Annotated in this window: 76 protein-coding genes (1 of these 76 only partly in view); 37 read left to right on the top strand and 39 right to left on the bottom strand. The window is 56.1% G+C overall.

Annotated features, from left to right (window positions below; genetic code table 11):
- A protein-coding gene (locus tag EOA32_RS01065; protein WP_128370599.1) for a hypothetical protein crosses the window boundary here: on the top strand, window positions 1-143 show its end. 253 nt of this gene lie to the left of the window's left edge; the window shows 143 of its 396 coding nt (coding positions 254-396); its start codon lies beyond the left edge, outside the window; it ends in the stop codon at window positions 141-143.
- A 224-nt stretch (window positions 144-367) separates the two neighbouring features.
- On the top strand, window positions 368-568 hold the full coding sequence (locus EOA32_RS01060) for a hypothetical protein (RefSeq protein WP_128370598.1): 201 nt from the start codon (window positions 368-370) through the stop codon (window positions 566-568).
- Here the strand turns inward: EOA32_RS01060 and EOA32_RS01055 are convergent.
- From EOA32_RS01055 to EOA32_RS01025, 7 genes are all read right to left on the bottom strand, one after another.
- Window positions 565-882 (bottom strand): hypothetical protein, encoded by a 318-nt coding sequence (locus EOA32_RS01055; protein ID WP_128370597.1) that lies wholly within the window; start codon window positions 880-882, stop codon window positions 565-567. The two genes, EOA32_RS01060 and EOA32_RS01055, sit on opposite strands and share 4 nt — an antisense overlap.
- Complete coding sequence (locus EOA32_RS01050) at window positions 867-1,355, bottom strand: DUF1643 domain-containing protein (RefSeq protein WP_245499109.1); 489 nt, start codon at window positions 1,353-1,355, stop codon at window positions 867-869. Before EOA32_RS01050 ends, EOA32_RS01055 begins: the two co-directional genes overlap by 16 nt.
- 4 nt (window positions 1,356-1,359) lie before the next feature.
- Window positions 1,360-1,749 carry a hypothetical protein gene (locus EOA32_RS01045; protein ID WP_128370595.1) on the bottom strand — a complete coding sequence of 130 codons (390 nt, stop codon included), beginning with the start codon at window positions 1,747-1,749 and terminating at the stop codon, window positions 1,360-1,362.
- Window positions 1,746-2,300 (bottom strand): hypothetical protein, encoded by a 555-nt coding sequence (locus EOA32_RS01040; protein ID WP_128370594.1) that lies wholly within the window; start codon window positions 2,298-2,300, stop codon window positions 1,746-1,748. Before EOA32_RS01040 ends, EOA32_RS01045 begins: the two co-directional genes overlap by 4 nt.
- Before the next feature lie 7 nt (window positions 2,301-2,307).
- Entirely contained in the window at window positions 2,308-3,963 is a 1,656-nt protein-coding gene (locus EOA32_RS01035) for a DEAD/DEAH box helicase (protein ID WP_128370593.1), read from the bottom strand.
- A complete protein-coding gene (locus EOA32_RS01030) occupies window positions 3,960-4,379 on the bottom strand; it encodes a hypothetical protein (RefSeq protein ID WP_128370592.1) in 420 nt (139 codons plus the stop codon). The genes EOA32_RS01035 and EOA32_RS01030 overlap by 4 nt, the downstream gene beginning before the upstream one ends.
- A gap of 79 nt (window positions 4,380-4,458) precedes the next feature.
- Window positions 4,459-5,091, bottom strand: coding sequence for a hypothetical protein (locus EOA32_RS01025; RefSeq protein ID WP_128370591.1), 633 nt, complete (start codon window positions 5,089-5,091; stop codon window positions 4,459-4,461).
- A 113-nt stretch (window positions 5,092-5,204) separates the two neighbouring features.
- On the opposite strand from EOA32_RS01025, the gene EOA32_RS01020 reads away from it, so the two are divergent.
- The 5 genes from EOA32_RS01020 to EOA32_RS01000 all read left to right on the top strand — a co-directional run bounded on the left by EOA32_RS01020 (window position 5,205) and on the right by EOA32_RS01000 (window position 10,816).
- Window positions 5,205-6,020, top strand: coding sequence for a hypothetical protein (locus EOA32_RS01020; RefSeq protein WP_128370590.1), 816 nt, complete (start codon window positions 5,205-5,207; stop codon window positions 6,018-6,020).
- A gap of 1 nt (window position 6,021) precedes the next feature.
- Complete coding sequence (locus EOA32_RS01015; RefSeq protein WP_128370589.1) at window positions 6,022-7,122, top strand: DUF2800 domain-containing protein; 1,101 nt, start codon at window positions 6,022-6,024, stop codon at window positions 7,120-7,122.
- 3 nt (window positions 7,123-7,125) lie between these two features.
- Window positions 7,126-8,055, top strand: coding sequence for a hypothetical protein (locus EOA32_RS01010; protein ID WP_128370588.1), 930 nt, complete (start codon window positions 7,126-7,128; stop codon window positions 8,053-8,055).
- A 127-nt stretch (window positions 8,056-8,182) separates the two neighbouring features.
- Window positions 8,183-8,794 (top strand): 3'-5' exonuclease, encoded by a 612-nt coding sequence (locus EOA32_RS01005; protein WP_128370587.1) that lies wholly within the window; start codon window positions 8,183-8,185, stop codon window positions 8,792-8,794.
- Window positions 8,795-10,816, top strand: coding sequence for a hypothetical protein (locus EOA32_RS01000; RefSeq protein ID WP_128370586.1), 2,022 nt, complete (start codon window positions 8,795-8,797; stop codon window positions 10,814-10,816). It abuts the gene before it with no gap.
- A gap of 365 nt (window positions 10,817-11,181) precedes the next feature.
- On the opposite strand, the gene EOA32_RS00995 is transcribed toward EOA32_RS01000, so the two are convergent.
- The 15 genes from EOA32_RS00995 to EOA32_RS00925 all read right to left on the bottom strand — a co-directional run bounded on the left by EOA32_RS00995 (window position 11,182) and on the right by EOA32_RS00925 (window position 25,488).
- A complete protein-coding gene (locus tag EOA32_RS00995; RefSeq protein ID WP_128370585.1) occupies window positions 11,182-11,418 on the bottom strand; it encodes a hypothetical protein in 237 nt (78 codons plus the stop codon).
- Window positions 11,415-12,167: a chitinase gene (locus tag EOA32_RS00990; RefSeq protein ID WP_245499108.1), complete on the bottom strand. Its 753-nt coding sequence runs from the start codon at window positions 12,165-12,167 to the stop codon at window positions 11,415-11,417. Before EOA32_RS00990 ends, EOA32_RS00995 begins: the two co-directional genes overlap by 4 nt.
- Before the next feature lie 227 nt (window positions 12,168-12,394).
- Window positions 12,395-12,619: a hypothetical protein gene (locus tag EOA32_RS00985; RefSeq protein ID WP_128370583.1), complete on the bottom strand. Its 225-nt coding sequence runs from the start codon at window positions 12,617-12,619 to the stop codon at window positions 12,395-12,397.
- 15 nt (window positions 12,620-12,634) lie between these two features.
- On the bottom strand, window positions 12,635-14,611 hold the full coding sequence (locus EOA32_RS00980) for a hypothetical protein (protein WP_128370582.1): 1,977 nt from the start codon (window positions 14,609-14,611) through the stop codon (window positions 12,635-12,637).
- A gap of 50 nt (window positions 14,612-14,661) precedes the next feature.
- The gene (locus EOA32_RS00975; protein ID WP_128370581.1) at window positions 14,662-16,290 is read right to left on the bottom strand and encodes a hypothetical protein; all 1,629 of its coding nucleotides are present in this window, start codon (window positions 16,288-16,290) and stop codon (window positions 14,662-14,664) included.
- Window positions 16,290-18,890 carry a phage tail protein gene (locus tag EOA32_RS00970; protein ID WP_128370580.1) on the bottom strand — a complete coding sequence of 867 codons (2,601 nt, stop codon included), beginning with the start codon at window positions 18,888-18,890 and terminating at the stop codon, window positions 16,290-16,292. Before EOA32_RS00970 ends, EOA32_RS00975 begins: the two co-directional genes overlap by 1 nt.
- Window positions 18,887-19,294: a hypothetical protein gene (locus EOA32_RS00965; protein WP_128370579.1), complete on the bottom strand. Its 408-nt coding sequence runs from the start codon at window positions 19,292-19,294 to the stop codon at window positions 18,887-18,889. Before EOA32_RS00965 ends, EOA32_RS00970 begins: the two co-directional genes overlap by 4 nt.
- Before the next feature lies 1 nt (window position 19,295).
- Window positions 19,296-19,814: a hypothetical protein gene (locus EOA32_RS00960; protein WP_128370578.1), complete on the bottom strand. Its 519-nt coding sequence runs from the start codon at window positions 19,812-19,814 to the stop codon at window positions 19,296-19,298.
- A 110-nt stretch (window positions 19,815-19,924) separates the two neighbouring features.
- Window positions 19,925-20,581: a hypothetical protein gene (locus EOA32_RS00955; protein WP_128370577.1), complete on the bottom strand. Its 657-nt coding sequence runs from the start codon at window positions 20,579-20,581 to the stop codon at window positions 19,925-19,927.
- Window positions 20,581-22,899, bottom strand: a complete 2,319-nt coding sequence (locus tag EOA32_RS00950; RefSeq protein ID WP_128370576.1) for a phage tail length tape measure family protein — start codon at window positions 22,897-22,899, stop codon at window positions 20,581-20,583. The genes EOA32_RS00955 and EOA32_RS00950 overlap by 1 nt, the downstream gene beginning before the upstream one ends.
- 5 nt (window positions 22,900-22,904) lie before the next feature.
- Entirely contained in the window at window positions 22,905-23,273 is a 369-nt protein-coding gene (locus EOA32_RS00945) for a hypothetical protein (RefSeq protein WP_128370575.1), read from the bottom strand.
- A gap of 32 nt (window positions 23,274-23,305) precedes the next feature.
- The gene (locus EOA32_RS00940; RefSeq protein WP_128370574.1) at window positions 23,306-23,734 is read right to left on the bottom strand and encodes a hypothetical protein; all 429 of its coding nucleotides are present in this window, start codon (window positions 23,732-23,734) and stop codon (window positions 23,306-23,308) included.
- Between the two features lie 66 nt (window positions 23,735-23,800).
- On the bottom strand, window positions 23,801-24,616 hold the full coding sequence (locus EOA32_RS38295) for a hypothetical protein (protein ID WP_189406800.1): 816 nt from the start codon (window positions 24,614-24,616) through the stop codon (window positions 23,801-23,803).
- A gap of 25 nt (window positions 24,617-24,641) precedes the next feature.
- Entirely contained in the window at window positions 24,642-25,070 is a 429-nt protein-coding gene (locus EOA32_RS00930) for a phage tail terminator-like protein (protein ID WP_189406798.1), read from the bottom strand.
- 1 nt (window position 25,071) lies between these two features.
- Entirely contained in the window at window positions 25,072-25,488 is a 417-nt protein-coding gene (locus EOA32_RS00925; RefSeq protein WP_210214796.1) for a hypothetical protein, read from the bottom strand.
- 73 nt (window positions 25,489-25,561) lie between these two features.
- Here EOA32_RS00925 and EOA32_RS00920 point away from each other — a divergent pair, with 73 nt between their 5' ends.
- From EOA32_RS00920 to EOA32_RS00900, 7 genes are all read left to right on the top strand, one after another.
- Window positions 25,562-26,647 (top strand): AAA family ATPase, encoded by a 1,086-nt coding sequence (locus EOA32_RS00920; protein ID WP_128370572.1) that lies wholly within the window; start codon window positions 25,562-25,564, stop codon window positions 26,645-26,647.
- On the top strand, window positions 26,644-26,811 hold the full coding sequence (locus tag EOA32_RS38290) for a hypothetical protein (protein ID WP_189406795.1): 168 nt from the start codon (window positions 26,644-26,646) through the stop codon (window positions 26,809-26,811). The genes EOA32_RS00920 and EOA32_RS38290 overlap by 4 nt, the downstream gene beginning before the upstream one ends.
- Before the next feature lie 128 nt (window positions 26,812-26,939).
- A complete protein-coding gene (locus tag EOA32_RS38285) occupies window positions 26,940-27,104 on the top strand; it encodes a hypothetical protein (RefSeq protein WP_189406793.1) in 165 nt (54 codons plus the stop codon).
- Complete coding sequence (locus EOA32_RS00915; RefSeq protein WP_128370571.1) at window positions 27,104-27,451, top strand: hypothetical protein; 348 nt, start codon at window positions 27,104-27,106, stop codon at window positions 27,449-27,451. The genes EOA32_RS38285 and EOA32_RS00915 overlap by 1 nt, the downstream gene beginning before the upstream one ends.
- Window positions 27,448-28,590, top strand: a complete 1,143-nt coding sequence (locus EOA32_RS00910; RefSeq protein ID WP_128370570.1) for a hypothetical protein — start codon at window positions 27,448-27,450, stop codon at window positions 28,588-28,590. The genes EOA32_RS00915 and EOA32_RS00910 overlap by 4 nt, the downstream gene beginning before the upstream one ends.
- Before the next feature lie 4 nt (window positions 28,591-28,594).
- Complete coding sequence (locus EOA32_RS00905; RefSeq protein WP_128370569.1) at window positions 28,595-28,831, top strand: hypothetical protein; 237 nt, start codon at window positions 28,595-28,597, stop codon at window positions 28,829-28,831.
- A complete protein-coding gene (locus EOA32_RS00900) occupies window positions 28,831-29,538 on the top strand; it encodes an NUMOD3 domain-containing DNA-binding protein (RefSeq protein ID WP_189406791.1) in 708 nt (235 codons plus the stop codon). The genes EOA32_RS00905 and EOA32_RS00900 overlap by 1 nt, the downstream gene beginning before the upstream one ends.
- On the opposite strand, the gene EOA32_RS00895 is transcribed toward EOA32_RS00900, so the two are convergent.
- Both EOA32_RS00895 and EOA32_RS00890 read right to left on the bottom strand, forming a co-directional pair.
- Window positions 29,507-30,529 (bottom strand): phage minor head protein, encoded by a 1,023-nt coding sequence (locus EOA32_RS00895; protein WP_128370567.1) that lies wholly within the window; start codon window positions 30,527-30,529, stop codon window positions 29,507-29,509. The two genes, EOA32_RS00900 and EOA32_RS00895, sit on opposite strands and share 32 nt — an antisense overlap.
- A gap of 4 nt (window positions 30,530-30,533) precedes the next feature.
- Window positions 30,534-30,908 (bottom strand): hypothetical protein, encoded by a 375-nt coding sequence (locus EOA32_RS00890; RefSeq protein ID WP_128370566.1) that lies wholly within the window; start codon window positions 30,906-30,908, stop codon window positions 30,534-30,536.
- Window positions 30,909-31,024: 116 nt separating this feature from the next.
- Here EOA32_RS00890 and EOA32_RS00885 point away from each other — a divergent pair, with 116 nt between their 5' ends.
- Complete coding sequence (locus tag EOA32_RS00885; protein WP_128370565.1) at window positions 31,025-31,531, top strand: hypothetical protein; 507 nt, start codon at window positions 31,025-31,027, stop codon at window positions 31,529-31,531.
- Between the two features lie 65 nt (window positions 31,532-31,596).
- Here EOA32_RS00885 and EOA32_RS00880 read toward each other — a convergent pair whose 3' ends face one another.
- The 4 genes from EOA32_RS00880 to EOA32_RS00865 form a co-directional block, all read right to left on the bottom strand.
- Window positions 31,597-32,160 (bottom strand): DnaT-like ssDNA-binding protein, encoded by a 564-nt coding sequence (locus tag EOA32_RS00880; RefSeq protein ID WP_128370564.1) that lies wholly within the window; start codon window positions 32,158-32,160, stop codon window positions 31,597-31,599.
- 22 nt (window positions 32,161-32,182) lie between these two features.
- Window positions 32,183-32,656 (bottom strand): hypothetical protein, encoded by a 474-nt coding sequence (locus EOA32_RS00875; RefSeq protein ID WP_128370563.1) that lies wholly within the window; start codon window positions 32,654-32,656, stop codon window positions 32,183-32,185.
- 62 nt (window positions 32,657-32,718) lie between these two features.
- Window positions 32,719-33,168 carry a hypothetical protein gene (locus EOA32_RS00870; RefSeq protein WP_128370562.1) on the bottom strand — a complete coding sequence of 150 codons (450 nt, stop codon included), beginning with the start codon at window positions 33,166-33,168 and terminating at the stop codon, window positions 32,719-32,721.
- A 118-nt stretch (window positions 33,169-33,286) separates the two neighbouring features.
- Window positions 33,287-34,525, bottom strand: a complete 1,239-nt coding sequence (locus tag EOA32_RS00865) for a P22 phage major capsid protein family protein (protein WP_210214795.1) — start codon at window positions 34,523-34,525, stop codon at window positions 33,287-33,289.
- 62 nt (window positions 34,526-34,587) lie between these two features.
- Between EOA32_RS00865 and EOA32_RS00860 the strand changes: the two genes are divergently transcribed.
- Window positions 34,588-35,079, top strand: coding sequence for a hypothetical protein (locus EOA32_RS00860; protein WP_128370561.1), 492 nt, complete (start codon window positions 34,588-34,590; stop codon window positions 35,077-35,079).
- Between the two features lie 79 nt (window positions 35,080-35,158).
- Here EOA32_RS00860 and EOA32_RS00855 read toward each other — a convergent pair whose 3' ends face one another.
- From EOA32_RS00855 to EOA32_RS00820, 8 genes are all read right to left on the bottom strand, one after another.
- A complete protein-coding gene (locus EOA32_RS00855; protein ID WP_128370560.1) occupies window positions 35,159-35,992 on the bottom strand; it encodes a DUF6651 domain-containing protein in 834 nt (277 codons plus the stop codon).
- 116 nt (window positions 35,993-36,108) lie between these two features.
- Complete coding sequence (locus tag EOA32_RS00850; RefSeq protein WP_128370559.1) at window positions 36,109-36,312, bottom strand: hypothetical protein; 204 nt, start codon at window positions 36,310-36,312, stop codon at window positions 36,109-36,111.
- 56 nt (window positions 36,313-36,368) lie between these two features.
- The gene (locus EOA32_RS00845; RefSeq protein ID WP_128370558.1) at window positions 36,369-37,691 is read right to left on the bottom strand and encodes a hypothetical protein; all 1,323 of its coding nucleotides are present in this window, start codon (window positions 37,689-37,691) and stop codon (window positions 36,369-36,371) included.
- A 3-nt stretch (window positions 37,692-37,694) separates the two neighbouring features.
- Window positions 37,695-37,961 (bottom strand): hypothetical protein, encoded by a 267-nt coding sequence (locus EOA32_RS00840; protein ID WP_128370557.1) that lies wholly within the window; start codon window positions 37,959-37,961, stop codon window positions 37,695-37,697.
- A 1-nt stretch (window position 37,962) separates the two neighbouring features.
- On the bottom strand, window positions 37,963-38,205 hold the full coding sequence (locus EOA32_RS00835; protein ID WP_128370556.1) for a hypothetical protein: 243 nt from the start codon (window positions 38,203-38,205) through the stop codon (window positions 37,963-37,965).
- Window positions 38,162-39,751, bottom strand: coding sequence for a DUF4055 domain-containing protein (locus EOA32_RS00830; protein WP_128370555.1), 1,590 nt, complete (start codon window positions 39,749-39,751; stop codon window positions 38,162-38,164). The genes EOA32_RS00835 and EOA32_RS00830 overlap by 44 nt, the downstream gene beginning before the upstream one ends.
- A 107-nt stretch (window positions 39,752-39,858) precedes the next feature.
- Window positions 39,859-40,044 (bottom strand): hypothetical protein, encoded by a 186-nt coding sequence (locus EOA32_RS00825; protein WP_128370554.1) that lies wholly within the window; start codon window positions 40,042-40,044, stop codon window positions 39,859-39,861.
- On the bottom strand, window positions 40,041-41,795 hold the full coding sequence (locus tag EOA32_RS00820; protein ID WP_128370553.1) for a hypothetical protein: 1,755 nt from the start codon (window positions 41,793-41,795) through the stop codon (window positions 40,041-40,043). The genes EOA32_RS00825 and EOA32_RS00820 overlap by 4 nt, the downstream gene beginning before the upstream one ends.
- Between EOA32_RS00820 and EOA32_RS00815 the strand changes: the two genes are divergently transcribed.
- The 4 genes from EOA32_RS00815 to EOA32_RS00800 are packed head-to-tail and all read left to right on the top strand — an operon-like array spanning window position 41,782 to window position 42,822.
- Window positions 41,782-42,036 carry a hypothetical protein gene (locus EOA32_RS00815; RefSeq protein ID WP_128370552.1) on the top strand — a complete coding sequence of 85 codons (255 nt, stop codon included), beginning with the start codon at window positions 41,782-41,784 and terminating at the stop codon, window positions 42,034-42,036. The genes EOA32_RS00820 and EOA32_RS00815 overlap by 14 nt on opposite strands.
- A gap of 6 nt (window positions 42,037-42,042) precedes the next feature.
- Complete coding sequence (locus EOA32_RS00810) at window positions 42,043-42,225, top strand: hypothetical protein (RefSeq protein ID WP_128370551.1); 183 nt, start codon at window positions 42,043-42,045, stop codon at window positions 42,223-42,225.
- Window positions 42,226-42,228: 3 nt separating this feature from the next.
- Window positions 42,229-42,420 (top strand): hypothetical protein, encoded by a 192-nt coding sequence (locus tag EOA32_RS00805; RefSeq protein ID WP_128370550.1) that lies wholly within the window; start codon window positions 42,229-42,231, stop codon window positions 42,418-42,420.
- 3 nt (window positions 42,421-42,423) lie between these two features.
- Entirely contained in the window at window positions 42,424-42,822 is a 399-nt protein-coding gene (locus tag EOA32_RS00800; protein ID WP_128370549.1) for a hypothetical protein, read from the top strand.
- Window positions 42,823-42,826: 4 nt separating this feature from the next.
- Here EOA32_RS00800 and EOA32_RS00795 read toward each other — a convergent pair whose 3' ends face one another.
- Window positions 42,827-43,444, bottom strand: coding sequence for a terminase small subunit (locus EOA32_RS00795; RefSeq protein ID WP_128370548.1), 618 nt, complete (start codon window positions 43,442-43,444; stop codon window positions 42,827-42,829).
- Window positions 43,445-43,863: 419 nt separating this feature from the next.
- Between EOA32_RS00795 and EOA32_RS00790 the strand changes: the two genes are divergently transcribed.
- The 16 genes from EOA32_RS00790 (at window position 43,864) to EOA32_RS00715 (ending at window position 50,318) form a co-directional block, all read left to right on the top strand.
- Window positions 43,864-44,151 (top strand): hypothetical protein, encoded by a 288-nt coding sequence (locus EOA32_RS00790; protein WP_128370547.1) that lies wholly within the window; start codon window positions 43,864-43,866, stop codon window positions 44,149-44,151.
- The gene (locus EOA32_RS00785; protein WP_128370546.1) at window positions 44,144-44,509 is read left to right on the top strand and encodes a hypothetical protein; all 366 of its coding nucleotides are present in this window, start codon (window positions 44,144-44,146) and stop codon (window positions 44,507-44,509) included. Before EOA32_RS00790 ends, EOA32_RS00785 begins: the two co-directional genes overlap by 8 nt.
- A gap of 691 nt (window positions 44,510-45,200) precedes the next feature.
- Complete coding sequence (locus EOA32_RS00780) at window positions 45,201-45,695, top strand: hypothetical protein (RefSeq protein ID WP_128370545.1); 495 nt, start codon at window positions 45,201-45,203, stop codon at window positions 45,693-45,695.
- A complete protein-coding gene (locus EOA32_RS00775) occupies window positions 45,692-45,892 on the top strand; it encodes a hypothetical protein (RefSeq protein ID WP_128370544.1) in 201 nt (66 codons plus the stop codon). Before EOA32_RS00780 ends, EOA32_RS00775 begins: the two co-directional genes overlap by 4 nt.
- A 2-nt stretch (window positions 45,893-45,894) precedes the next feature.
- The gene (locus tag EOA32_RS00770) at window positions 45,895-46,161 is read left to right on the top strand and encodes a hypothetical protein (RefSeq protein WP_128370543.1); all 267 of its coding nucleotides are present in this window, start codon (window positions 45,895-45,897) and stop codon (window positions 46,159-46,161) included.
- Window positions 46,158-46,460 carry a hypothetical protein gene (locus EOA32_RS00765; RefSeq protein ID WP_128370542.1) on the top strand — a complete coding sequence of 101 codons (303 nt, stop codon included), beginning with the start codon at window positions 46,158-46,160 and terminating at the stop codon, window positions 46,458-46,460. The genes EOA32_RS00770 and EOA32_RS00765 overlap by 4 nt, the downstream gene beginning before the upstream one ends.
- Before the next feature lie 192 nt (window positions 46,461-46,652).
- Window positions 46,653-46,826, top strand: coding sequence for a hypothetical protein (locus tag EOA32_RS38280; protein ID WP_189406788.1), 174 nt, complete (start codon window positions 46,653-46,655; stop codon window positions 46,824-46,826).
- Window positions 46,826-47,023: a hypothetical protein gene (locus EOA32_RS00755; protein WP_128370540.1), complete on the top strand. Its 198-nt coding sequence runs from the start codon at window positions 46,826-46,828 to the stop codon at window positions 47,021-47,023. Before EOA32_RS38280 ends, EOA32_RS00755 begins: the two co-directional genes overlap by 1 nt.
- Before the next feature lie 264 nt (window positions 47,024-47,287).
- The gene (locus tag EOA32_RS00750; protein WP_128370539.1) at window positions 47,288-47,518 is read left to right on the top strand and encodes a hypothetical protein; all 231 of its coding nucleotides are present in this window, start codon (window positions 47,288-47,290) and stop codon (window positions 47,516-47,518) included.
- Window positions 47,518-47,706, top strand: coding sequence for a hypothetical protein (locus EOA32_RS00745; protein ID WP_128370538.1), 189 nt, complete (start codon window positions 47,518-47,520; stop codon window positions 47,704-47,706). Before EOA32_RS00750 ends, EOA32_RS00745 begins: the two co-directional genes overlap by 1 nt.
- Window positions 47,703-47,930, top strand: a complete 228-nt coding sequence (locus EOA32_RS00740; protein WP_128370537.1) for a hypothetical protein — start codon at window positions 47,703-47,705, stop codon at window positions 47,928-47,930. The genes EOA32_RS00745 and EOA32_RS00740 overlap by 4 nt, the downstream gene beginning before the upstream one ends.
- A gap of 50 nt (window positions 47,931-47,980) precedes the next feature.
- Window positions 47,981-48,205 (top strand): hypothetical protein, encoded by a 225-nt coding sequence (locus EOA32_RS00735; RefSeq protein ID WP_128370536.1) that lies wholly within the window; start codon window positions 47,981-47,983, stop codon window positions 48,203-48,205.
- Between the two features lie 14 nt (window positions 48,206-48,219).
- The gene (locus tag EOA32_RS00730; protein WP_128370535.1) at window positions 48,220-48,441 is read left to right on the top strand and encodes a hypothetical protein; all 222 of its coding nucleotides are present in this window, start codon (window positions 48,220-48,222) and stop codon (window positions 48,439-48,441) included.
- Entirely contained in the window at window positions 48,438-48,719 is a 282-nt protein-coding gene (locus tag EOA32_RS00725) for a hypothetical protein (protein ID WP_128370534.1), read from the top strand. The genes EOA32_RS00730 and EOA32_RS00725 overlap by 4 nt, the downstream gene beginning before the upstream one ends.
- 243 nt (window positions 48,720-48,962) lie before the next feature.
- Window positions 48,963-49,202 (top strand): hypothetical protein, encoded by a 240-nt coding sequence (locus EOA32_RS00720; RefSeq protein WP_128370533.1) that lies wholly within the window; start codon window positions 48,963-48,965, stop codon window positions 49,200-49,202.
- A gap of 33 nt (window positions 49,203-49,235) precedes the next feature.
- Window positions 49,236-50,318 (top strand): tyrosine-type recombinase/integrase, encoded by a 1,083-nt coding sequence (locus EOA32_RS00715; protein ID WP_189406784.1) that lies wholly within the window; start codon window positions 49,236-49,238, stop codon window positions 50,316-50,318.
- Here EOA32_RS00715 and EOA32_RS39555 read toward each other — a convergent pair.
- Window positions 50,315-50,494 carry a hypothetical protein gene (locus tag EOA32_RS39555; protein ID WP_245499107.1) on the bottom strand — a complete coding sequence of 60 codons (180 nt, stop codon included), beginning with the start codon at window positions 50,492-50,494 and terminating at the stop codon, window positions 50,315-50,317. The two genes, EOA32_RS00715 and EOA32_RS39555, sit on opposite strands and share 4 nt — an antisense overlap.
- Window positions 50,495-50,809: 315 nt before the next feature.
- Here EOA32_RS39555 and EOA32_RS39550 point away from each other — a divergent pair, with 315 nt between their 5' ends.
- Window positions 50,810-51,049 carry a hypothetical protein gene (locus EOA32_RS39550; protein ID WP_245499106.1) on the top strand — a complete coding sequence of 80 codons (240 nt, stop codon included), beginning with the start codon at window positions 50,810-50,812 and terminating at the stop codon, window positions 51,047-51,049.
- Window positions 51,050-51,115: 66 nt separating this feature from the next.
- Here EOA32_RS39550 and EOA32_RS00705 read toward each other — a convergent pair.
- The coding region (locus tag EOA32_RS00705) for a serine hydrolase (protein ID WP_145971265.1) at window positions 51,116-52,413 on the bottom strand (1,298 nt) is incomplete at its 5' end.

Genomic DNA, 52,413 nt, shown 5'->3' with positions numbered 1-52,413 from the left:
AGGACGGTTTCCGCCGTCCGAAATTCCGCGTCCATGTTGCAACCGCCAAGGGCGACCGCTTCGCCCGCAATTGGTTCTACACATGGCCGGGCTTTATCGAGCGCGGTTACAAGCTCGCGGCAACAACGGAGGCAAGCCCATGAGTACCTAACAACTCGAAAGGCAACCACGATGAAATATTTTGCAGTCGCCGCGCTCATGGCGCTTACCGCTTGCGCCTCGACGGGCGGAAGCTGGCGGAATACCGATTACGCCCGCACATGCAGCAATGCGACTTGGGAACTTGGTTTGTGCGATAACGGGAAATATTGACAATCGCGAGGATTTGGCGAATTGATCGTCCCGTTTGACTTAATGGGGCGATCCTATGAAAGCGGTACTTGTTGTATTTGTAATGACTAATGGGCAGTTTGTCGAGCAGCCAAAGCATGTGCTTGACCCGATGACAGACAAGCCGTTCGCCACGGTCGAAAAATGCAATACGTGGTTGAACATGGCCGTCATGATGGCCGCAAGCAAAGACCCGGACGCGGCGAAAAAGGTTCGCTTTGAATGCCGGCCGGTCTAACCCTTCCGCGCAATCCGCATGAATTCCAGCCGTTGAGCGTCCGTTAGGTGCGCAACCGCTTTGTGGTTCATCGCGATCAAATGGACGATCACGCGCGCGTCACCTTGCTTGACCGCGTGATAAGCAATCGTGTTGACCAGTTCGGCCGTAAAACCGAAGTGATACAAAACGGCCGAATGCGTCATGCCTAGCTCATGCGCGATCCGCCGAGCCGTCACGTAAGACGGATCGACGCGCCACAAGCGCAATCCCATTTCGACAATCTTTTGCTTGACGCGCTCGCCATGCGAAGCGGTTTCTAAGGCTTGTTCCATAGTTCTAGCTTTCTGTTATATCCGATCATTACGGGGTGTACCGGATGACCATCCGCGCACGTTCCCCAACAATAAAGCGGCCGGTTGATACTCGCCGCGATGTCGGCAACAAGTCGCCAGTTATTCCGCAACTGCGGCGGCAGCTTCGACAAGGTTCCCCACGCGACAACCGTAATCTGCGAACGCAACATGATCGCGAGAATATGGCCGGCATTGTATGGCCCGACCGGATCGGCTGCGGTCTTCAATTCATCGACATCGGTAGCGCGGAAAGCGTGTTTGTTCCCGACGATGTATTTCGACCAACCCAAGCGCGAACCGAAGCCGTCAAGCTTGCGAATGGTATGGTCTTTCTTCACGCCGTCCGCAGTTGCCGGGTTGACCATGAACACGGACGCGACCGGGCCATTGCCGCCAAGCTCGAATTCAAGCTCATAGCGGTAACAGCCATCGAGGATCGCGCTATAGGTCACTGCCCTACCCTCGCCTAATGATTGAATGAATGTCTTCCGGCTTGGTGACGAAGCCGGCAAAGCCGCCCGCCTCGCGCACCAACGCATGAAACTTTGCTTGCGCGTCCGTATGCGGATCACCCGGCTTGAACTGCCAGTCGGTTTTTTTCATTTCCAGCGCCGTGAACACGCCAAGCGTGACCCAACCGCACGATTGCAGATATGCCGTTACCGGCGTGATCCCTATCCAATCCGACGATTTGATTTCGCGGTTCATGTTGGCGCTTTCGTTCGCCAAGCCGAAGCGAACCGGGACGCCGCGTTGATCCTTCAAGACGCCAACATTGTTGCGCCAAAGCGGCCCGATATCGGCATACGCGAGCCGCACATGCGACGTTACGGCTTCCTCGTTCATTTATTGTACTCCGCAACGACTTTGCAGAACGCAATGAATTGATCGTCTGTCGCTTCACCTTTGCCGGTGTTGTAACACCATACAACAACTTGAACGTTGTCCGCAGTGTAACCTTTTGTTCGGTCAATTTTATCAATGGACGGTGCGAAACGATTTATCTTTCGGTCCTTTGGAATAGAGAAATCAAAGGGAATTCCCGACCGCTCGCAGACGCCATTTACAACAGCGTTCAATATTTTTTCGCGTGGAACGTCGAATTCCTCGCCGGAACGGGATCGCGCGTTTTTCCACATATTGTAGGCACGCCCTTGCGGTGTCCCGTTCCGCTCTATGCTCTTTGCGCGAAAGGTTTCCTTGTTCGCTTCATAATCTCTTTTGTGTCTAAATCGGCCTACACGCGCATAATGATCGTTCATCTTCGCTTTGTTGGCTTCGTGATTACTATAATACCTTTTCTTCCGCTGAATGCTTATGCAATCGCGACAAACCTTCCGCACAAATGGTTTGCCACGAACCTTTATGACCGCAAAGCCTTCGCCGGATTTTGTCATTTTGCATCTATTGCAGACTGGCATTTATCCAACTTTCAACTTTTTCGGCCAATGCGTCCATATCGGCGCGAGGCATCGCTAGTGCTGACAACACATCAACGCCAACGGTCAAATAAAAACGCCTGTACAATTCTTGGTCGGATCGACCTTTAGCACGGCCAATTCCTGCCCATTGGCAAATCGCATCATCCAAACGTTTCTGTGATTGAATTCTTTCAATTTGGCGATTGACGGCACCCGCGCCGGCCAAACCGCCCGCAACGAACGCCGTCCGCGATCCGACATCGGCCGGCGACGGCAATTCTATAGCCGCGCGCATTTCCGCGAGCTTGGCGCGATCCAGCAAGATCAAATCCCCGTCGATTTCCTCGACGGAGCGCCCGCCGCCTTCCGGCAACGGCGGCATCCATCCGCAGCGTGGGCAGCACGGTAAACAACGCTCATACGGCCGGCCGCAGCCGCGACACGTAATCAACGGGATCGCTTCCGGATCGGGCGCACGCTTGGCCCGTTTCTCGCGCCGGTCGAGCGTCCAGAAATGCGGCTTGTCCGGGTTGCCGTGGCGCTTCCAATTCGACACATGGTCGATGATCAATCCATGCGTCTTGCCCGCCATGGTCCGCAGCGCCCGGCCGAACTGTTGCAGATAGACCGCAAGCGAAGCGGTTGGGCGCGCCATAATGACGACTTCGCACGCTGGCACGTCGAAGCCTTCACCGAACAAATCGACGTTGACCAGAACAGTAATTGCGCCGCGCTTGAAACGCTTAATGAAATCCTCGCGCACCGCAGCCGGCGTTTCCGCCGATACCGCAGCCGCCATAATGCCGAATTCATTGAACCGCTTCGCGATCTTGCCGGCCGTCTCAACGTCGGTTGCAAAGCAAATCGCGCGCTTACCGAACGCATGGCGCACGTATTCCGTGACGACATCACCGACGATATGCGACCGTTCGGACGCCTCGCGCATCTTTTTCGGCGTGAAGTCACCGCTTGCCGACACGTCGTCTTCGTCAATGTAGAAGTCACTTTCCGGCAGCGCGATTTCGTAATCACACAACGCGCCAAGATTGATCAGCGTGCGTTGATCCGGACCAAGAACCATCGCATCGGCCAAGCCATCCGCGTGACGACCTAACCCTTTGCCATCGGCGCGGCTAGGTGATGCCGTCCAAAGCGAACCGCGAGCGCGAGGAAAAAGGCCGATACCTTTTCCCCACTTATTTGCCAGCAAAAAGTGATGACCTTCATCACCATGCCAATAGTCGATTTGCGCGGCCCAACCCTTCAATTCCTCCGCGCGAGCGTTCAACGTATCGATGCCGGCTACGGAGCAATTCGCGGTTGGATTAACGAAGTTGTATCCCAATTCCTCGCGATGCAACGCGGCGATTTGAGCGACAACATTCTTAGGCGCAATGATCCGGTGTTTGATGCCGCGTCGAGCGACATGCAACGACATTTGCGACACAAGTTCGGTGCGATGCGCAACAACGCACTGTTGCGCGCCTAGCTGGTTTTGATCGTTGATGATATCGGACATGACGACCGACTTACCGCCGCCCGTTGGCAGCACGGCTAGAACCGTGTTCGCGCCGCTGTTCCAAGCGCCGTAAACATCGGTTTTAAGCTGCCATTGATCCGGGCGAAGCTGGATTGTCATTTTACTGCGATCACCATAACCGACCAATAGCCGGTTGAATTCGCCGCAACGAAATCGGTCGGAACCCAAGCCGGATCATGAACGATCTTGTTGCCGCAGCAAACAACAACATGATCGCTTTCGCCGGTATTGCCGTACAGCATGTAATGAACGCCGGGATTGACCGTGTTCATATGTTCCAACACCGTTTCAAGCGGATCATTGCCGTTGTAATACGCATAGAACGGCACAAGGCCGCGAGTAGCCAACCACTCGCGTATCCGTGTATGGCCCGTTTCACCGTCACAACTGTCATGATAGAAATGCGGCACGGCACCCGGACCCAATTCGAGCAACGACGCAATGCAAGCCCGGACGCAATCACCAAACGTGCCGGCGTCCGGATCGTGCTTGACTTGGCAAAACACTGGTTTCATTAAAGCACCATGACAAAAATTGCACACGCCAGCAAGCAGCAAACGAAGCCGGCAACAAACGCTATTTGCTCGCGATCCGTCATTTGAACCACTCCGGAAGCTTTGCGCCGTCGCTATAGGTGATTATTTCGCCTTCAACGGTACGGTTCGGCATGAACAGACCAAACCAATTTTCATCCATAATATCCCGCACCACGACCGGCTTTGTTGCGTCGATGAATTCAGGGAACAGCAACCGACCGGACGGCGACGACGCGCCGATATTGGCGATATTCTCCGTATTCCAGAACATCGCGCCCTTTGTCTTCGTCACCGGCTTATCCGGCGTCCATGTACGCCATTGAACGAAAGGCGAGCCGTTTGCGACGACGGCGACGTTGCCCGGATAGCAATAGCCGAGCGTGGTTTTGGCCGCGCCGAACTGCAACACTTCGTTGAAGCTGACCGACAGAACGCTATTAAACGGCGCTTCGGTTCGGCATTGCTGAATTAGCACCGGATCGGCGGCAATGTGAACGGAGCCGTTGCCGAAATCGACCTTGCCCAAATATTCGATTGCGGCAAAGCGGGAATTGCTGGCGACCGCGAACGCCTCACCGTCCTTATGTTCGATGTAGACAGATTTTAGATGCGGACGGGTTTCCGTCGCCGGAATATCCTTGACGACGTTAGCTAGGCGGGCGAAAATTTCGCAAGAAATGGCGAATTCCATGGATAACTCCCGGTTTGATTTTCTGACATAGTGGAAGAATTCGATTGACACGTCAAGCGGTCGTCGCTACGGTCCAGCGTCAAAATTTGTCACAGGGGAAAGGAAAACCCACAATGAAATTTGCGTTAACCATCACGGAAGCAAGCCCGTCCGAATTGTCGCGCTTGCTCGCGTTCCTTGGCGGATCGACCGCAGTCAACATTACCGCCGACAACTCGGCACCCGGCACCGACGATGAAACCGGCGATGACAACGGCCCGGTCAATCCCAACGCGCCCAACGTCGATAAGAACGGCTTGCCTTGGGACGAACGCATTCATTCCGGCAACAAGGAAATGACCGACAAAGGCGTTTGGCGCAAACGTCGCGGCGTGTCTGCCGAAACCGTTACCGCCGTCGAAGCCGAGTTGCGCGCCAAGATGGCAGTCGCCGGCAATGCCGCCGCGCCAGCGCCGGCCGCACCGCAGCCCGTTCCGATGCCGCAGCCGGTCGCGCCCGTTATGCAGATGCCGGCACCCGCCGCACCGACCGCCTCGACCGCACCGCAGCCCGTTCCGATGCCGCAGCCGGCCGGCTACCCGACCGGGCCGGGATATCCGCAGCAACCGGGCAACGTCGTCTCGACCATGCCGGCACCGCAGCCCGTCCCGATGCCGCAGCCCATGCCGGCAGCACCGCCCGCGCCCGTCGCTGCACCGGCAATGGATTTCCCAACCTTCATGCAGGCGCTTTCCGGTCAGATGGCGAAGCGGGACGGCAACGGTATGCCGTTGATCGATACCGATTATCTGGCGCGCGTCACGGCGGAAATCGGAACGGCGTTCGGCGTCCCGCTTGGCGTCATCACCGACATCGTTTCGCAGCCTCGCGCGGGCGAAATGATCGTCTATGCCGTCCAGTGCATGACGCGCGATCAGAAGTGGAACTAACATGATCACCGTTACAGCCGACGAACTTCCCCGTTTCATGGCGTGTAACGGCTCGCGACTGTTGCCGGCTTCATTGCCGGCAGCGGTTGCCGATACCAAGGACCGCGACGAAGGCATTGCGGCGCATTGGGTAGCGGTTGCCGTCTTCCGCAACGATTTCACCGTTGACGAACTTATCGACCGCAAAGCGCCGAACGGCGTTTATGTGACCGTCGAAATGGTCGAATTCGTTCAAGTCTATCTCGACGCGATTGTTGCGCTTGAACGCGGGCAGATTGCAAGCGAAGTCGAGACGAACACAAGCTTTGGAACCGATCAGTTCCGCGTCAACGCTCGCGCCGATCATATGGCATACAATGCCGAAACCGGGACGTTGTACGGCGATGATTTCAAATACGGTTGGGGAATTGTCGAGCCGCAAGAACATTGGACGCTGATTGCTCACGCGGTCGGCTACTGCTTGACCCGGCAGATTACACCCGCCCGGATCGTGCTTACCATCCATCAACCGCGACCGCATCACCCGGAGGGCAAGTCGCGGTCGTGGGAAATCACGTATGCCGATTTGTACGAACGTTATTTGCGTATTGCGAACACATTGACCAATCCAAGCGATCAGCTTGTTACCGGAATCGGTCATTGCGGTAAATGTCACGCGCTCGCGACTTGCCCGGCCGCTCGCAAAGCCAACATGAACGCAATCGACGCGTCCGAAATGGCTTACAGCGACGAAATCGACAACGAAACGCTTGCATTCGAGTTGAACACGCTGCGAATAGCGCAAACGTCACTTGAAAATCGTCTTGACGCGCTCGAAGAAATGGCTAAATTTCGTTTGAAAGCCGGCCAAGTCGTTGACGGATACGCCGTTGAAATTCAGCTTTCCAATACCGATTGGAAGCCGGGAATTGACGTTGCGATCATGCAAGCGTTGACCGGAAAGAACCTTGCGAAACCGAAATTGGTTACGCCGAAACAGGCGATCAAAGCCGGTGTTAGCGAGGAAGTTGTTAAGTCGCTCACCGAGCGGCGACAGACTGGCGTCAAACTTGTGCGCGTTGATGCCAACACGAAAGCACAACGATTGTTCGGAAAGGAATAGCAAATGACTGTTGAATTCAAGACGCCGGTCGGCCGCATCGTTTGGGGCAACCCCGGCAAAGCGTCCCAAAAGAAAGACCAGAAAGGCAACACCGTTCTTAAGGACGGCAAGCCGGTTGAACAGTGGTCGTTCGGCCTTGCCATTCCTCGCGCCGATTTCGAGGCGCATGTTTGGCCGTACATGGCACAGGAAGCGGCGACCGGCTACGGCCAAGGTATCCCGCCGCAGTTTTCATGGAAGTACAAGGACGGCGACAATGGCGTTGATCGCAACGGCAAGCCATACAATCAGCGCGAGGGTTACGCCGGTCATTACGTGCTGACCATCACGACGGAAGCGTTTGCGCCGCCGATCTTCAAGTTGCAGCCGAACGGCACCTATGCACAGTTGACCGGCGACCAGATCAAATGCGGCGATTATGTCGCTTGCGCTCTTAGCCTTAAGGTCAACGTGCCGACCGATCGCACCCATACGCCGGGCCTTTACGTCAACCCGGTCGCAATCGATCACGTCGGGTATGGGCAACCGATCATCAACGGCCCGGACGCGCAAACGCTGTTCGGCGGGCAGCAATACCAGTTGCCGCCCGGCGCGTCCGCAACGCCCGTTGCCGCCGCTGGCGCGCCCGGTATGCCCGGCACCATGCAGCCCGGTCAGATGCCGCAGCCGGGCGCAATGCCGATGCCTGCCGGCTCGCCCATGCCCGGCCCGGCCGCAGCGCCGCAAATGCAGCCCGGCATGGTGCCGCAGCCCGGTTATCCGCAGCCGCAGCCGATGCCGGCACCCGCGCCCGACTTCACGCGCAACGCTGGTATGCAGCCCGGTCAGATGCCGCAGCCGGGCGCAATGCCGATGCCTGCCGGAATGCCGCAGATGCAACCGGGCATGATGCCGCAGCCCGGTCAGATGCCCGGAATGATGCCGGGGCGATAATACCGCCCGGACGTGCCAACGATGCGGTGCGGCTCTTGGTGAGCCGTGCCGCCTTCGTTTCATGCCGGGCCAAATCCCGACCGAATTCTTTGTCCGCGACTGCATTCCGTTTTAGCGAGGATCACCAATGCATATCATGCTCGACCTTGAAACATGGGGAAAGACGCCGGGCAGCGACATTCGCAGCATTGGCGCGGTTGTGTTCGATCCCGTCGCCGGTTGGCCGGAATACGGTTATCTCGATAGCCAGTATCAATTCTATGTCGCGACGGAAAACGCAATTTCATTCGCGCGATGGAAAGAATTGGGCCAACCGGCGACGTACAACGGTTTACGCTATCCGCTCGCGCGCGATCCCGAAACCGTCGCTTGGTGGAACGATCAATCACCGGAAGCGCAAGCCGCGTTTGCCAACCCGGTTGACGGCTGCATTCGATTTGCGAACTGGTTGAACGACTTGACAGCCGAACCGACGCCGGCCGATGACCAGAATTTGCGCCTATGGGCGAACGATCCGCATTTTGACGCGTCCATTTTGGAGGCTGTTTACCGCGCCGTAGGTCTGCCGGTTCCGTGGCACTATCGCGCGCCGCGATCCGTCCGGACGATTTGCGACCTCGCCGGCATGACCCGCGACGATTATTGCAACTATGGCGAGGCGCACAACGCGCTTGACGACGCGATTGCGCAAGCGATGACCGTTTGCGAGGCATACAAGCGGCTTGGATTGCGGCGCTGAATGCTCGACCTATCCAACACGGTTGTTTACGATATCGAGACGTTTCTGAATGTGTTTACGCTGCATATGGAAGCGCTGCATTCGGACGCGTCCAGCACATGGGAAATCAGCACGTTTCGCGACGACCGGCGCGAACTAATCGATTGGTTCAATTGGCTGTACCGAACGCAAACGCCAATGATCGGGTTTTTCAGCCTGCAATTTGATTACCCGGTCATTCACTACATTTACACCAACCCACAAGCGACCATCGATCAGATTTACGCCAAGGCGCAAGAACTGCTAGGACGCGGCGACCGCTTCGGCGGCATGATTTGGGAGCGCGACCGGTTCGCGCCGCAGATCGACCTAGCCAAAATCCATCACTTCGACAACAAGGCAAAGACGACAAGCCTTAAGGCGCTGCAAGTCAACATGCGCGCCGAAACCGTCGTTGACATGCCTGTTGAGCCGGGAACCGTGCTAGGTCACAACGAAGTCAACGGCTTGTTGATCCCGTACAATCGTCACGACGTTACCGAAACGAAGCGGTTCGCGCATTTCTCGACCAAGGCGATTGAATTCCGTCTTAGCTTGGTCGATCAATTCGGCGTTGACGTGATGAACTTCAACGACACAAAGATTGGCGCGAAAATCCTTGAACAGAAGATCGGGGAAGACATTTGCTATGACCGCAGTTCCGGCCGCAAGCAGCCACGGCAAACGGTTCGCAATCGCATCGCACTAGCCGACATCATCTTTAATTATGTCAGCTTCACCAACCCGGAATTCGCTCGCGTCCTAGATTGGATGAAACAGCAAGTCTTGACGCCGGATGATCTGGAAGACCCGGACGCGCCGATTAAGACGAAAGGCGTGTTTACCGGCGTCAAGGCGAACGTCGGCGGGATTGACTTCCATTTCGGTACGGGCGGCATTCATGGCAGCGTGAGCGCGCAACGGATCATCGCAACCGACGAATGGTTGATCCGCGATATCGACGTTGCGAGCCTGTACCCGTCGATTGCCATTGTGAACAAGCTTGCGCCCGCGCATCTTGGCGAGGCGTTCACGCGCGAATATGCCGAGATACCTAAAGAGCGCAAAAAGTGGCAACAGCTAAAGGGTAAGAAATGCGTCGAGGCGAATAGCCTTAAGCTCGCGGCAAACGGCACATACGGCAAGAGCAACGATAAATATTCGGTGTTCTATGATCCGCAGTTGACGATGACGATTACCATCAACGGGCAATTGTTGATTTGCATGTTGGCCGAATGGCTGTTGACGGTCCCGACCGTGCAGCTAATCCAAGCCAATACGGACGGCATCACCTATCGCATTCACCGCGACTATTTGGAGCAAGTCAAGGCGATTGAGACACGTTGGGAACAGTTCACGCTTTTGACGCTTGAAAGCGTCCATTACAAGCGCATGTGGCTTCGCGATGTCAATAACTACATTGCCGAAGATATGGACGGCAAACTAAAGCAGAAAGGCGCTTACTGGCATCCTGACCCGTTCGATTACGCCAATTCAATTAGCGAGCAACAGCCGCCAGCGTGGCACAAGGATTTAGGCAATTGCGTCTCGATCCGCGCCGCCGTCGCCGCGATGGTTCATGGCGTCGATCCGGACGCGTTCATTCGAGCGCATTCCGATCCGTTTGACTTCATGCTGCGGATCAAGGTTGACCGCGCGTCGAAGCTGTTGCTAGGCGGCTCGCCCGTCCAGCCGACGACGCGCTATTATGTCGCCCGCGACGGCGCGCCTATGGTCAAGATCAGCCCGCCAGCCGGCCCGCTAGGCGACTACAAGCGCCGCAACGGATTGACCGACGCGGAATTCAACCGGATCGCCGCGAGCATCCCGGCCGGGCAATGGGACGAACGCATTCACACCAAGAACAAAAGCCGCTACGAACAGCGCGAAACGGCGATTGAGGCGGGTTGGAAAGTTGCCGAATGCAACGACGCGCGTTCGTTCCGCTTTGACAATGTGGAATATGCTTGGTACGTCAACGAAGCTCGCAAGTTGATCATTTAGCCAAGGCAAGTAAGGCGTGTTGAATATATTAACATCTTCTAAAACGACATCGCCGGATTGTTGGCGTTGTCATGGTTCAAGACTTGTCTTTGAATGCCACGAATGGAACGCTTCGTTTGGGACTTGCTGCCCGGCCGGAACGATCAAGGCCGGCTGCAAAGGCCGGTCCATGACATGTACAGTTTGCGCCGACGCTCCGAACCAAAAGGGCGGCAACTAGCCGCCCTTTCCAGTCCTAGCGCTTCCTAACCGCCTTGGCCGCGTCTTGCTTCTGATAGAAGCGATCTAGCCCGATCACCCACGCCGCCGCCGCTGGATCGGCCCTAGCGGCGGTTTCTAGCGCGTTGACGACGCTTGGCGGCGGATCAGCTAGGGTTGGGTTTACCGCCGTTGTCGGCACGGTCCCGCAGCCGGCCAATAGAAGCGTCAAGATCGGGAGCGCCCGCGTCGATTTGATCAAACTTCTGTTGCAACGCATCGTTTTGCCCTTTCTGTTTTGCCGCTGCCGCGTCTCGCGTCATCTTGGCGATCTTGCCGGCGAACCACGCGAGGAACGCCAGCACCGCGACGACTGCCGCGCCGACCGTGTAAAGCGTATTCATGACACCGCCTTTCCGTGCAGTATTTGCAGCCGTCCCGACATGACCAGCCAAGCGAACACGCCGCCGCCGACCGCGAGCGATAGGACGGCCAAGAGCGCCCACGGATTGTTGATCGCGCCAAGCAACGTCGAGCCGTTAGACATCGCATCGAACAGCGAGAAACCGCCCGCGCCGCCAAAGCCGGTAATCATCGCCCAAAGCGATTTTGACTTGTGCGCCGGTACGTCATCCGGCTTTGCGTCTTCAACCTTGACATCGGCCGGGATCAAACCGACTTTCTCGGCTTCGGACGCCGCGTTGATCGCGTCGAGGAAATTCTTATAGTAGCCAGCGACAAGCGCGCCCTTGGTCCGCTTGTCACCGTTGATGACCGCGCGAGCGCCGACCGGATCGTTTGCCGTGTCGTTGAAATACTCGCGCAAGGCATGAGCCGTATAAAGCCCTTCGATCATGCCTTTGAACATGTTCGCAACGGACGTTTTCAGATCAAGCGCAAGCTCCGGATTGGCTTCCTCGCCAAACTTCGCATACATGAGCCGGCCCGTCTGTTGAGCAAGACCGCGCCCGCGATACGTCCAGCCGTCGTTAGGCGCACGATTGCCCATGCGACCGCCGTAAACCAGATTGGCGAGCTTTTGCGGATTGCGGACATAAGGCTTTGCCGCAGCTTCGTCACGGAACCGCACCGGCCAAGTTTTGCGGATTTGCGCTGCCGTCGTGTAATTCAAGTTTTCCTCGACCGGCTGCATTTTGCCGCCCGTCTCATGGAACGGCGTCGCGAGGATATACGCCAACCAACGCACGTCGGTCAGCTTGGACGCGTCCCAATAATCGAGGATCGCATTTAGGCCGGCAACTTGCGACGTGGTGAGACGACCGCCAAAAGGCGCTTTGCGCACATACGCGAAAAACGTTGTACGGTTCATGGGTTTAAAGCTTTCAATATCTATGCTAGGCGTTGGTTATTGATGGTCGATCATTCCACAATGACAAATTTGCCGATTGCGGTTGTCAACGTGTCGATCAGCGTTTGCGCTTCGACACGTTGGGTTTGCAGACTGGCAATGTTGTCGTCTATTTGTTCCAAATTGGCATGTGCTTGAACGAGACGGGCAGAGAAATATTCCACCAATCCGCTTATTTCCGTTTCATCCGCACCAAGCGAATTCAAAACGGTAACGATTTCCGGCTTTAGCTGCATTGTGGTTTCCTTCCTTTAGTTGCCGGCCATAATGACCCAATTCGTTCCATCCGACCGCAAGAGCGCCCATTTGCCGGCAGTTGCAGCAAGAATTGCGGTTCCTGCCGTATTACTCGCCAGCGGCTTAACGTTCGAACTTGCACTGTTGACCGCTTGCGCGGTGATCGTCTTAACAGTCAACCAACGACCGGGATAAGAGGCGGCAGCGGGCAACGTTGCGGTAATCGTTCCCGATCCGTTGAAAATCACGCTGTCGTCATCCGCGCTGACCGTGTAATTGGTCGTTTGAATTGTCGGTACAGCGGTTGCGATAGCGCCGGCAACGGTTAGTTTCGAAGTCGGCGATTGCCCGGTTGCACCAATGCCGACGTTGCCGCCGTTCGGGTTGAAAATCGAGTTATAATTGACCGAATAATTTGCGGTTCCGCGCGGTTGTGCCCACATCGCACCGGAACCGTAAAAACCAAAACTCCAGTCAACATTTTCGTTGCCGGCGACCATGAATTGATTGGGATCGGTTGTCCCGGACGTAACCGGATTGCCGCCCAATATGCCGACACGTTTCAGGCTGGTTTGTCCCGCGCCGACTTTTTGCAATCCGCCGTCTCGATCGATGGTTAGAACAACTGCCGTTGTTGTTCCGCCGTTCGGCGTAGTGGAAAATTGCACCTTTGCGCCTTGCGCACCCGCTGCCCAATTTTCCGTTGCAACCGTTTGCATCATTGCGCGGTTAGCGTTCGAATAATTCGTCGCGTCATATGCGCCATGAGCGCCGAACGTACCGATAATGTCGCCGCTAACGAGCGCCGATCTAGCCGCCGCTGTACCGTTGGCACGGCGACCGGTAAAGCTTGCTTGCGTCCCGAACGTATCGGCCAATATCCGCGCACCGGTTCCGTCAACGCCGCCGACTTGCAAACCTGTCCCATTTGGAGGCGCGGGCAATGCTGCCGCGTTTTGGTTGATCGTAAGAGAACCGTCCGGGTTGATCGAACCGGCAAGCTTTTGTGTCGTTGACGCGAGCGGCGTTGTATAAAAATCGATCCTCGCGCCTTGGTTTGTAGCCGACCAATTTTCCGCCGCAACGAACGCCATTGCAGCGCGCGAACTGGTAACATAATTGGTCGCGTCATAAGCGCCCATAGCGCCAAACGTTCCGATCACAGAACCGCTTGTTAAAGCGGATCGCGCCGCCGCCGTGCCAAGGCTCGCGCGGAATGTGAAATTCGTTCCGCCCGTACCGAAACTATCCAGCAAGAGGCGCGCAACGGTTGCGTCCGCGCCGCCAAATTGCGCAATCGTACCAGATGGCGCGGCGGGCAATGCTGCCGCGTTTAGATTGAACGTCGTCGCGGTCTTGAACGTATTCAGACCGGTTTGCCAAGTGTTATTGCCCGTCCAAGTGTTATTGAGCGGGCGCAAATCCGGAGCGGTTGCGTTGATGACCGGAATATTCGGATTGGTGTTGTCGATTGTGACGTTTGTTCCCGCAACAATCGATTGGACGCCAGCCGCAGCCGTCACCGCAGACGCGACCGGGAACGGGCCAACCCAGGCGAGCGACGGACCATCCCAACGATAGAACGCGAACGCAACGCCCAATTCAGCCTGCAAATACAAGTAGCCGTCGTTATCGGCCGTGAGCGTCAACGCATCGCGCTTTGCGAGCGATCCGGAATTGTTCGGATGAATTCCAGCAAGCGAAAGGTCAATAAGGATTTGTGTAAGCTTGTCGGTCAAATCGACAATGTTTGCAGCGTCGGAATTCTCGCGCAAAATCGAGTACGATTGACCGCTGCCGGTCGCGCCGGGCCAATTGTAATCGAGCGTCAAATGCGTGTCGTCAACAATCGACGCAATCGGGACGGACAAGCCATTGCATGAGAACATTCCGCCGACGACCAAAGCAACGGCCCACGCCGTACCGGTGCCGACCACGTTGACGCTTCCGTTTGTTACGGCTGCGGTGCCGGTCTTATAAGTCGAAGTCATGAAATTTCTTTCAAAATATGCCGGTGTTTAGCACATTCGATACGCAAACGCTACAAATTTTGCGGAATTCCGAAGATATAGTAGCGCATTCCTAGCGCGTCGGTGTCGTGATTGCTTCCGTCCCAAGTTTGATTTTTGGTTGTGCCGCCGCTGTTGTTTGCCGTTTGCGGATTGCTTCCTGCCATGTAGAAATCAACGGCGCTTTCGTCGGCGTGAACCATTGCCCAAGAGCTATCTTGCGATGCTCTACCCGTCCAACTTGCGGCATCGGTAAACACGCGATGGAAATCCGGACGGGTTGCAATCGGATGGCTGCTTTCTGGAAAGATGATGCTTTGTTTGACATAAAGCTTCAACGCTGGCGACGGATTGTTTACATTGATTGTCGTCATCCGCTCGCCCTTGAATTTGTTCGGGCTTGCAACGACGGTCGGGAAATCGGCCGTCCAGTTCAAAAAGCCTTGCGCGAGGATCGGCAGATACGCCAATCGAGTATCAACGATAATGTCGTTGAGATTGGGCGCGACATCGGACGAACCGGGACGCTTGATTTGAGCAAAGTCGGTTGTGCCATCGTTGCCGTTATAAAGAACTTTCTTGCCGCCAGTCGTCTCGATTTGATCGCTGTCGGCAAAGATGATGTAGCGCAATGTTAGCGCCGTCGCCTTCTGATTGGTGATCGTAACTTTCTGGTTTGCAACGTCGATAAAATATCGGAATTGCAACGATTTGTCGGATGCGATGCTGTCATAAAATGGCGGGTTCCAAAACTCCGTATCGGTTTGCCGCTTAATCATGAAATCCATATAGGTAAACGCCGTGATCGGAAGCGGGCAAGGAATGTCGATACTTCCGGACGCGGGAACGGTAACGTCACCCGCCGCCATGATCTTGGCGGGAATTTTGTCTTCGTGGAAAATGTAATGATCCGGGTTGGGATCACTTACCGTTCTACCCGGCAGCGCGAGCCGTGCAGTCGTCGGGTTGATCAACAGAACTTGTTGCCCGCTAACCGGCGTGGTGGAAAAATCCGGCAATGCATCCTCGCGCCGTGGCAATTGAAAAGTTGTCATCAAATATCTAGTCGGATCGGTAAAGCCGAGATTGTTTTTGGTGTTTCTCGCATACGCTTCGCGAAAGCCGCTTGACCCGAACAAGTTTCCGTCAATCTGACCGATTGTCGTTCCAAGATAACCGGACGAACTATCGACAAAGCCGTTGCTACTTGCAAAGCTTGTGTAATCGACTTGCGCACCGACAAACGTATTTGCGGGCAAACTTTCGTCAATCCAACGGAATTCAACATGCGGCATATACCCGAACGGAAACCATTCTTTGTAAAAGTATTTGGTTTGTGCGCCGCTGCCGCTTGTCAGCCAAACGATTGTTGCTTTTGCAGTTGGCCCAATATTGGACGCGGTGTATGGGCTTTCGAAATCGCCTTGTGTCGTGAAAAACCAATAGTTGGTGTTCCATCCGCCAGAACGGTAACGGCTGTCATAGCTTCCCTTTTCCCCGATATCGTAAACATAGCCGAGAGATGTTCCGCGCAAGCTGTCAAATTTGAACTTGCCGACATTGGCGGGGTCTTCTGTCGCACCATTCGTTGCGGGATCGTATGCTATCCGCAAACACGGCGTTGTGTGATTGTACAAACCAAATCCAAGCTCGCCAGTCATCACGGCACCGATATTGAAATAAATTCGTTGTCGATATCGATTTTCAGCCCGCTAGTCGGTCCCTGAATTAGACCAGCGTTCACGATGTTGACATCTGCGATATTGAGCTTTAGGACGCCGCCCGAATACACCATTGGTTGATGTGTGTTCGTCCCGTCCGTCACGTAAAAATTGCTGGCTTTGATGATGTAGTTAGAGAACGGCAGCGCCGGGTTGCCGCCCGTAAAGCCGGCTTCCATGATCAAGCCGGCATCAACCCACGCGTCGCCCGTCGTGGCGCGTACTTGCGCCGTGAGCCGCGACACCACGTCGCCCGCGCCAGCGCTCACCACAAGCTGAAATAGGCCGTCTGCCGACACAAGACCGACCGAAGCTTGAACGTCGGTTATAGCGCCCGCCTGTGCCACTAGTTGGCCGTCGATTTCGTCTATCGAGGCGAACAGTTCGGTTGACGCGGCAGCGAACGCGTTGCCGAGCTTGACCGCCGCATAGTTATCCTTGGCGATCCGCCCGCCCGTTTGTGCGACCGCGAGCGCGAGTTGCGAAAGCCGGTCGCGCGTCGCCTGCAATTCGGCGCTTAGTTGCGTATAGAAGGCGATCAGATCGGCTTGCGCATGGGCAAGATCGTTTCGAGCATCGCTTATCGCAACGTCCGTTGTCGTCACGTCGAGCCAGTCCGACCAGTCCGTTTCGCGGCCGGAATACGGAACAAGCTTGCCGCGCACCTTGTAATCGGTCTTGGGAACAAATGTCGCGTTGATGATCGCGGTTAGCGGATCGTCATTCGTGCCGGGATCGCCGTAAGGCAAGGTTCCGTCAAACGTCAAATCGGTATCCGGTGCGGTCGCGATCTTGACTTGAATGCGGACGGATTGAACGTCATCCATCGTGCCGGGATAGTTCACCGCAATCGACGGAGCGCGAGGCGTCCCGTCGTTATCGAACAGCGTTGCCGGCGAAGCCGCAAAGCCGGTGAACGTTTGGACGGGCGGATTGACGTTGCCGACGTAGCCGACCGAAAACGGCTTTTCGTCGGTTCCCGGCGTCCAATCGTAATCGGCCGCGTCGATTTCCTGCACCGACACGATTTGCACCATGCCGACTTTGCCGGTGATGGCCGAAATCAGGAAATCTTTTGTCGTGTAGCCTTCACGCGTTGACGACCACGACACAACGTCGCCCGGTTCCAACAACCATGCTTCTGGCGGCAGCGGGATAATGTGACGACGGAACTTGCGGTTTGCCTCGACGGCAGCTTTCAGCAAGCGTTGAACTTGTGTGTTCGATGTTGTCGTTGCAAACTGCAAGTTTGCCAGCAAGCGCCGGCCTTCGTCTGCGGCTTCAAGATCGGGAACAAGGTAAGGCGGCGCGTCTTTCGCTGCCCAACCCTCGCCCGGTTCCGGATAGGACGCGTGAGCGCCGTTATAGGTCTGTTCAAGGCCGGGGAACGGATCGAACGTCAAGTCTTCCGTCGCAAGGATATCGCCGTCTGTGAACGAATAGACCGCCGCAGCGGGCGCGCCAGCGGTGATCTTGTAATAGCCGCCGATTTCGTACATGCGGCCCGAACAGCCGTCTAAGAACGCCTCGATAATGTCGAGCGGCTGTTGATCGACGTTGACTTCATATCCGCATGTGTATTGCGGTTCGGTGCCGCCAGCGACAAGGCTAATCGCGGCGTCGCATTCGTTGATTGCCGCAATCCAAGACGCGGACGGCAGCAACAGCGCCGGCAAGTTCTGACCGCCGAAAATCCAAGTTCCGTCATAGTAGATACCGCGCGTGATGTTGTAATTGACCACGGCGTTGTTTTTGCTGAATTCCCAAGTTGTCGGATCGTTCCAGCGATGCAAGCCCGATCCGCCGTTTGTGCTATCCTTTGCCGGGTTGTATAGCTTGACGCCGTTCACTTCGAACCGCATTTGCGGAATGCCAGTGAAGAACTTGCGATTAAACCGGCAAGTCACGACGGCATACGCAACGCCTCGCCCGATCATGTCGGCCGTAAAAGGCCGGTCGGGATCGCTGCCGAATTTCGCGCGGCAATGCGCATCGGCAACAGTTTGCGTTCCGTCATAGAACTTGACGAACATGTAATATTTGCCGTCTTTCAGGAATTCGGTAACACCGTTGCCACGTCCGGACGGATCAACGTCGCCGCTGATTGTGCATTTCTCGCCGTTGACCCAAATCGTATTGGTGAAACCGCTAACGGGAATGTCGGACAACGACACAACGAAAGTAATGAACGCGTTCGGCGTGTCACCATCATTTCCGTAAGTGTTGACGTATTCGAGTTGCCCGGCCGTGGCGTAAGCGCCGACGATGAACGATAGCGGGTTGTCGCCGCCCGTTTGGATATCGGTTTTGATGCCTGATTGCTGCTTTGAATTCTTGCCGCGCGTCAAAAGACCAATACCGATCTTAAGCGCGGTCGTGATCGCAATCCCGATCAAATTACCGACGAAGCTACCGCCAGCGATGAACGAAAAGACGGACGCGATACCAGCGAACAGCGGGCCGGCATGAGCCACGCCGACGAAGCAAAGCAGCCACGAAAAGGTTTCGAAGGCGAGACGGAACAAGCGGCGCATTTTCATACTTCAAAAGCTTTCGTCGCTTCGGAAAGCGGCAGGCTTGCAATTCCTTCCGGCCGCAGCACTAGAACGCGCTCACCAATGACCCAACCCGACGCGGTGCCGATTTCATCGTCAATCGTAAACACCGCGATATCACCAACGCGTGCTTGCGACGTGTGATCGTGTTCGCGCATGAACGTCCGGAAGAACGCCAAATGATCTTCGAAACCGTCTTTCCTGACCGCCCGCACAATCGCCGCGAGCGTCTTCAATTTGCGATACGGCTTAAACGGATCGTCATCGCGAACACACAACCAACCGTTCGCGATAAAATGCGCGCAATTGTTCTTGTCGTTGTCAAACTGGACGCGACGAACTTCGTTGAAGTAGCTGAAAAGAGCGGATCGCCAATTGCCTTTACGCATTTTATTGATCCTGCTTTTTCTCGCCCCAATAGATCGACCAGCTACCGGCAACACCGGAGTATTGCCGCAGCCGATCACCGCTGCGAAGCTTTTGCGTTTCGTCCGATTTCTTGGCCGGGTTGATGATTGTTAGCTCGCGCGTCCTAGACACGCATTCGAGCGCAACGCCGCCGCTGCTACCGGTCTTTGGTCGCGTGACCGGCGCTTTGTTGACGATCCCGACGAAATGCGGCAGCGGCCGGGCGACAAGCTTGCGCGTGTCCAAGTCGAGCAAGCCGTAATGAATTTCGACCTTGGCGTTTCGCGCGTCATAGCCACGGATCATATTGTTGACCGACGCGTTGGTTTGAGAAAGCTTGATCCGGACGGTTTGAATGCTCAAATCCGAAACAAGCGCGATGTCATCGACGTCGATCAGCGATCCCAAACCGACATAGGTTCGGACTACCGGCAAACGCGTTTGACCCGAAATCACTTCGGCATCAACGTTGAATTCCCAATTGGAAAAGCCGCCCGACACTTCCGCGCCGGTCGTGCGATCCTTGCCGATCATCCATACAAAGCGCCGCGTGATGATGCCTTTGCGCGCATTGAGATAAGCGATGGTTTGAGCGTCAACATCGGAACGCATTAGTTGAAACTTTCGATCACGTCGAATTTCTTCCCTTCGACGTGCTGACCGCGTACAAGCCCGCTGTCATAGCTGCCGGGGATCATCTTGACGCGAGCGGCCGGCTTTTTCAGCGTGACGGTAACGCCGGTTGACGTGCCGGCGTACACATGCGGGCGCAACTCGATCTCGGCTTGTCCCGCGCCATTCGCAACAGCACCTTGGACGATCCGGTGATATGCGTTTAGAACGCCGCCCGGCCCGAACGGGAATTGAACGAAATCACCGGCCGAAAGCGTGTAACCAATCGGCAAACCGGTCAACGTGATCTGCTTGTTGTTCGCATTCAGCGAAAGGATCGTGACGACGTTCGCGCCAAGGATCACGCCGCCCGGATCGGCCATCGGATAGAGCGCTGGCGGGCCGTACAGCATGAACGCATTTATCGAGCCGTCGAGCGCTTCAATCAGCGCCGATATTTTGCGGTCTTCGTCATAGGTCAGACCGCGAATGTTCACCGTTCCGGTACGCAACGGCGGCGCAACTTCGGCCGCGAGGATTTGCCCGTTTTCCAGCCCGTCGATTTGGTCGTTGCGCTGCATGAACCATTTGATGCTTTCGATCTTCAACAGATCGGCAAAGTTCGCGAGCGAATAAGGGAACGTCAAAGCGGCCATTATCTAACCCTAGGATCGGAACCGATTTCATTGACGCGGATTGGCAGCACGGCGGTATCGTATTGGCTGATACCTTCCTCGACGCCTTGGCGAACCATTTCCTTAATCTGCTTGTCGCCGTTCGCGCCGCGCACGTTAACGTTGACTTCGGACGGCATACGCGGCCCGCCAGCGCCGCCGTTCGGGTTGGCCGGCATGACCGCAGAAACGCCTAGATCGCCGTTGCCCATGCGCTTAAGCGGCAAGATGCCTTCCGGTCCCGCCTCGCCCATTTCCCCAAGCGCGGTGCCGTTGGCGAAGCTAAAGAGCGTCGAGCGGTTGGCGATCTTGCCGGCGAATGAGCCGCCCTTGGCGAACCGTTGAACGTTGTCGTTTGCAGCGCCGAACGCGCCGCCCTTGGCGAAGCTATCCATGAAGCCAAGGCCGAACAGATTACCCAAGCCGCCGCCCGAACCGCCGCCGAAAAGACCGCCGAGAATATCCCAAAAGCCGCCGCCCGAACCGGACGCGGAATTGACTTGAAACAGCGCGTCAACCAATTCGTTAAGCAGCTTGTCAATGATCTTGTTCAACACGTTCAAAGCAGCGTCACCGAACGCTTGCCAAAGGCTTTCACCGTTTTCGATCCCTTGCGCGAAATCCTCGAAAAACCCTTTCGTAAGGTCTTTCGCGAAATCCATTGCCTCGCGCGTGTTCTTGATCTGGATTTCGAGCGACGCCATATCATGGGCCAAGCCCATAAGTTGCTCGCGCTGTTGCGGCGTTAGGTCGATACCCTTTTGACGCGCTTCGTTGAGCAATTGCGTCTGATACTTCAATTCCGCAGCCGCTTCGGCCGTCAAGCCGAGCGCGTCACGTTCGGCTTGCAGCTTCGCAATCTCGTTTTCGGCACCCGTAACGATATCGGAAAACTTTTCCGCGTCCGTTTTGCCGCGATGTTTCTTTGATTTCGCGTCGTCGGTAAGCTTGATCGCATCCGCGAGCTTGCGCACCTTGTCGGCCGCACCGGACGCTGCATTACCGATGACCGTTACAGCCTGCCCGACGTAATCGACGCCTTGCGCATCCTTGACGATCTTCGAAATATCGTCCGCGACGCCGGCCGCAGCGCCAGCATTCGGGTTTTCAATGCGCGGCAGCGTGAACGCGTCCATTTTGGCTTGACCGATTGCGCCACCGGTCATTTCAGAAATTTGGTTCCAGAACTTGCCAACCGCGTTTGCAACGTAATTGAGCGCGCTTTCAATCCCGCTGATAAGCGCGTTGCCGGCTTGAACGGCCAAGTCACCGAACGCGGCCGGCAGCTTGTCCCATGTCGCAACAAGCGCGTGGTATGCACCGACGAACGTTCCGACGATATAATTTGCCGTGTCTTTGATCAGCTTGACGATATCGAAGCCGAAATATTGAGTGAATTCGTCCCGGAAGATATTCAACGCCGCCAGCACAAGCGCAAAGCCGAGAATGAACGCCGTCGCCGGGTTGGCCGCAGCAAAGCCGATGGCAAGCCCGACAAGGTACGCGGTCAAGCTTAGGACGGCACCGGAAACAGCCGAGATTGCGCCAAGGATCGCCGGGCCGAATGCAATCAGCATCGCGCCGCCGATCAAGACCAGATAGGGCGCAATCGTCGGCAGAATGTCGGCAAAGGTGTTCAACGCGTCTTTAGCGAGCTTCGCCCAATTCACCATTTGGACGATTGCCGCGATAAAGGCGACTATGCCGAGCGTAGCGAGCGAGACGACGCCTAACAGCGATCCGAACGCCGCGCCAAGCGCCTTGACCGCTTCGGCCGGCTTCATGGCGGCAAAGACGCTCGCTAATTGCGTTCCCTGTTGCAATGCGATCTGCAACGGGTTCATGCCCATTGCCGCCGTCACGCCGATATCTTGGAACTGTGCCGCAATGTTCGCGGTGTTGGCTTTCATCGCGCCGAGCGAAGCGGAATTCTGATTGGTCGCGTTTTGCATCCGCTTAAGCTTGCCGGATGCCGTGTCGGCCGCGTTGCCAAGATTGGTCACGCCAGCCGCCGCAGCCTGTGAAGCGGTGCCGGCCGTGCTGGTAGCCGCAGCCGCTTGCGTCGCCGCCGTAGCCTGCCGCGACATGCCGGTTGCAGCGGTCGCGGTCGCCGTGGTCGTCTTGGTCACGCCGGCCGCTGCTTTCTGTGCCGCCGTGCCGGTCTGCGATAGCGAGTTGTTGACTTGATCGGATGCTTTCGCCGCTTTGGACGCGGCGGGCGCGAGCGCTTCTAGCGAAGCCTTCGCATCCTTCAATTCCGACGTGTCAGCTTTGAAACCGATTTCGGCAATATCGGCCATTTAGGCTACTTTCCGCGCCGCCCTTTCTTTGCCGCTTGCGCGGCCCGGTCGGCTTCAACTTTCTGCTTTTCGCGTTGACGCTCGCGGTAAGCTTCAAGTTCAATGTTCATTTCCGCGCAATATTTCGCGTCCATCGCGCGCAAAATATCGAATTCCCAATGTTCCAACACTTCGCCGGTTACAGCCCGCCAAGCGATATATTCACTTGGCGGGATCGGGACGCAAACACCGTCTTTGATACGCTGACAACCTTCGGAAATTTGGAAAAACCATCGCCACAAATACAACCCGGCAAGCGGGACAACTAGCGGCGGCGCGTAGGTATCGAACTTTTCGTTCCGCTTCCGTCTTGTCTCGCCATTTTCATCTTCCATTTCATAGCGAACAAAGACGTAAACCGCCTCGATCAGTTCGGCGCGGAAGCCGTAAAAAAATCTTTTTCTTCCGAAATAGCTTCGTCAATCTGATTGCGAAGCCATGGCAACTTGGTAAAGACTGAAATAACGCTGGCGCGGTTGAAGTCGGGAACCTTGCCGTTAAACGTCGCCTGTTCGCCCTTTTCGTCTTCCTTGCCATCGGCGTTGATCTTATACCATTGCCAACCGGTCATCGCCTTGAACGTCAATTCGTTGGCGTTGTCTTCGATGTCGTCGGCCTTGAAGTTCTTGCCGCGCGCTTCGAGCCGCAGCCGTTCGTTGGTGATCTGCTTTTTCAGCGGCTTCATGCGTTCGTCATTGATCGACATGATAGAAACGCGGACGCCGATGTTGCGACCGTTGCCGGGATGCGTGATTTCGATAAAGCGTTCGCCGGGCTGAATGCCTGAAATGTCCATAACAATGCTTTCGAGGGTTTTGGGTTTGGTCAAAGTGGACGGGCGGCATTCGCGCCGCCCGGTCGATTAGGCAATGACTGCCGTCGTCGGTGCCGAGAATGCCATAGCGGAACCGCTGGCGTTGGTCGCGGCGACGCGTACCGTAATGATCTTACCGAGTTGATCGGAAGTCAGGGAAAGTGTGTTGGTCGTCGCGCCGACGATTGCCACGCCGCCCGCGAACCACTGATAAGCGTAGGTAATGACGGCATCGCCGGTAAACGTGCCGGTCGAAGCGGTAAGGTCTTCGCCAACTTCCGCCGTCCCGGTGATCGCCGGAACAACCGTGTTCGTCGGTGCAACGCCAACCGTCGTCGGATCAACAACGATTTCTTCCTGATTGTAACCGATGGTAAAAACTTCAATGTCGAAATCTTCGTTGCGGCCGAACGGGCGCTTTGGACCGGCGACAAGACCACGATTGTAAATGATCGTGCCGGTTCCGCCGACCGACGTTGCGTCGTTGCGCACCATTTTGAAAGCGTAGTTGAAATTGGTCTTCGCTGCGGCGCGGACGGCTTTCTGGCCCGGATCGGTCGGAACGCGCGCAACCTCGATGTCGGGAGTGCCGGCGTCGGTCAAGCCTTTCGACTTCTGAATAACGCTGATATCCCATGTATCATAGTTGTTGAAGTTGGTCGATGAACCGGCTTCGCCGTGGTTGCCAAGCGCCTTGATCAAAATCCAATCGGTGATTGCCTCGAAATCGGCTTTTGCCATTTCGTTGGGCTGCGGCGTCGGTGAAATGTACAGCTTCGAACCGGCGTTCGAATTGGCGAAGGCGACGGGGTGAAAAAGCGCCGCAACAGCGGCGACGGATGCGAGTAAAAGTTTGCGACGCATTGTCGAAAAGCCTTTCAAAATCTGATTATTCCGCTGCGAAACTCTGATACCGCACTGTTAGTACAAAAACCGTTTCGGTTCCAGTCTCGATTGACCCGAAATAATCCGGATTTTCGTCAATTTTCACAACGGATTGACCGGATTGCAACGATTTTCCCTTTGCGAAGAACGAACCGATTTGCTCGATTATGTCGATTGGCGAGTAAACGCCTTGATCATTGTTCGGCCAGTGCAAAATCAGACGCAACGTTCCCCTATATGTCTTCGACGATCCCCAAAATTCGCCGGTTATGTTGTTGGGCAAATGCACCAATTCCAACCACTTTTGATCATCGGGAATAACGAACGTGCGACCAAGATATTTGATCGGCAGCGCATTGGACGGCGGCGGGCAAGCCTCGACCGCAGCGCGAGTTGCCGTTTGCAGCGCTTCCAAGATTTCACGTTCCGACATGCTATTTGATCCTTGCTTTGATTTCCGCAACGACTTCGTTGACCGTCTGTTGCCAGCGCTGCAACGCGCCTTCAAGAAAACCGTCATATGCCTCGCGGTACTTCGCGTAATTCGCTGTCCAGCCGAAAAAGAAATTTGCGCCGAACCGCAGCTTTGACAGTGCGGCAATCACCGAGTTTTCATTGTAGCTGTACGTTTTTCCCGCTTCCGGACGAACCGGGCCGGTTGGCACACCGTTGAGCGACGCTTGCCCGGACGCCCGCAGAAAGCCGGTATCGACACGCATTCGACCGCCCTTGGCAACCGGCGTCTGTGCAATGTCGATTGTTCGTTGAATGCTTTCGCGAGCAAGCGCGGTCATCCGCTTGTCCGTCTTGGTGATAAATTCGTCTACTTGCGCCTCAAAGTTTTTTGACATGCCGGTAAAATTCCCGCTTGATTTGCGATGGTGGCGCGATTAAAACTAAACGCAAATTTCACATGGGCGGCATATGAAACCGATTGAAAAGCTAGAAAACGCCCTTGGCGATCCGGCAACCTTCATTGTCTCGACCGAAAACATATCGCTTTTGCGCGAATGGGCCAAGGCCGTAGGCAAAAATCCTGTTGACGTGGCTGTAATGACGCCCGTCCAATTGGCGAATTTATACCACGCGCGAGCCGGCAACGACAACAGCCTAAACGAAATGTTCGTCCGGATCATGCGGGCCGTTCAAGTTCCGGGATGGAACACCGAGATTATCCGCCTGCTTTGCAAGGAAGAAATAGACAATCTTCACATTGAAACAGTCGCGGAACGGGTTGCGCGGCTTGTGATGATCCCGCGCCGTATCGAGATATCAAGCCCGACCGGCTCGACCGTCCTAAACGGGCCGGTCCACTACATGACTGAAAAGATTATCAAGATCGCCTCGCGCGGCCATCCTATAATGATGGTCGGCCCGGCCGGCTGCGGCAAAACCAGCATCGGCCGCAGCGTGGCGACCGCGCTTAATCTGCCGTTCTACATAACCAGCACGATCAACGAAGAACACCATTTGACCGGCTTCATTGACGGGTACGGCCATTACCACCGGACGCCGTTCCGCAACGCCTTCGAAGGTGGCGGGGTTTGGGTTGCCGACGAAATCGACGCTTGGGACGCCAGCGCCCTACTTGCGGCCAATGCCGCGCTCGCCAACGGCTTTGCGGTCTTTCCCGACAATCCCGCGCCGGTCAATCGTCATCCGGATTTCCGGATGGTCGCGACGGCCAACACCTACGGCAGCGGCGCGGATCGCATCTATATTGGCCGCAACGAACTGGACGCCGCGAGCCTCGACCGGTTCGCAACGCTCAACGTCGATTACGATTTGACGCTTGAACAGCTTCTAAGCAACGGCAATCAACGTTGGTTAGAGCGTGTTTGGGGCGTTCGCAAGAAAGTCAACGAAAAGAAAATCCGCCACGTCGTTTCAACTCGCGCGATCATCTTTGGAGCGGATGCGCTCGCGCACAACGTCGCGACATGGGACGAATGCGAAGACATCTATTTGTTTAAGGGAATGAGCAAAAGCGACCGGGAGAAATGCGAATGACCACAAGAGTTGAGATTGTCGAGGAAGTGCCGGGAGTGCCAAAAAGCGAACAATGGTTCATTCGGCACGAAGGCAAGACGCATTATTTTGCCGATCACGCCGACGCCGTTAAATGGTGCGCGGAACGCGGCTTTGAACATAAGACGGAATATTTCGAATATTAAACGTTGACGACCATCGAAAATTATGCGACAAACGAACATCGGCAGGCGGTGAAGTCTACTAGACAGCCTCTTAACCATAGTCGCGGACCCTAGCAAAACCGCCTGCCGATAACCGAAAGGGCGCAACGATGTTCACGAATATCCGTATTTTGATTGGCGATCTTACCCGCGCTTGTGTCGAGCTTGGCGAGGTTCACGTTATCGCTGCCGGCTCAATGTACGCCACGCTTAAGCTTGACGATGACGATATTCGCCGGTTGTCCAAGGCGCACATTCATTGGAGCATTGATTGATGCCACGCGCGGCGCTTAAGTATTTCAACGGCGAGCAAGAGCTTGACCGCGTTCAATACATGGCTGCAAATCATTTCGTAGCATTGAACGCCGATCCGTACAAATTCCCAATCGAACGCGCCGATTGGTCCGACCGCGTACATATTGGCTATCTACCACGCGCGCCCCATGCGCTGACGACATGGGAACACCTTCGCCCGCTTAAGGTTTTGCGCACCGTCAAAGTTGTCGCAACCAAAGACCCGCATGTTTGCGACTGGCGTTGTGAAGGCGCTTACAAGCATTCCGAATGCCGTTGCTCTTGCGGCGGCAAAAACCACGGGATCAAATGCGAGCCGGTGACGTGATCACTGCGAGCGGTCAAACCTTCCAGCATCGCGAGACGCTTAAGGGTATGCGCGGCCGATGGAACCCGGCCGGCAACAACTGGCAATTCGACTATCTCACACCGGGCCAGCTTGCCACGCTACGCGGGCTTGTCGGGGTCATGGTGAGCGGCGACGAACCGACGCCCAATCCCTTCCAATCGCTGTCGGCCAAACGTCGCGAGCATTATCGTTCCGTTTGGCTTGCCGACGATGACGAAGACGACGTTAAAGCCTGCTATCCGCGCAACGGAGCGCCAACGTTGATCATTGGCGACGACGCAACCTATTTGAACCATTTCAAGGACAAGAACCCGATTGTTTATTTCGGCTTTTCGTCCATGTCCGCTTTCGTCGCTCACGTCTCGACATTGCAGCGTCCAGTTAACGACGGCTGGACGTGCGACGCGGGTTGGCATGGCGACGAAGACTATACCGGGACGGCAGACTTTGACGAAGCTGTCAGCCTCGCCCGCCACGGCTGGACGGAGGGTTTCGGGCTGGCTCGACGCCTAGCAGCGCCGCCAGCCCGCGCCAAGCGCCGTAAACACGCCCTAGCGGGCGGATCGGTCAACGTCGGGCGGTTGTTGGCCGGCAATCCCATGCACATGCTTAAGCGTGAGCCGCAACCGGCCAACAAGGTCGTTACGCTGTTCGTGGAAACGGTCATGTGGGCAGGGATCACGGCAAGCAATGCGATCTTTCGCGCGCTGCTAATCGCCGGCATCGTTGACCGCCTCGAACACGAAGGCTATCGGTGCGAAATCGTCGCGACCTATTGCGCGAGACGCCGGGACGCCAAGGAACACTATCAAACCGCCGTCCGGTTGAAGGCACCGCACGAACGCTTGAACTTGCTGGACGTAACGTTTGCGTTCGGTCATCCATCGTTCGGACGCCGACTGATTTACGCGATAGAAGGTTGCGTGCCGCAGTGCGGATTGACCCGCGATTGGCGCGGCTACATTTCGCAAGCTTTTGACGATGATCACCCATGCAGAAAGAACGAATATTATATTCCGCAACTTCGCACGAACGCCGTTGATCAAGACAACCCGCTTGAACTTTTGCCGCATATCATCGACACCAACACGCTTCCGATAACTTTGAAATGGGATTGAAACAATGCTAATCGCACATATCGAAGGTTGCACCCGAGTTTGCGGCAAGTCGCAAGGCTATCTAGGTTTGCCCGTCCGTGACGAAACGATTATCGACAAGGCGAGCGGCGAAGTCGTGAACTTGATGCATACGGCATGGGAACCGACGCCCGACGAAATCGAAAAGATCAAGAACGGCGCAAAGATCATCGTAAGCGTGATCGGCAACAATCCGCAGCCGATCATGTTGAATGTTGGTTGATGACAACCGACCGTTGCGTTTACTTGCACATAACTCCCGATACTGGACGTGTCTTTTACGTCGGTATCGGGACGAAGCGGCGCGCCTTCCAATGTTCAACTAGAAACCATAAGTGGAAGCGGGTTGTCGAAAAGCATGGCAAGCCGCAAGTTATGATCATTGCGGACGGGTTGAGCATAGACCACGCTGTTGAACTTGAAAAGTTCTGGATAAGGCATCACGGCTTGCATCGGCTGGCAAATATTTCGCCGGGTGGTGACGGCGTTTCCGGTGCCGGTCATTCCGCCGAAACCAGAAAGAAACTAAGCCTTTTGATGAAAGGGCGAGACAAAGGGAAACGTTTATCCGACGACCATAAACGCAAAATCAGCGCCTCTTGCATCGGTCGGAAACCTTCACAAGAAACGAGGGAAAAGATACGCAACACTCTTTCCGGCAGGAAGATACCGGAAGATGTCATTGCAAGGATGAACATTCGCGGCAGAGTACGGTCTGAAAGCGAACTAGAAAAGTTGAGGCAAGCTAACGCCAGCAAGACAATTCATCACTTCAAACACGATGAACACGGCGACGTATTTTCTACCGCTTACGAACTTCGCAAGAGATACAATCTTTCCGATAGCGCATTGTCCGCTGTAATTAAACGTAAGCGTCGAATTCACAAAGGATGGACCATCAATCTAGGTCATCCAACCACGACACCTTGAGACGCACCCGGCAACGACACATAATCGTTTCATCGCCGCCAGCGCCTAAGCTGGTATCGCCCGGAAAGAGCAACTTTGCGCCAGATGGCGAAACGAAAGGTTCGTCCATTCCGACCGCTTGACCTTCCATCTTGCGATGTGACCAACGAACGCGGTTATCGCCAACGCTATCCCAAATTCTTTTGACCGCGCTTTCCTTCATTGCGCCCAAATCGATTGCCTGCCGGTGCGCCTCATATTCCGACCGGTTCAACGACTGCACCGCTTCCGTCCGCGCAATCGTCTCGCCTCGATACCGCAGCGCGTTATCACGGTAACGACCAACAAGCTTTTCAACCGTGGCGTTGTCGAGCGGCGTTCCCTCGCGGATCGCTTTCGCAACGATCCGGTCAAACCGCTTGTCGCGCAATGCCCGCGTAAAATAATTGTCGCTCAAATCCTGCAACTCGCGCCGAACGTTTGACGACCATCGTTCTTGCTGTTGCGTCAAACCGATGATGCCGCCGACGCGGCGACCGGTCTGCGGATCGATCCGCCCGACGATATCGAGCGCAACGGATCGCGGGTTGCGGCCGGCTTGCATTCCTTCCGTCAAGAGATTGCGGACGCCCGCGCGAGCGTCTTCTGTCAACCGCGTGATCAGCGATGACGAATGATCGCGCAACCACGCTTCGGCGCGGCTGTTGCGAACGTCAAAGCGGAACACGACCTTACCGGATGGCGTGTTGAGAAACTTTGGAAACGTCTTGCCAGTCATGACGCCGCCTTGTTCGTAAGCGCGTTCAATCGCGGCTGTAATCGGCCGCATGGCCGCATCCGAAAAGCCGAGCGCTCTAAACGCGGCTTCTAAATCACCCTCGCCAATCGCCTTGACCATGGCGTTGATAATCGCGTTATCCACAACATCTTGCATCGCACCAAGGAAGGCGGAACGAATGTCGGGAACAAACAAATCAATCAGCGCGTCGAGGATTTCACGCGGCGACGCCATCGGCTTACTTTCTAACGATCAGAACGAACGCGGCCGGCGTCCCGGCCGATGGCTTGGCGATTGCCTGCACGATTTTACGGCGCTGCCCGTCGATGGTGACAAACCCGCGCACAACCGTTTGTGCTGTAAAATCAGCGGCTAAGGCCGGATGAACCGCCGCCGTAATCTGTTCGTCGGTCGCGAGCGCCAACCCGTTTTGCACATATTTGAATTTCACGCCTCGCGCCGTGGCGTCCAGCGCAAACGGGCTTTCGACGGCCGGGCCGGGATTGTCGGCCGGTCCATTGCCCGGCGTGACCCGCACATATGCAATCGATCCTTGATTGAATTCCGCAAGCAATCCGGACGCGACAGCTTGCATATCGTCATACAGCGTCATTTTTCACCCCTGCTTGTCGAAAATTTAACTTGACGCATTTTATGCGCCGTTTTATCTATCTCGACCATTGGTTTTTACCAGTGCAACAGTTTGTCAACAGAAAGCGAGGAACCCATATGTTCAAGACCGCATCACTTTCCGCCAATGTCGCCGCCGTCGCATTCGCCAGCAATCCGAAGACCGCACCGGCCGCAGCCGCAGCACCCGCCGCTGCCGGCAAGCGCGTCGATCCGGCGATTACCGGCGTGTATTCGCTCGCGGTGCCGGAAGGTAAGTCGAATTCCAATCGCGGCTCGAAGTCGCCTTATCCCTTCGACACCATCGAAGCCGGTCAGGCGTTCGGCGTGAAGAACAAGACCGCTAAGCAGCTTTCCAGCATCGTTTCCAATCAGAACCGCAAGGAAGCCAACCACCGCCCGGTTAAGGACGACGCCGGCAACGTCGTTTACAAGACCAAGGACATCACCGCGCCCGATGGCACCGTGACCAAGGTTCCGACCAAGGAACCGGAAACCGAACAGATCAAGGCTTTCGTCGCCTATGACGTTGACGGCGATCTTGCCGCCAAGATCAAGGGTACGCCGCTTGAAGGTTCGTCCGTTCTGGTCTTCCGGACGAAGTAACTCCCAAGACGCGCCGCAACCCATTGCGTCTAACTCACCCGGCCGTAGCGATACGGCCGGGTTTTTCATGCCCGCACCGTTGAACCGCTCAAAGCCGAAACGTTGCCCGTTCCGGTCAAGATCGGGAACAAGATTTGATCGATGATCGGGATTTGCGTTTGCGCATCGAACGCCGAGTTAAAGCCGGCATATTCGACGCTCACCGCACCATCAACCGCAGCGCGCTTATATTTGGCCGGCGTGTAATCGACCGACAACGCGCCGGCCTTTTGACCTTGACGCAACGCCGCTTCATACGTCGCATTCTCGACCTCGCGCGGAACCGACGTTGACGGTACAAGATACATGTAAATATCGAACGCCGAGTTGCGCGGCCATTCCCGCAACTGGTCACGCATACCGACCTTAAGACCGGGAAACGACGGCCGGTAACGACCGTCGAGCCATTCGGACGCGACCAAAAGCCATTCGTTCACCGTGTCATCGTCCGCAGCTTCGGCCGGAACGTCGTTGCCTCGCGCAATGTGGTAAGCTCGAAAGCCCGCCGCCGTACCGTAAAAATCAGCCATGATCGAACCTTTCGCTAGTTTTACGGAAAATGCCGCCAAGATTTCGAGCCTTGGCGGCATCAACAGAGCGTCCCGGCGTCGATCAGCGCGGCAGCGCTAGGATCGCGTTCCAAGCATCCTGTTCGGCCGCGTAGCCCTTGCTTTCGATGCCGTCGCGCTCGACCTTGACGCCGGCCGGATCAACGACAAAGAACTTCCGGCCTTCCTTCGACACCATAAGCTGCGGCGCGGCGGCTCCGGACGCGGCAGACGACATCGAACCGGCTAGGTCGGTCTTGTCGGCGGTTTCCTTGGCTACCGCAGCGGCGATTTCTTCGTCTGTGCTTTTCGACGCGTAGCCTTGCGGCGGATACTTCGACGCCGGATAGCCAGCGGCGACGTATTCGGCAATCGTCGGTCCATCATCACGCAACGCGACGGGATCGACCGCAGCGGCCGGCGTTTCGTCGGCAAGCTTGTACTGGTCGGGCGCGGCGTCATAGTCCGACTTGTTGATACGAACCGGGCCGTTGTCGGTGACGATGGTCACGGTTTCGAGCGGCGGCATTGTTGACATGAATGCGACCGGCAACGATACGGGCGCGAGTAAAGCAGCGAATTTCATATTTGGGTTTCCTTTCATGGTTTCGTTATGGGCAGCATGAACCGCGTCCGCTTCGGATCGGCGTTGCCGCCGTTATCACCAACCCGGTTTGAAAGAACCTCGACGCGCGTTACAAGCTTGTTCAAGCTATCGGTCATCAAATCCATTTTGCCGCCGACCGTCTCAACGAACCTATCCATTCGCGCATTGGCGGCTTTGATTTGTTCGTCTGCGGCGGCTTTGTTTTGCGCGATCTGTTGCGCGTTGGCCGTAACTTGGAACTGCAATTGCGCAATCTGCGGCATTTGCAGTTGAATGTCCTTCACGTCGTCGCGCAAGCTGGCGATATCTTTTGCAGCCGCAGCGTTGGCAGTTACCACGGAATTATATGTGATACCCCAACCGAACGCCGTAACGGCAATTCCGACTGCGAAACCGACGACGTTCCACAAATTTAATCTCGCTTTTTCGAGCGTGATCGGCATGTTGTTTTCCTCGCTCATCTGCCCAAACGCCCTATGAAGCTCTTTTGTTGTTCTTAAGAAAAAACCGGGCGGATTGCGCCGCCCGGTTCGGGTTATCTACCTTTGCCGGCGCGACGAATTAGCCGAGCAACAGCGCAATGTGTTCGGGCTTGATCGCCTTGACGCCCCAGACCAGCGAAACCTCATAGCGAACTTTCTTGTAACCAAGATAGATCGCAAATTCGAAGCTAACGCCCGAACGCGGATCGGTGATCAGCATACGGTCAACGGCCAAGTCGCCTTCCTCCGGAATTGCCGGGGGACGCATTGCGACCGCAAGCGCGTTCATCGAGAAACCGACGTTGGCAGCGTAGGAATTCGCAACCGTAATCGCGGTCGCCGCTGCCGGGATCGCCTGCCGCAGACCGGGCGCGGCAATGGTGATCGTGCCGGCGTTCGAAACGTCGGCGTCGCCGCCAGTCGGAACAACGACGTACTTGTTGGCGTCGCCGGCAAAGGTGATCACGTCGCCGGCAAGGATCGTGCCGGTGCCGGCAGCGGCAAGCGTAATGACCGTTGCGCCGACCGCATAGCCGGCCGCGTTGGTCGTGGCACCCGCGCCGGTTCCCTTGACGTGATTGACCGCCTGCCCGGTATCCTTGACCGACATGCCGAAGATGTCGAGCAATTCGCCCTGCCGCAACGTCATCTGCGAACCGGCTTCGTTGACGCGGGAAAGGTTCTTGACCGTGATCAGCTTGGCCGCTGCCGACGTGTTGAGAACAGCCGAGCGGAACGACTTCGGCGCGCCGTTGTCGTCAAGAATTTTCTTGATCTGCGCAAGGTCTTCAATCTGGTCGCCAGTAAACGGCGTGGTGCCGGGAGTACCGTAGGCGCGCGAGGCGTTCGCAGCCGCCTCAACGGCAAGATCAAGCTCAATCTCGTTGGTGAGCGTCCGCAGCGCTTGCGCAACGACCATGCCGCGAGCCGACAGATAGCCGGGACCGCCAGTGTTCAACGAACGCTGTTCCTCGCCCGTAAAGCCGAACGGAACGGCGCGGGCCTTGGTGAGCTTCATTTGGCCGGTCTGCCAAGTATTGTCGGGCGGCTCCGGAACCTGCATTGCCGGCGTGATGTTGACCGCAGTCTGCACACCCATCGTCGGAATGTTCACGTCTTGCCCAAGCGCGGCGCGCTCGACGGACGGCGCACGAAGCGCGGACGGAATGAAGCCGACCAACTCGCGCGAAACCACGTCGAGCGCCGCGTAAATGTCGGGAATGAGCGCGGTAAGCGTGTTCGCGTTGGCGGAAGGAAGAATGTTGAGAATGGCCGGCGCGGAAAGCGCGGACGCCATCAAAAGACGCTTGCGAAGCATGGTTTTTGCCTTCGGTTTCTGGCGCGCATCGCAAAGACTGGACGCGCAATTCGTGATGAAAATTGCTAGGTCATCCAACCCGGAGCGCCGCCGATCATCCAACCGGTACGGCAAGGTTCGCTAAATATAGCGAGTTGCGCGAAGAATTAACGCTGTTCGCCTTGTTGGTCAAGGCGTCAAGCGGCAAATTTGGGGATAATCACGGGCGGCAGTCGCAAATTTATTCCGTTCATCGCAATTTTCATATTGACGACCACAGCAACATATGCGACAACCATAACAACGTGTCTTTTTCTTCATCGGAGCAGCGACTAATGAAAAGGCGGCGATTTACAAAATCCAAAGCTGATTATGTTGCGGAATGCGCCAAGTACCGCGACGAAATCAAAGAATTGCAATCGAGACTGAAAACCGATCACGTTAACCGCATTAATGGACGCCTTGACGCATTCAAGTACGTGATTACCGCAATCGAGTTGTCCAGTTCTCTTGACGATCTTATGACCAAGGTTCGCCAAGTCGTTGAAGAAACAGAAAGAGATTTGGAGCTTTGAAACACAACCGCCCGCCGCTGCAACCCATCAACAGCGGCGGGCGGGCGATCACGTCGCCAAGGCGGCGAAGCGACGGATTTTAATCGACAATCGAGATTTCACCTTTTGCCGCTTGCTGCGATGTCGAAGACTGTTCGGCCGGCGAAAGCTTTTCGAAATCGGCGCGCTTGATAAAGCGGCCATTGCCGCGACCGCCACCGCCGCCGCCATTGCCAGAACCGGACGCGTTGGGCGCTTTCAGGATCGCGTCTTTGCCCGCGTAGGTATCAACGATCTTTTCCAACGCTTCGTCCAGATCAGCCGGGTTGCCAAAGTTGTTCGGGTTTGACGACAAGATTTTATTGCCGTCCGCGCCATACGGAACAACCTTGCCATCTTCAACTTTGAAGTGTTTCGAGAACGTCGAGCGGAACATGTCGGCCGGGACTGCGATGCGATCCTGAATGAACTTGGACGACGAAAACGCCGCGTTCAAGGTCATCGTGTCGATAACGCCGGCTTGTTCCTTTATCTTGTTGTCCTTTTCGGTCAACTGTGCGGTCAACTCGCCCTTGATCTGTTCTTTGAGCTTGTCCACTTCGCCGCTATCGATAAGCTTTTTCGCGTCGAGCTTGCCGACCGTCTCGATTGCCTTCAACGCCGTTGTCGGATCGATCAGCTTGCCGGCCGCGTCCTTGAATTTGTTCAAGTCGGCTTCGGCGCGTTCCTTCGCCTCGCGATGGTTCTTGGCTTCGGCGTTGAGGCGCGAAATCGTGCCGCCTTCGATAGCGGTTTCGTTGCCGCTGCTATCGAGATAGATCGGGTTGCCGTCGCGCATTTCAATCTTACCGTCTTTGTCGAGCTTCCAACCGGCCTTACCGGTATCGAACGCGATCGGGTAGAGATTGGCGAACGTCGCGGCTGCGGCGATCATGAGGGTTTTCATAGTGTTACTTTCAATGCGGCCATCCGACCGCTATGCGCCGTCGTCATCCGAACGAACGGCAAGGGTTTTGCGCAAGATTACCCGCTCGCGTTTCGGGGTTGGTGTTAGTCGCGGTTGCCTTCCTCGACAATGAGACGACGCGAAGACGTGACATAGAAATCACGCTTTTCATTTGCCGGAACGGTATCTTTTCCGGTTTCTCGCCATTCGTCCGTCATTTTTTGCGCTTCATGATCATAAACTTGATCAATGGTCGTGACGTGAACGGGCCAACCGGCATGTGCATCAACGGTAACTTTGGTCGTCATGGTATCGTCCTTTCCGTTTTTTGCGCGAGATTACCCGCTCGCGTTTCGGGGTTGGGTCATGACGTGAACGCTACGGCCGATGCTTTCGCGTGGTCATAGTCGGTCCCCATCCAACGTCGGAAGCTGCCGCCGCAAATGCGACTATCGCCGTTGCCGTTGGTGTTTTCGTCAAAGTGATCGCTTGCGCTCACCGACGATCCGCCCGCGCCCGTTACCATCGTGCCATTGAGACACAAGAACGCTTCCGTTGCCTTTTGGCCGATCAAAAGTTTGTTGCGGATCGGTGAGCGCAAATCGGTCGTGTAAACAGGCTTGACGCCCGCGCCGCCGTTGAAGGTTTTCAGCCCGAACGCGGTACAGCCGGCCGTCTGATTGGAGCTTACTTGCAAGCCGGCCGATGACGCCACTAGCGCACCGTCGCGCCGCTGCCAAAACTCGAAATAATGAACTTGCACCGCTTGGTCACGCTCGAAAAGCGCCATCGGGCTTGATTGCGTCGTGCCGGCGTAGCCGGCAACGGCTGCGGCCGGGCGATCCCGCCACACCTTAAACGATGCGGTCGTTGTTTGAATTGGCGGCTGTTCGTAAAGCACAACGTCGGCGGGATTGGTCGCGCCGGTATCGAGGCATTCGGCAAAGTCCAGAACGAACTTGTCGCCAATCGAGCCTGTCAGCTTGATTTGAGTTTGCGGGCCGGCAATGTTCTGGACGGCATCAAAGCGCGTCTTTTTGAAGCTGCGGGCGTTCGCGCCGGCAATCGCCTTAGTCGTTTGTGCCGGGAACGATGCGCCAGCGTCGAGCGACACGGAACAAGTACCGCCGCTGCCAAACGTCTGTTTCCACTCGATTGAGCCGATGCGATCCCGCGCCGTGCTATCCGTCGAGGCTATCGCCATCGTTAGCGTTGCGGTCGTCGCGGTCAAAACGACTTCGCAACAGGAATTGGCAACGCCGGTACGGCCGATCTGGTTTTTCGTCGGTGCATTGGCACCGACGACCGCCCAAGACGCATTGTTGAAGCTGCGAGACTGCAAGCAAACGTTGGTGATATCGACGCCGCAATATATGCCGAACAAGTCGGAACGCCGCACCGTCGCCAACGTGCTTGTATAGGTCTTTAGCGATCCGTCCGCTTTCTCGACATAGCTTGGTTGTGCCGGTGCGATCTGACCGCGCAAAAGCCGGCCGTCGTCGGTGTTCGAACCATCCGGCAGATAAGCGCCCGGCGTCCCGTTGATCGCGTATTGATCGTTGACGTAATCAAGGTCAATCGTCGCGAGATTGGACGGGAACAAATTCGACGGCACGAATGCCGCCGCTTCGGCTGGCGACAATCCAGTGCTTAACGAAAATGCGTCGGATAGCCGGAACGCGCTCATTTGCTAGACCGCCTCACGGAAGCCGCGAACCGTGGCGCTGCCGTTCATCGCTTTTGCGTAAAGCTTGTCGGTCGCCGCGAGCGTTGTGTTAAACCCTTCGTTCGGCAGCTTGAAATAATTGTCATCGTTGGACGCTGGCGCGGCGGCAGCAATCGCAATCGCAATCTGTTCTTCGTCGCGGTTGTACACGCCGACCGACTGATAAACCGCGCCGTCCGCAATCAGCGTCCAGTCCGTTACGGAACTGGCGAATGAAGTCTTTGCACCCATGTCAATCGTTCCCTTCCGTCAATGCTGCAAGCTTTGCCTCGCTTGGCGCGTTCGGTGCCGGCATGAATTCCGGTTCGGTGCCTTCGATGATCGACACCGCGAGCGCTAGACCGTTAGCGACGCCACGCATGTACTTGTTGTAATCGCCAAAGCCGGGCGACTTCGCCACGTCGCGGCAGCGCTTCAATTCGTCCAGCGCGTCAAGCGGCAATTGGCGGCTTGCTTTTGTTGTCGTCTTCGGCATCGTCTAATCCTTCCGCTGGCAATTCTTCCAACAGTCTTTCGTCTTCCGCTTCGGCGTCGAATTCGGGTGCAAGCACCTTGCGGCGCTTCAACTCGGCCCAATAGGTGTACCGCGACAAATCCTTTGCGCGTCGAGCGTTGCCCAATTCAGTAAGATCGGCGTTGCCGTCAGCGAAATCGTCAAATTCAGTGTAGACGTTCACTTCCGGCGAATAGTCTTTGATGTTCAGCCATTGGCACGTCAAAACCAACGCGTTTTCCAACGCGTCTTTCAACTGCAACGCCCACGCGCCGACCGCCGTTCGCGCCTTGCCGGCCGCGACCGCCGAGTTGATCACCGTCACGTTTGACGATTGCGCGGTGAGCGGTTGCCGCCCAATTTCGCGCAAGTTTTCGATGGTCGATTTCACGTCGTCGGCCAGAAACTTCATGGTGTTTGCAGACGGCTCGACAAATGCCCATGTGCCGGCCTTGCCGTCCGCGTTTGGCTTGCCATACAGCACGACGCCCGGACCAACGCGAAGCTTTTTCGGCGTCCCGTCCGCGTTGACTGGCGGGTTGACGCCTTGCGCTGCGAGCATCGGGTAAGCGGCCATGATCTTGACGAACTTCAAACCGCTTTCCTGCTGGTAAAGCTCAATCTGCAAATCGGCCGCGTCTTGCATCGTCGGGAAGATACGGAACGTGCGACCGTCGCGCCGGCCGGTGATGAACGGCACAAGCGGAATGACGCCTATCGAAATCACGCCTTCACGTTCAAGAACGAACATCGTCTTGCCGTTGGGCGATTGCCTATCCGTCTTGACGTAAAGCTGCCACGTAACGCCGGTTGCGTTGCGCTCGAACACGCGCACATGATCCGGCTTGCCCGGCTCGAAAATGCGCATGTACGTCAAGACTTCCTTGCCGCCGATCATTGCGGTTTTCGCTTCAAGCACGTTGCGACCAAGAACGCGCGACCAGAACGGACGGACGCCGGCCGCTTTGGCGTCGGCAACAGAGCGAACTTGCGACGGATCGACGGTCGGGAAATCGACAAAAATCCAGTCGATTGCCGAGTTGATCCCGTTGAAGAACACACCCGACGAAAACACGGTCAGATTGTTGCCGCTGCCGTCAACATCTTCGATGAATTCGGTGATCTGTTGCGGAATGACTTTCGAGCCTTCCTTGTCGCTTGTAACCAGCGAAATTTCTTCCTCGAACGGCTTGGATGCCAAACCTTCGATGATATCGCGGTAAACGTTGGTAAGCTTCGTCGCGTTGACGCGGAAATCGTATTCTTTTTCGTCTTCGTCAACGAACTTCGGCAGATACTTTTCGCGCGCGAGCCGCAGCGCCTTAATGCCGTCAATGATCGTGTCGGTTTGGTCCCAATAATCGACCATCGCGGCGCTATCGGGCGAGCGCTTCAACATTTCGTCACCGGAAACGTTGGTGTTTGGCGACATGTCGCGAACCGTAATCGCGCCAGCCGATGTTGACGTGTTGTCGAAGCCGCGCGGGAAACGCGTCAATGCGGTCGAGGCATAAAAAGCCTTAGTCATATCGCTCTAACCTCAATGCGCCCGCTAATTCGTTCGGTCCTAATTTCGTCGCCGTCAACAATCATATTGCCGTCTTCGTCGCGGTATTCTCGGCGGTGTATTTCATTTCAACGGCTTTCCACCGATGCCGGCGCTTGACGGCAGGCCGGATAAAAGCCTTCGCAGTTGCAATAGACACACCGGTTTTTCTCGCACGGCTTAAAATTGAACGTTTCGAACCAGACGTTGCCTGCCTTATCCTTGTAAACGATCGTGTCATCGTCTTCGGCAATCACGTTGATACGGTTGGTCAACGGTATGATCCTACATAAATTTGCCCGTAATCGTCGGGAACCGGGAAAAACATTTGTACGCCGCTATCCGCTAAATTCGGTGATTTTGCACCATCCGGTTTCTTGTTCACGACCGTTTTTAGGCTGGAACCGGGCGAACTAGTCGGTTGTGCCAATTCTTTCATGAGTTGGTGTAACAAATTCATCGAACTGTCAAGGCTGATAAGGTCGTCAACCGGGTAAACAACGCCTTCTGTCACAGCTTTGAATGTCTTGTAAAAGCGCATTCGCAACGAAAACCACGCTTGCGCCTTCATGTTGTGAAAAATGTCTTTGTTCGTTGAACTTTCTTCGTCATCGGGAACGATGCGGTCAAAGGGATTTTGAACTGCCGCGCCGGCATTCCACGCGACCATTTTGATTTCATCCGGCGTGATCAGCTTTTCGTCAACAAGCCGGTTAAACTCGGCTTTGACGGACGCGCCAAGCCCAACGCAATCATATTGAACCTTGATCCCGCGAATACCGCGACAAGCAGCGACAGCGCGCCGCGTGGTGACGCCTGTATCGCGCTCGCCCCATTCCTCGACGGATCGCCAGATAATCCATTGCCGCTTTGACAGCGCGTTACGGTCAATGCCTTCGTCGGCAACGTCCAGCCCGGCCGTCCAAACGTTCGGAATGCCGTTCCTAGCGATGTATTCCGCCAGATATGGCACCTTCAAATGAGCATCGACCGCGTGAGTTATCCACTCGTAAGGAATGATCGTGTTCGAGATTGCAGCGCTGTAATTGCGGTCAACCTCTTGCGCGAACAGATGCGCCAAACCCTCGCGCTCATACTTGGCTTTGCGCGTATCGTACCACTCTTGGGTTTTGTTCGGATGGTCACGCCAATCGACAACGAATACGCGCGTAAAGCCGGGATCGATCTTGCGACCGCGTTGCCAGTCAATGCCCGCCTCGCGCCGACGATGAAAGACGTTGCCAAGGCCGTTGACCGACGAAATATCGACTTGAACGTTTGTGTTGTCGCCTAGCGCCGCCTCGATCTTGTCGGGCCGTTCGTAGTGCGCGCTTTCATCCTTGAAATACATGGTTTTTCGACCGCCACGGCCGATATTGTCGCCCGCCTCGCCCGTTATGACCGATCCGTTGGCCGGATTGATCAGCTTCATGAACGTTATGTGTTCTTTCTGCTTTAATCCTTCCGGCAACCAAATGTCGGGAAGACGCTTGATCAACAGCCGCAGCTTTTCAAAGATGCTGTCGGGATCACCGAGCGTATCGACCAAATCTTGCTTGCGCGATCCCCAGCCGATAGCGTCGTCTTTGATGAACAGCCACGACCAAACAGAATACCCGCAAGCACCCCATGTAGCGCCAACGTCGCGCGACTTTTCGCACAAGCCGCTTTCGCCATCGGTACGCAACTCATGCAGGAACGTGATAAAATCATACTGCTTTTCGAAGAATACAAACGGTATCCATTTCGTCGCCGCGCGGCGCGGATCGTAAGTATCCATCCAATGCATAATGAATTCGGCCGGTCGCGTCTTGTAATACGTGCGAGCGGACGCCAGCGCGGCTTTATCGGCTCGCAACTGTGCAAGCGTCTTGATCCGCCATGCGTACACGGCGGCATAATTGGGCGGCCATTGCTCGCGGCCGAGCGGTTCCGGCTTCCACGGCTTGACGGTATCGGCTACGGTTTCCCGCTCGCGCCAACCTATCAAATCGGCATTATCAGGAAAATACATGTTGACGACCATCGCAAATTATGCGACAAACGACCATCGCAAACGGATTGGTGCAATTATGAACGAGTATCAGATTTTTGACAGGCACAACGCCTCGCCGGCTAGTCCGGATCACACATGCCTGATAAAAGCTAATAGCTTTCGTGAAGCTCGCAAAATTTATCGCGAAAGCGCCTATCCCAATCGTCGTGCCAATCCTTCCGGCGTTCGGATCACGCTTCGTCGCGAAAACATCGACAAGCCATCGGAGTAACGAACCATGTTTTACTATTTTGTGGCAGTAAAAGCGGACGGGACGACAGTTCGCGCGACGTTCGCTACCGACGATGACGCCGAACACGCGTTCAAAGCGGCAACGAAAGATTTTTCCGTTGTGTTCGCTCAATACGGCGAGGAATTCAGCAAAAACCAGCCTTACGACCGGTTTGCGCGGGAGATTTAGGCAATGCTGCCGGATTGGGTCAAACCGGGCGCGTCTTTCCTTGCCAGTCATGGCGGGGAACCGACGCGCTTTCACGTCCGCGCCGTCGTTGACGACAATCAAGTTGTTATGCGCTATTGGCGACCGGCAAAACAGCGTTGGCAATACATTATCGAATGCGACATTTGGTTCGAATTTCTCAAACGACTGGATTGACCAATGACCAAGCTTTATCGAGCGACCAACCCGCAACAGATTATCGACGTGTTCGAACGCAACGCGTCGAACGCCGAAAAGATGGCGGAGAAACAGACCAAGGTCAAAGAACATGCCTTGTACGCTCGCGAGGCGTCCGCTTGGCGCGCCGCAGCCGAGATTTTGCGCAATACCGAGTTTGCCGGTTGGATTGGCGAGCCGCAGCCGTCCGATCTTTTGGATAGCGATTACGCCCGCGACATCATGCGTATCGGGCCGGGCAAGGTCATGCATGCCGATCCAGTCAACGTTCACCCGACCGCACATTTGACCGACGAACAGCTTGAAGCGATCCACCGCGAGCGCAACCGGCGCGACACGTTGAACCGCGCCGGGATCGGTTTGCGGCTGCGGGATCGCTGACCGCCTAACCATTGATCATCTTTGCGTATACGTCTGCCGCCGCTTCGTCCGACACGTCACCGGGCAAAGCGGCGGCATTGACCGGCCGCGCATTCTCGGCGCGCCAATGCGGGTTGTCCGGATCGCGCAAGCCCATATAAGCCATTAGCTCGCGCAACGCGGAAAGCTTGTCGTGCAGCTTGATTTCCTGCTTTGCCTGCCCGCGACCGCTGGCGCTGACTTCCGTCTTGACGTGCGAGATTGCCGACAACTGTTCCGGCGTACATTTGGCAAGATCGAAGTAGGCAAAGCCGTCTTCGCCAATCGTGATGTAATTGCCCATCGAGCTAAACGCCATCGCGCTTAGTTCTTTGATAACCCGCTGCACCGTCAATTCGGACGCGGCGGCAATCTCATTGATCCGTTCCGCAACAGCCGCCCGCACCATCGGCTTTTCGAGCATTCCGCGCGACGCCTCGACCGCTTCGGCCGGGATCGGGCGATAAAGCGCGTTGGAAATGCGTTCGTTGCGCCGTTCGGCTTCCGCCTCGACGCTCGCCACATAGCTATCGACAAACAGCTTTTCAGCCGGCCGCAACTGCCGATATGCGCTTGTAAAGCTGATTGGTGCCAACGCATTCATAACAGAAGACTTAAAATATGGTTATCGCATTCCTAACACAAATTTATATAGTCGATCCGGCCGGTTAGGGTCAATCGTCGCAAATCGGTTTTCCAATGGTGCGCTGCAACAGCAATTTTTTCGCAACCATCGCAAATTTCACGTTGACACCATCGCAAACACAATTAAAACTCTAACTATTCCCCAACGGAGCCATGCGGCACCATGTCCCAACCGATACGGACGAAACTTTATCGCGAAGTCGAAGGGATTTTGCGGGCGACCGGGCTTGACTGGCGTATCGAGGCGGGAACCCGGCACGACATCATCTTGCTTTGCGGCCGGCGCGTCGGCGTCATGTCGCACGGCCGGCATAACGGCAGCGATAGCAAAAAGATCGCAGCCACGATCAGGCAATTTATCAAACGGAGCTAGACACCATGCCTAAGCCAGATGCGGCTACATCGGCAACCATCGGTCATTTCTATCTGGTCATCCAAAGCCACGGCGCGACGTTCTGGCTTTCTCGCGAATTCACACGACGCGGCAGACGCGAAAAGCTGGTTTTGACGACCACGCCGCTTTACGCCGAAGCATTCACAACGGAGGAACTACCGAAGCTTACGCAACGAATTTGGCAACAATTCAAAGACGCGGAAATCCTTCCGCTCGAATGCAACACGCGGGAATTGCTGCCCGCCATCATTAGAAAGACGATCAATGCTTAATCCCAATCCCCACATGACGCCCGCCAACCGGCATTTGCGAGCCAACGCGATTGCGACCGCAGCGGCCAATCCGATGCCGGAAGAAATGACGCCGCGCGAAGTCTTCGAAAGCGCGGTGCGCGGAACGGCAATCGCAGTCGCCTTGCGCGATCCGGACGCCGAACAGCGCTTCCGGTTCCGCCATACGATCTTTTTGACCGCAATGCGTCTCGGCTACACCGCAGCGGCAAAGCAAGCGCTCGCGCTCGCCAACGGCCATTTCACCATGGATGACGCAATGCGCCACGTCCGCAAGGTCTTTGCCGAAGGCAAGCAGGAATTGAAGGATCGCGGTCAAAAGGTTCCGTTCCGGCAGTAATCAACGACAAGGATTAACGCAAATGCGCTTTTGGGATATGTTTTATGATCGGCGTTGGGTTGGCATGACGGAAGGCGAAACGCTTGACGATGCAAAGGCGATGGCGAAGCGATGCCAACCCAATATCTTTGCCGAAGTCAAATACGCGGAATGGTTCGGCCGGCGCGATCCTCGCAATTGCAAGACCAGCGGCGGCAACGTTCCCGATCCCGTCTAGCGCCTTCGCCAGTTCCCGTTAATTGCCGGCCCGTCCGTTAATTCGGACGGGCTTTTTCGTGTCTGTAATTAACGGCATAGATAGCTGACTTAGATGGTTTGGACGGGTGTTTTCCTATTCTTGCAGCCACTATCTATCTATCTATATATCTATCTAACTCGTTAAATTACACAATTACCGTTAATTACCATCTATCTATTAGAAACCTTATATATATTCTACTATATACCTTATATAGATAGTGGCTCTACTAGATTGGAAAATGCGGTCTGTTTTATATAAGTCAGCCATATAACCCGGCAAAATATGTAATTACCGACAAATTATGTAATTATGTATTTGCGGACCCGCAGCGAGCCATAATTAGCGTAATTTACCGCCGCAAACGTGAGACAAATTTCACAACAAATTCCCCTTGACCGCCGCGAGCGGATCGGCATAGATTGCATGTTATAGACATATTGAAAGGCTCGCATGTTCCCCGCAACCGCAAACCTAGTCACGACGCCAGCACAATCGTTTGTTGTCGCGAAGACGCACGAATTGGGCAAACTTTGGTGTTTGTATCATCATCACGACGCAACCGACCAATTAGCTTATATCGGCGTTTGCAAGTTGCTCGATTTGTTCCAATGCCCGGACGCTCGCCAAAACAGCGAATGGATACGCCTTTTCGGCGCAAACGAGGGGATCATCGTAAAGCTTCAACTGACATCGCTTGACGAAGTGACGGTCAACAATTTGCGCTTTCGCCAAGTTCAAGAGCTGAAGCCGGTTTGCAACATGGTCGGCTTTTCCTACGCTGGCGCAAAGATGCGGATTATCTGCAACGAAACGGGCGAGGAATTCGAAAGCATAAGCCACGCCGCCCGCGTCCATTGTTTATCACAGTCGGCTTTGTCCAATCACCTAAACCAAAAGCCCGGTCACAAGTCGGTCAAGGGCAAGACCTATCGGAAAGAAGCATGATGACCGACAAAGCAAAAGCCGCAGCGTTCGGCGTGATCGACAAGGACGGCAACCTTTGGCCTGCCGCAGCCGCAACACCGGAAGGTTTGATTGAAGCTGTAGCCGAAGTGTTCGGCCTTACCGACCCGACCGTAATCAAAAAAGCGATGGACAACATAGGCGCGCGCGTTGTGCCGGTGTTCATTGTGGAGGTTTGACGATGACCGCGCTACGCAATCGCCCTTGGATGGCACGTCGCAAGCCGCAGCCCGCACCGACCGCAGCCGAACAGATCGCCGCAGCATTCGAGCGACGCCGGCAACCGGTCGCACCCGGCAGTTATGGCCGTATCAACGTCGTGGACAACGCGCCGCGTTCCGTCTTCCTCGATATCGACAACCCGAACATTGCGTTTAGCGCGGACGATCTTCGCGAAGCCGCACACCTATTCAACCAGATAGCCGAGACATTGGAGCAACAGCCATGAAGGTACGGCATAAATGGTTTGATCGGACTGGCGTTGCGATCGCACAGGATGGTGACAGGATACGTGTTCAATGGAACGAGAAACCAGCGCCGCAATCAATCGCATATATTGACGATCTCGTTTTCATCGTGCCGGCCGGTCGTCAATTCATAACGCCGCTCGACGCATGGCGCTATTTTGGATTGCCGCACCCGGCAGACACCATCGCGCACCGGTTCGTTGCCGATCCGTACCGGCCGGCGCGGTGCCTCAACTGCGGTTCAAGGTACGAAAGCCATGCTGCCCGCAGCCGCCCATAGAGCGCCGCCAGAACGCGCCGCACCGGTCGAGCGTCGCAATGCCGACCGCTACCGCGTAACCGTCCACATGGACGGTGCGGCATGGTTTTACCGGGCATTCCGGAGCAACGTCGAGGCAATGGATTATCAACGGCAGATGCGCGATATATACCGCCGCGCCGGTCTGCACGTATGGGTAAGGAAGGAACGGCTATGACGGACGACAAAGCAGCCCGGATCAAGATGCTTCGCGAGACGAAAGGCATTAGCTTACAAGAGGCGCGGCTAATTGTTGAGCGCGAGGATTTGCATAACGAAATCGACCGCGCGAACAGCTTGGACGAAATCAAGGCGATCTTGCACCATCTAGCGGAACGGATTGTGTGATGCAGCAAATAACCATTCTTGACGCCAGCACCGGCCGGCACGTCACCGGGAAGTTGATCAAGCGCTATCCGCTTGGGTTGACCATCGAAGACGCGCACGACATTCGCTATTACGCCACGCTTGACCGCGTGTTGCAGGATGCGCCGAAGCCGGCCGCACCGCTCGCGCCGGGAGATAACGGGCGGCTATTCCAATGACACCGTACAAAGGACGCCAGTTTTTACACGCTCGCGTGTTGGGCGAGGATGGCAAGCCGGCTCGATACGTCGTCACCAAGATTGCGCTTGGAATGGTGTATTATCGGCCCGTTGATGGCGGCGCGCCTAGCTGTTGCTTAATCGAGGATTTTCCGAAATGGGCGAAGCCGTTACCGCCCGAATAAAATTGACGACCATCGCAATTTTTCCGTTGACGACCATCGCAAACCATGCGACAAGGATATCAACAACGGAGCAAATCAGATGCGTAGCGAATTCGCCTTTCTCTTTCCCGCGATGCCGAAGACCAAAAAGGCTCGCAAGCCTGCTATCAAGGCAATCAGCGTTGGCGCGTCGGTCGTGTTGTCGCTCGACGGCAAGACCTACACCGTTGCCGAGCGCGACACCCGTTACAAGAACGCATGGTTTGTCGTCAACGCGGACGGCGTTCGCGCACCCTACTCTTTCAGCCGCGACATGTTGAAGGTGATCTAATGGAAAACGGTATCCTTTGGGCAGCGACGGACGTAACCATTCGTTCGCGCGTTTATCCCGGTCACTCGCGCCGGGTTGCCGTCGAGCCTCGCGGCATCATCTATCGCAACGGTTGGGACGATCCGACCTTGTTCCGCGACCGCACCGAAGCTGACAGCTTTATCGAGACGTTGAGCCGGTACGCATGACAACCGGCTATTACGTCACCGTGAAGCGCGGCAACCGTACCGGATGGCTGTTCGGGCCGGTTGCCGATCATGCTGTTGCGCTGGCGATGGTTGATCCCGTCCGGAGGCTCGCGTGTACGGTTGATCCGTGGTGCGACTTCGACGCGTTCGGAACGTCGAGCATCACAACGACCAAGAAATTACCGCCCGGAAAATTAAACGACCAATGGCAATTTTTCCGTTGACGACCATCGCAAATCATGCGACAACCGTTGCAACCAACGGAGTTAAGCAGATGACCAACCCGACCAACTGGAACGAAATCCGCAAAGCAGCCGACAAGGCCGGTTTCTTTCATGGTTGGATGGCTGCGGAAGAAAACGCCGCTGAAACTACCAAGACGACCAGCGGGCCGGAATTCGAGCGCATCGCGCTTTCCTCGCTTTGCGAGGCGCTTGCTTACAACACGCTCGACAAAGCGGAACATGATTTCTTCGTGGCGCTTGGCGTCCAGTTCTAACCGGAGGCATGACAATGGCAAACAACTGCACCAAGCTTAGGCGGATGCTGGTCAAGCACGGATCGTACAACATGACGACGGGCGAGACGACGGCAAAGCGCGAGGAATGGGTAACGCGTGAATGTGGTGTTCCTCTTTTCGGCGAAACGGAGCGCAAGACCGGCATTTGTCGCGCTTGCGCTCGCGGCTGGACGCACCCGGAAAACTACCCGGTCGAAGCCGAGCCGCAGCCATGACCGAACTAACCGAAATCGAAAAGATGTACGTCGGCGCGTTGATCCGCGAGATACGCCCGCAGCAACGGAGGAAACGACACATGAAGACCGCTGACAACACCAAGCCCGGCCGCACCATCGCGCCAACCTATCGCGGGATCGTGCCGTTGTTGATCGCAGCGCTGCGGGACGGCACCGACAAGGGCCGGAAACTGGCAACGGCCGAACTGTATCAGATGGCCGATCTTGCCGACGCGTATAACGCTATAATTGGCGACCACAACAAATCCGAAATATAACATTAGAATTTGTTAAGTACGCGTGGAACCGTAATAATGCGCACATTCTAATGTAATGCACGTAAATATTGTATCGTACTGCATTGCACTAAAGCGGTTCGGACCATTCCGGGCCGCTTTTTGCGTTGCAGCGTTAGAGCGCGCTCAACCAACGCAACCAAAACGTGAACAAGCCCGGAACGATTGGGCCACGATCACGAATTGTAACAGTAGACAACGCAAGCGCATTACCCCTTAAGAAGTATGGCGAGCGCCATTTGTGGAAGAAAATCCGCTCGCAAGTGCCATAGGGAAATGTCGCGCAAATTACTACTCACACAAAAGCAGATCACGGCGATTTGTAAGGGTGCATCGAAGGCCGGCTTTGTGCCGGTGATCGAAGTCAACGGCGTGAACGTCAAGCTTGTTCCAGCCGAGACGGCCCGCAAGCTTAACCAAACGACCGACGAACGAATTGACAAACCAATCGAAATTGGTTTTTGAATTATGGACGATTGTAACAGCGTTCATAGTAACATGCCGCGTCGCCGCAGACTTTACGAAATTCGTGAGAAAAACCGCCACGGAAAATACGTTTGGTATTTCCGACGACCGGGACAAATCCGCGTCCGTTTGCCCGATCCGTACAACTCGCCCGAATACGTCGAGGCATACAACGCCGCGTTTGCCGGCAAGCTTGTCGTGCAAGCAGTCGGGCGACCATCGGTCGAAACGATTGCATGGCTTGTTGATCGATACAAACAAAGCGCGGAATACAAGGCTTTGCGAGCGACCACGCTTAAGACGCGGGATCACATATTCAAACGTTTTGTCGATAAATCCGGATCGCAGCCTTACAAGCTAGTTCGCAAGCAACACATACAAACCGCGATGGACGCGAAAGCCGACACGCCGTTTGCGGCGAACAACTCGCTTAAAGCAATCCGCAAAATGTTCGCATGGGCGGTTAAGGCCGGTCACGTCGCAAGCAATCCTTGCGATGGCGTCGAGTTGATCAAAGCGACCATCGGCGGTTTCCATAGCTGGACCGTCGAGGAAGTCGAGCAATTCCGCCTGTTTCATAAGGTAGGCACCCGCGCCCGTCTCGCGCTCGATATCATGCTGTTTTGCGGGCTGCGGCGCGGCGACGTTATCCGCGTCGGCCGGCAGCACGTCCGCGACGGTCTGATTACGCTGCGGACGGAAAAGACCGGCACCACGGTTTATCTCGCGATATGGCCGGAACTGCAAAAGTCGATCAACGCGACGCCGACCGGCGATTTAGCCTTTATGGTCACGTCGCGAGGCAAGCCGTTTAGCTCGCCCGAAAGCTTCGGCGGATGGTTTGCCGGCGTATGCGAGAAAGCCGGTTTGCCGTCCCATTGCCGAGCGCATGGATTACGCAAAGCCGGTGCGACCATCGCAGCCAACGACGGCGCAAGCGCGCATGAACTTTGCGCAATGTATGGATGGACCAAACTTTCAACGGCCGAAATCTATACCAAGGAAACCGACCGCAAACGACTTTCAATCGCAGCGTCAAAACGCATCGCAAATAACCGCACCCGCGAAGTCGGTGCGGCTAAAAAGCGGAAAAATGCTGTAAAAACAGTCGCTTAGAAACTGTCTATTAGTTCCAGCAGAACTATCAGGACCAGCGCAAGCGCGAGACCGAGCTGCAGCAGGTTCTCGCCAAACTGGCGGCGCGCGTTGCCCGCGGCGCCCCGGTCATCGAAACGCTGGGCGAGTTCGACGAGATACTGGATGAGGGCAGCGCCTATGTCGGCCCCGAACACGGCGGAAGCAACGCCGCGATCACCGCCAGGGGAACGGAGCTCGCCAAGCAGGTCGAAAAGATCCTGCTGGTCGAACGTGATGTCGATGTTCGAGACTTCGAAATCCTGAACCTGTCGCGCGACCTCGAAGCCACCTTTGTCGTCAACGAGATCGATCCGACGCTGTGGTTCAACATCGTCCGCGACGAGAACGAGATCAAATACGCGACGACGCAGCTAGCCCTCGACTACAAGGACCTGCATGAGGCGATCGGCGACGAGGCGGTCGAAGCCGCGGTCGCCAAGCCCGACAAGGAACCGAAGATCAAGCACGAGGTGCTCGACATCCTCTATGACGCCGACCTGCTGCGCCAGCGCAGCAGGCGGTTTCTCGCCCGCGCCTGCTGGCTGTTCAGCAAGGGAAAGAGTTTCGTCGCCCTTGCACCGGTCGATGCGATCGAGACCGACACCAAATCGCAGCAGGAATGGATCGACCGCGCGAAACCGGTGCTGACGCAGACGAAGTCGGGCAGCGGCGACTGCTTCAAGCTGCTCCGCTACGGGCAGGCATCCTGAGCCCGCTGGTCTTTGTTTTGATACTGTCGTTCACCCAGAATAGCCGCACGGCTCTGGGTGAAGCGATCAGTCACCCACCCGCTGCAGCCTGCCAAGACGATTGTCGTCGAGGAACTCGATCGTGATCGCCGAGGCCTTACCATCGGGGCCGACGACGAAGCTCACGCCCGCCGGCCGGTCTGGCGTCTCGGCGTCGGGATGGGTCAGGAACAGATCGCCGTCGAAATGCGTCAGCGAATAGGACCGCGCTCCGGCCGGCCCGACCTCGAGCACAAGGCCGTCGCCCGCGCTCGACACGGTCGCGTCGCCGATGAAGTCGTTGGCGTAGCGGCCGGAATAGGCGCTGGCCGGCCGGGCCGGCCTTGGCGGAGACGGTGGCGCGGCATATTCGGCCTTGGCCGCGGCGATCGCCGGACCCAGCATCCCGGCATAGATTCCGTCCCAGGCCTCGACCCAGTCCTTTTCGACTTTTCCGTCGAAGACCAGATCGGCAAAGCTGTCGGACAACCCTTCCGGGACACCGGTCGGGAAGGCGTTCGTAAGGATAACGATGCCAAGCTTCTCCTGCGGAAACAGCGTCGCCACCGTACGCGCACCGACGCTGAAGGCGCCTGCATGGCCCCAGCTCAGGCCGTGCCGACCGAAATCAATATTCCAGCCGAGGCCATAGAAAGACTCGCCTCCGGTTACGGGATTGCGGCCGAGCGCCATGTGAGGCAGATGCGTCTGTCGCAGCGCATCGGAAGCAATCAGCGTCCGGCCGGCATAAACCCCGTCGCCGAGCACCAGGCGCATCCATTGCATGAGATCGCGCGCGCTGGAATTCACGCCGCCCGCCGGCGCCTGAGGATCGACATTGCGCTTGACCTTTGCGGCCCAGACGCCGTCGATTTTGACATGCAGCGCGGCGCGATTGGCGCGGCTGATGAAGTCCGCGTGACGGGAGCTGGTCGCTGCCATTCCAAGCGGGCGGTAGAGCTTTTCCTCCGCGACCGTCTCCCAGGGCTTGCCTGTCGGCTTCGCGGCCGCCACGGCACCCTCGGTCAGCCCGAAATTGCTGTAGGAATAGCCGGCGCGAAAGCTCGATGATGGCGACACAAAGCGGAGGCGGCGAAGGATTTCGGCGCGGTCGTAGCCGATGCCCTCAAGGTCGTCTCCGGCAGTGCCGGGAAGGCCGCTGCGATGCGTGAAAAGATCGCGGATGGTGAGTTCGCCGGTGGGATAGGGATCGGCAAGGCGGAAGGCCGGATCGAGGTCGGCGATCTTCGAATCCCAGGATACCACCCCGTCGCTGACCAGCGCGGCCACGACGGTAGCCGAGATCGGCTTCGAAAGGGAGGCGATCTGGAACACCGTGTCGGCGT

The sequence above is a fragment of the Mesorhizobium sp. M1A.F.Ca.ET.072.01.1.1 genome, from assembly GCF_004023325.1.
Taxonomy (GTDB): domain Bacteria; phylum Pseudomonadota; class Alphaproteobacteria; order Rhizobiales; family Rhizobiaceae; genus Mesorhizobium.
This window is presented reverse-complemented; position numbering and strand designations above follow the sequence as displayed.

Bases quoted from the DNA above. Each gene is read 5' to 3' on its own strand.
- EOA32_RS01060 (WP_128370598.1), top strand. From the start codon at position 368: ATGAAAGCGGTACTTGTTGTATTTGTAATGACTAATGGGCAGTTTGTC.
- EOA32_RS01055 (WP_128370597.1), bottom strand. From the start codon at position 882: ATGGAACAAGCCTTAGAAACCGCTTCGCATGGCGAGCGCGTCAAGCAA.
- EOA32_RS01045 (WP_128370595.1), bottom strand. From the start codon at position 1,749: ATGAACGAGGAAGCCGTAACGTCGCATGTGCGGCTCGCGTATGCCGAT.
- EOA32_RS01040 (WP_128370594.1), bottom strand. From the start codon at position 2,300: ATGACAAAATCCGGCGAAGGCTTTGCGGTCATAAAGGTTCGTGGCAAA.
- EOA32_RS01035 (WP_128370593.1), bottom strand. From the start codon at position 3,963: ATGACAATCCAGCTTCGCCCGGATCAATGGCAGCTTAAAACCGATGTT.
- EOA32_RS01030 (WP_128370592.1), bottom strand. From the start codon at position 4,379: ATGAAACCAGTGTTTTGCCAAGTCAAGCACGATCCGGACGCCGGCACG.
- EOA32_RS01025 (WP_128370591.1), bottom strand. From the start codon at position 5,091: ATGGAATTCGCCATTTCTTGCGAAATTTTCGCCCGCCTAGCTAACGTC.
- EOA32_RS01020 (WP_128370590.1), top strand. From the start codon at position 5,205: ATGAAATTTGCGTTAACCATCACGGAAGCAAGCCCGTCCGAATTGTCG.
- EOA32_RS01015 (WP_128370589.1), top strand. From the start codon at position 6,022: ATGATCACCGTTACAGCCGACGAACTTCCCCGTTTCATGGCGTGTAAC.
- EOA32_RS01010 (WP_128370588.1), top strand. From the start codon at position 7,126: ATGACTGTTGAATTCAAGACGCCGGTCGGCCGCATCGTTTGGGGCAAC.
- EOA32_RS01005 (WP_128370587.1), top strand. From the start codon at position 8,183: ATGCATATCATGCTCGACCTTGAAACATGGGGAAAGACGCCGGGCAGC.
- EOA32_RS01000 (WP_128370586.1), top strand. From the start codon at position 8,795: ATGCTCGACCTATCCAACACGGTTGTTTACGATATCGAGACGTTTCTG.
- EOA32_RS00995 (WP_128370585.1), bottom strand. From the start codon at position 11,418: ATGAATACGCTTTACACGGTCGGCGCGGCAGTCGTCGCGGTGCTGGCG.
- EOA32_RS00990 (WP_245499108.1), bottom strand. From the start codon at position 12,167: ATGCAGCCGGTCGAGGAAAACTTGAATTACACGACGGCAGCGCAAATC.
- EOA32_RS00985 (WP_128370583.1), bottom strand. From the start codon at position 12,619: ATGCAGCTAAAGCCGGAAATCGTTACCGTTTTGAATTCGCTTGGTGCG.
- EOA32_RS00980 (WP_128370582.1), bottom strand. From the start codon at position 14,611: ATGACTTCGACTTATAAGACCGGCACCGCAGCCGTAACAAACGGAAGC.
- EOA32_RS00975 (WP_128370581.1), bottom strand. From the start codon at position 16,290: ATGACTGGCGAGCTTGGATTTGGTTTGTACAATCACACAACGCCGTGT.
- EOA32_RS00970 (WP_128370580.1), bottom strand. From the start codon at position 18,890: ATGAAAATGCGCCGCTTGTTCCGTCTCGCCTTCGAAACCTTTTCGTGG.
- EOA32_RS00965 (WP_128370579.1), bottom strand. From the start codon at position 19,294: ATGCGTAAAGGCAATTGGCGATCCGCTCTTTTCAGCTACTTCAACGAA.
- EOA32_RS00955 (WP_128370577.1), bottom strand. From the start codon at position 20,581: ATGGCCGCTTTGACGTTCCCTTATTCGCTCGCGAACTTTGCCGATCTG.
- EOA32_RS00950 (WP_128370576.1), bottom strand. From the start codon at position 22,899: ATGGCCGATATTGCCGAAATCGGTTTCAAAGCTGACACGTCGGAATTG.
- EOA32_RS00945 (WP_128370575.1), bottom strand. From the start codon at position 23,273: ATGGAAGATGAAAATGGCGAGACAAGACGGAAGCGGAACGAAAAGTTC.
- EOA32_RS00940 (WP_128370574.1), bottom strand. From the start codon at position 23,734: ATGGACATTTCAGGCATTCAGCCCGGCGAACGCTTTATCGAAATCACG.
- EOA32_RS38295 (WP_189406800.1), bottom strand. From the start codon at position 24,616: ATGCGTCGCAAACTTTTACTCGCATCCGTCGCCGCTGTTGCGGCGCTT.
- EOA32_RS00930 (WP_189406798.1), bottom strand. From the start codon at position 25,070: ATGTCGGAACGTGAAATCTTGGAAGCGCTGCAAACGGCAACTCGCGCT.
- EOA32_RS00925 (WP_210214796.1), bottom strand. From the start codon at position 25,488: ATGTCAAAAAACTTTGAGGCGCAAGTAGACGAATTTATCACCAAGACG.
- EOA32_RS00920 (WP_128370572.1), top strand. From the start codon at position 25,562: ATGAAACCGATTGAAAAGCTAGAAAACGCCCTTGGCGATCCGGCAACC.
- EOA32_RS38290 (WP_189406795.1), top strand. From the start codon at position 26,644: ATGACCACAAGAGTTGAGATTGTCGAGGAAGTGCCGGGAGTGCCAAAA.
- EOA32_RS38285 (WP_189406793.1), top strand. From the start codon at position 26,940: ATGTTCACGAATATCCGTATTTTGATTGGCGATCTTACCCGCGCTTGT.
- EOA32_RS00915 (WP_128370571.1), top strand. From the start codon at position 27,104: ATGCCACGCGCGGCGCTTAAGTATTTCAACGGCGAGCAAGAGCTTGAC.
- EOA32_RS00905 (WP_128370569.1), top strand. From the start codon at position 28,595: ATGCTAATCGCACATATCGAAGGTTGCACCCGAGTTTGCGGCAAGTCG.
- EOA32_RS00900 (WP_189406791.1), top strand. From the start codon at position 28,831: ATGACAACCGACCGTTGCGTTTACTTGCACATAACTCCCGATACTGGA.
- EOA32_RS00895 (WP_128370567.1), bottom strand. From the start codon at position 30,529: ATGGCGTCGCCGCGTGAAATCCTCGACGCGCTGATTGATTTGTTTGTT.
- EOA32_RS00890 (WP_128370566.1), bottom strand. From the start codon at position 30,908: ATGACGCTGTATGACGATATGCAAGCTGTCGCGTCCGGATTGCTTGCG.
- EOA32_RS00885 (WP_128370565.1), top strand. From the start codon at position 31,025: ATGTTCAAGACCGCATCACTTTCCGCCAATGTCGCCGCCGTCGCATTC.
- EOA32_RS00880 (WP_128370564.1), bottom strand. From the start codon at position 32,160: ATGCCGCCAAGGCTCGAAATCTTGGCGGCATTTTCCGTAAAACTAGCG.
- EOA32_RS00875 (WP_128370563.1), bottom strand. From the start codon at position 32,656: ATGTCAACAATGCCGCCGCTCGAAACCGTGACCATCGTCACCGACAAC.
- EOA32_RS00870 (WP_128370562.1), bottom strand. From the start codon at position 33,168: ATGCCGATCACGCTCGAAAAAGCGAGATTAAATTTGTGGAACGTCGTC.
- EOA32_RS00865 (WP_210214795.1), bottom strand. From the start codon at position 34,525: ATGCTTCGCAAGCGTCTTTTGATGGCGTCCGCGCTTTCCGCGCCGGCC.
- EOA32_RS00855 (WP_128370560.1), bottom strand. From the start codon at position 35,992: ATGATCGCCGCAGCCGCGACGTTCGCCAATCTCTACCCGATCGCGTTC.
- EOA32_RS00850 (WP_128370559.1), bottom strand. From the start codon at position 36,312: ATGACGACCAAAGTTACCGTTGATGCACATGCCGGTTGGCCCGTTCAC.
- EOA32_RS00845 (WP_128370558.1), bottom strand. From the start codon at position 37,691: ATGAGCGCGTTCCGGCTATCCGACGCATTTTCGTTAAGCACTGGATTG.
- EOA32_RS00840 (WP_128370557.1), bottom strand. From the start codon at position 37,961: ATGGGTGCAAAGACTTCATTCGCCAGTTCCGTAACGGACTGGACGCTG.
- EOA32_RS00835 (WP_128370556.1), bottom strand. From the start codon at position 38,205: ATGCCGAAGACGACAACAAAAGCAAGCCGCCAATTGCCGCTTGACGCG.
- EOA32_RS00830 (WP_128370555.1), bottom strand. From the start codon at position 39,751: ATGACTAAGGCTTTTTATGCCTCGACCGCATTGACGCGTTTCCCGCGC.
- EOA32_RS00815 (WP_128370552.1), top strand. From the start codon at position 41,782: ATGTTGACGACCATCGCAAATTATGCGACAAACGACCATCGCAAACGG.
- EOA32_RS00820 (WP_128370553.1), bottom strand. From the start codon at position 41,795: ATGGTCGTCAACATGTATTTTCCTGATAATGCCGATTTGATAGGTTGG.
- EOA32_RS00810 (WP_128370551.1), top strand. From the start codon at position 42,043: ATGTTTTACTATTTTGTGGCAGTAAAAGCGGACGGGACGACAGTTCGC.
- EOA32_RS00805 (WP_128370550.1), top strand. From the start codon at position 42,229: ATGCTGCCGGATTGGGTCAAACCGGGCGCGTCTTTCCTTGCCAGTCAT.
- EOA32_RS00800 (WP_128370549.1), top strand. From the start codon at position 42,424: ATGACCAAGCTTTATCGAGCGACCAACCCGCAACAGATTATCGACGTG.
- EOA32_RS00795 (WP_128370548.1), bottom strand. From the start codon at position 43,444: ATGAATGCGTTGGCACCAATCAGCTTTACAAGCGCATATCGGCAGTTG.
- EOA32_RS00790 (WP_128370547.1), top strand. From the start codon at position 43,864: ATGCCTAAGCCAGATGCGGCTACATCGGCAACCATCGGTCATTTCTAT.
- EOA32_RS00785 (WP_128370546.1), top strand. From the start codon at position 44,144: ATGCTTAATCCCAATCCCCACATGACGCCCGCCAACCGGCATTTGCGA.
- EOA32_RS00780 (WP_128370545.1), top strand. From the start codon at position 45,201: ATGTTCCCCGCAACCGCAAACCTAGTCACGACGCCAGCACAATCGTTT.
- EOA32_RS00775 (WP_128370544.1), top strand. From the start codon at position 45,692: ATGATGACCGACAAAGCAAAAGCCGCAGCGTTCGGCGTGATCGACAAG.
- EOA32_RS00770 (WP_128370543.1), top strand. From the start codon at position 45,895: ATGACCGCGCTACGCAATCGCCCTTGGATGGCACGTCGCAAGCCGCAG.
- EOA32_RS00765 (WP_128370542.1), top strand. From the start codon at position 46,158: ATGAAGGTACGGCATAAATGGTTTGATCGGACTGGCGTTGCGATCGCA.
- EOA32_RS38280 (WP_189406788.1), top strand. From the start codon at position 46,653: ATGACGGACGACAAAGCAGCCCGGATCAAGATGCTTCGCGAGACGAAA.
- EOA32_RS00755 (WP_128370540.1), top strand. From the start codon at position 46,826: ATGCAGCAAATAACCATTCTTGACGCCAGCACCGGCCGGCACGTCACC.
- EOA32_RS00750 (WP_128370539.1), top strand. From the start codon at position 47,288: ATGCGTAGCGAATTCGCCTTTCTCTTTCCCGCGATGCCGAAGACCAAA.
- EOA32_RS00745 (WP_128370538.1), top strand. From the start codon at position 47,518: ATGGAAAACGGTATCCTTTGGGCAGCGACGGACGTAACCATTCGTTCG.
- EOA32_RS00740 (WP_128370537.1), top strand. From the start codon at position 47,703: ATGACAACCGGCTATTACGTCACCGTGAAGCGCGGCAACCGTACCGGA.
- EOA32_RS00735 (WP_128370536.1), top strand. From the start codon at position 47,981: ATGACCAACCCGACCAACTGGAACGAAATCCGCAAAGCAGCCGACAAG.
- EOA32_RS00730 (WP_128370535.1), top strand. From the start codon at position 48,220: ATGGCAAACAACTGCACCAAGCTTAGGCGGATGCTGGTCAAGCACGGA.
- EOA32_RS00725 (WP_128370534.1), top strand. From the start codon at position 48,438: ATGACCGAACTAACCGAAATCGAAAAGATGTACGTCGGCGCGTTGATC.
- EOA32_RS00720 (WP_128370533.1), top strand. From the start codon at position 48,963: ATGGCGAGCGCCATTTGTGGAAGAAAATCCGCTCGCAAGTGCCATAGG.
- EOA32_RS00715 (WP_189406784.1), top strand. From the start codon at position 49,236: ATGCCGCGTCGCCGCAGACTTTACGAAATTCGTGAGAAAAACCGCCAC.